At 52.4% G+C, this 57,415-nt stretch carries 56 protein-coding genes and 1 other annotated feature (2 of these 57 cut by a window edge); of the genes, 43 read left to right on the top strand and 13 right to left on the bottom strand.

From position 1 onward, the window contains the following. The 4 genes from alkA to asmA all read left to right on the top strand — a co-directional run. Positions 1-164, top strand: the 3' end of a protein-coding gene (gene alkA, locus SCU88_RS16985) for a DNA-3-methyladenine glycosylase 2 (protein ID WP_175341238.1). It extends 682 nt beyond the left edge of the window; 164 of the gene's 846 nt are visible here — the last part of the coding sequence; its start codon lies off the left edge, out of view; it ends in the stop codon at positions 162-164. A gap of 171 nt (positions 165-335) precedes the next feature. Next, entirely contained in the window at positions 336-977 is a 642-nt protein-coding gene (gene udk, locus SCU88_RS16980) for a uridine kinase (RefSeq protein ID WP_138098322.1), read from the top strand. 60 nt (positions 978-1,037) lie between these two features. Further along, positions 1,038-1,619 (top strand): dCTP deaminase, encoded by a 582-nt coding sequence (gene dcd / locus SCU88_RS16975; protein WP_138098320.1) that lies wholly within the window; start codon positions 1,038-1,040, stop codon positions 1,617-1,619. Positions 1,620-1,647: 28 nt separating this feature from the next. Further along, positions 1,648-3,492 (top strand): outer membrane assembly protein AsmA, encoded by a 1,845-nt coding sequence (gene asmA, locus SCU88_RS16970; RefSeq protein ID WP_175341111.1) that lies wholly within the window; start codon positions 1,648-1,650, stop codon positions 3,490-3,492. A gap of 327 nt (positions 3,493-3,819) precedes the next feature. Here asmA and SCU88_RS16965 read toward each other — a convergent pair whose 3' ends face one another. After that, the gene (locus tag SCU88_RS16965) at positions 3,820-5,406 is read right to left on the bottom strand and encodes a TerC family protein (protein ID WP_138099292.1); all 1,587 of its coding nucleotides are present in this window, start codon (positions 5,404-5,406) and stop codon (positions 3,820-3,822) included. Positions 5,407-6,146: 740 nt separating this feature from the next. On the opposite strand from SCU88_RS16965, the gene SCU88_RS16960 reads away from it, so the two are divergent. The 35 genes from SCU88_RS16960 to wzzB all read left to right on the top strand — a co-directional run bounded on the left by SCU88_RS16960 (position 6,147) and on the right by wzzB (position 44,961). Continuing rightward, positions 6,147-7,280, top strand: coding sequence for a polysaccharide export protein (locus SCU88_RS16960; RefSeq protein ID WP_138098316.1), 1,134 nt, complete (start codon positions 6,147-6,149; stop codon positions 7,278-7,280). A gap of 6 nt (positions 7,281-7,286) precedes the next feature. After that, positions 7,287-7,730, top strand: a complete 444-nt coding sequence (wzb, locus tag SCU88_RS16955; RefSeq protein WP_138098314.1) for a low molecular weight protein-tyrosine-phosphatase Wzb — start codon at positions 7,287-7,289, stop codon at positions 7,728-7,730. Positions 7,731-7,732: 2 nt separating this feature from the next. Further along, positions 7,733-9,895, top strand: coding sequence for a tyrosine-protein kinase Wzc (gene wzc / locus SCU88_RS16950; protein WP_175341110.1), 2,163 nt, complete (start codon positions 7,733-7,735; stop codon positions 9,893-9,895). Positions 9,896-9,980: 85 nt separating this feature from the next. Then, positions 9,981-10,826 carry a colanic acid biosynthesis glycosyltransferase WcaA gene (gene wcaA, locus SCU88_RS16945; RefSeq protein WP_138098310.1) on the top strand — a complete coding sequence of 282 codons (846 nt, stop codon included), beginning with the start codon at positions 9,981-9,983 and terminating at the stop codon, positions 10,824-10,826. 2 nt (positions 10,827-10,828) lie between these two features. After that, on the top strand, positions 10,829-11,338 hold the full coding sequence (gene wcaB, locus SCU88_RS16940; protein WP_138099291.1) for a colanic acid biosynthesis acetyltransferase WcaB: 510 nt from the start codon (positions 10,829-10,831) through the stop codon (positions 11,336-11,338). Continuing rightward, positions 11,335-12,552, top strand: coding sequence for a colanic acid biosynthesis glycosyltransferase WcaC (gene wcaC / locus SCU88_RS16935; protein ID WP_175341109.1), 1,218 nt, complete (start codon positions 11,335-11,337; stop codon positions 12,550-12,552). Before wcaB ends, wcaC begins: the two co-directional genes overlap by 4 nt. Beyond that, positions 12,527-13,750: a colanic acid polymerase WcaD gene (wcaD, locus tag SCU88_RS16930; RefSeq protein WP_138098305.1), complete on the top strand. Its 1,224-nt coding sequence runs from the start codon at positions 12,527-12,529 to the stop codon at positions 13,748-13,750. Before wcaC ends, wcaD begins: the two co-directional genes overlap by 26 nt. Before the next feature lie 11 nt (positions 13,751-13,761). After that, positions 13,762-14,511, top strand: a complete 750-nt coding sequence (wcaE, locus tag SCU88_RS16925) for a colanic acid biosynthesis glycosyltransferase WcaE (RefSeq protein WP_138099290.1) — start codon at positions 13,762-13,764, stop codon at positions 14,509-14,511. 20 nt (positions 14,512-14,531) lie between these two features. Beyond that, a complete protein-coding gene (gene wcaF / locus SCU88_RS16920) occupies positions 14,532-15,077 on the top strand; it encodes a colanic acid biosynthesis acetyltransferase WcaF (RefSeq protein WP_175341108.1) in 546 nt (181 codons plus the stop codon). 100 nt (positions 15,078-15,177) lie between these two features. Next, positions 15,178-16,299: a GDP-mannose 4,6-dehydratase gene (gmd, locus tag SCU88_RS16915; protein WP_138098301.1), complete on the top strand. Its 1,122-nt coding sequence runs from the start codon at positions 15,178-15,180 to the stop codon at positions 16,297-16,299. Positions 16,300-16,301: 2 nt separating this feature from the next. After that, positions 16,302-17,267, top strand: a complete 966-nt coding sequence (gene fcl / locus SCU88_RS16910; RefSeq protein WP_138098299.1) for a GDP-L-fucose synthase — start codon at positions 16,302-16,304, stop codon at positions 17,265-17,267. Between the two features lie 2 nt (positions 17,268-17,269). Beyond that, entirely contained in the window at positions 17,270-17,749 is a 480-nt protein-coding gene (locus SCU88_RS16905; protein ID WP_138098297.1) for a GDP-mannose mannosyl hydrolase, read from the top strand. Continuing rightward, on the top strand, positions 17,746-18,969 hold the full coding sequence (gene wcaI, locus SCU88_RS16900; RefSeq protein ID WP_175341107.1) for a colanic acid biosynthesis fucosyltransferase WcaI: 1,224 nt from the start codon (positions 17,746-17,748) through the stop codon (positions 18,967-18,969). Before SCU88_RS16905 ends, wcaI begins: the two co-directional genes overlap by 4 nt. A 2-nt stretch (positions 18,970-18,971) precedes the next feature. After that, on the top strand, positions 18,972-20,408 hold the full coding sequence (gene cpsB, locus SCU88_RS16895; RefSeq protein ID WP_431810032.1) for a mannose-1-phosphate guanyltransferase: 1,437 nt from the start codon (positions 18,972-18,974) through the stop codon (positions 20,406-20,408). A gap of 93 nt (positions 20,409-20,501) precedes the next feature. Further along, on the top strand, positions 20,502-21,884 hold the full coding sequence (gene cpsG / locus SCU88_RS16890) for a colanic acid biosynthesis phosphomannomutase CpsG (RefSeq protein WP_138098291.1): 1,383 nt from the start codon (positions 20,502-20,504) through the stop codon (positions 21,882-21,884). 76 nt (positions 21,885-21,960) lie between these two features. Beyond that, a complete protein-coding gene (gene wcaJ / locus SCU88_RS16885; RefSeq protein WP_138098289.1) occupies positions 21,961-23,355 on the top strand; it encodes an undecaprenyl-phosphate glucose phosphotransferase in 1,395 nt (464 codons plus the stop codon). Positions 23,356-23,364: 9 nt separating this feature from the next. Continuing rightward, positions 23,365-24,858, top strand: a complete 1,494-nt coding sequence (locus tag SCU88_RS16880) for an MOP flippase family protein (RefSeq protein WP_175341106.1) — start codon at positions 23,365-23,367, stop codon at positions 24,856-24,858. A 103-nt stretch (positions 24,859-24,961) separates the two neighbouring features. Beyond that, positions 24,962-26,242, top strand: coding sequence for a colanic acid biosynthesis pyruvyl transferase WcaK (gene wcaK / locus SCU88_RS16875; protein ID WP_175341105.1), 1,281 nt, complete (start codon positions 24,962-24,964; stop codon positions 26,240-26,242). Continuing rightward, entirely contained in the window at positions 26,239-27,459 is a 1,221-nt protein-coding gene (gene wcaL, locus SCU88_RS16870; protein ID WP_175341104.1) for a colanic acid biosynthesis glycosyltransferase WcaL, read from the top strand. The genes wcaK and wcaL overlap by 4 nt, the downstream gene beginning before the upstream one ends. 25 nt (positions 27,460-27,484) lie before the next feature. Next, positions 27,485-28,918, top strand: a complete 1,434-nt coding sequence (gene wcaM / locus SCU88_RS16865) for a colanic acid biosynthesis protein WcaM (protein WP_175341103.1) — start codon at positions 27,485-27,487, stop codon at positions 28,916-28,918. Between the two features lie 179 nt (positions 28,919-29,097). Then, positions 29,098-29,994 carry a UTP--glucose-1-phosphate uridylyltransferase GalF gene (galF, locus tag SCU88_RS16860; protein ID WP_175341102.1) on the top strand — a complete coding sequence of 299 codons (897 nt, stop codon included), beginning with the start codon at positions 29,098-29,100 and terminating at the stop codon, positions 29,992-29,994. 429 nt (positions 29,995-30,423) lie between these two features. Then, on the top strand, positions 30,424-31,482 hold the full coding sequence (rfbB, locus tag SCU88_RS16855; RefSeq protein ID WP_175341101.1) for a dTDP-glucose 4,6-dehydratase: 1,059 nt from the start codon (positions 30,424-30,426) through the stop codon (positions 31,480-31,482). Between the two features lie 26 nt (positions 31,483-31,508). Continuing rightward, a complete protein-coding gene (gene rfbC, locus SCU88_RS16850) occupies positions 31,509-32,057 on the top strand; it encodes a dTDP-4-dehydrorhamnose 3,5-epimerase (protein WP_175341100.1) in 549 nt (182 codons plus the stop codon). A 1-nt stretch (position 32,058) separates the two neighbouring features. After that, on the top strand, positions 32,059-32,892 hold the full coding sequence (locus SCU88_RS16845) for an NAD-dependent epimerase/dehydratase family protein (protein ID WP_175341099.1): 834 nt from the start codon (positions 32,059-32,061) through the stop codon (positions 32,890-32,892). Next, the gene (locus tag SCU88_RS16840; protein ID WP_175341098.1) at positions 32,889-33,809 is read left to right on the top strand and encodes a glycosyltransferase; all 921 of its coding nucleotides are present in this window, start codon (positions 32,889-32,891) and stop codon (positions 33,807-33,809) included. Before SCU88_RS16845 ends, SCU88_RS16840 begins: the two co-directional genes overlap by 4 nt. Before the next feature lie 2 nt (positions 33,810-33,811). Beyond that, positions 33,812-34,996 carry an oligosaccharide repeat unit polymerase gene (locus SCU88_RS16835; protein WP_175341097.1) on the top strand — a complete coding sequence of 395 codons (1,185 nt, stop codon included), beginning with the start codon at positions 33,812-33,814 and terminating at the stop codon, positions 34,994-34,996. Continuing rightward, positions 34,983-35,972, top strand: coding sequence for a glycosyltransferase (locus SCU88_RS16830; RefSeq protein ID WP_175341096.1), 990 nt, complete (start codon positions 34,983-34,985; stop codon positions 35,970-35,972). Before SCU88_RS16835 ends, SCU88_RS16830 begins: the two co-directional genes overlap by 14 nt. Next, the gene (locus tag SCU88_RS16825) at positions 35,969-37,240 is read left to right on the top strand and encodes an oligosaccharide flippase family protein (protein ID WP_175341095.1); all 1,272 of its coding nucleotides are present in this window, start codon (positions 35,969-35,971) and stop codon (positions 37,238-37,240) included. Before SCU88_RS16830 ends, SCU88_RS16825 begins: the two co-directional genes overlap by 4 nt. A 4-nt stretch (positions 37,241-37,244) precedes the next feature. Beyond that, the gene (gene glf, locus SCU88_RS16820) at positions 37,245-38,336 is read left to right on the top strand and encodes a UDP-galactopyranose mutase (RefSeq protein ID WP_175341094.1); all 1,092 of its coding nucleotides are present in this window, start codon (positions 37,245-37,247) and stop codon (positions 38,334-38,336) included. An 11-nt stretch (positions 38,337-38,347) separates the two neighbouring features. After that, a complete protein-coding gene (locus SCU88_RS16815) occupies positions 38,348-39,334 on the top strand; it encodes a glycosyltransferase family protein (protein WP_175341093.1) in 987 nt (328 codons plus the stop codon). Further along, entirely contained in the window at positions 39,331-40,656 is a 1,326-nt protein-coding gene (locus SCU88_RS16810; RefSeq protein WP_175341092.1) for a hypothetical protein, read from the top strand. Before SCU88_RS16815 ends, SCU88_RS16810 begins: the two co-directional genes overlap by 4 nt. Continuing rightward, positions 40,631-41,146, top strand: a complete 516-nt coding sequence (locus SCU88_RS16805) for a DapH/DapD/GlmU-related protein (RefSeq protein ID WP_175341091.1) — start codon at positions 40,631-40,633, stop codon at positions 41,144-41,146. Before SCU88_RS16810 ends, SCU88_RS16805 begins: the two co-directional genes overlap by 26 nt. A gap of 63 nt (positions 41,147-41,209) precedes the next feature. Next, positions 41,210-42,079, top strand: a complete 870-nt coding sequence (gene rfbA, locus SCU88_RS16800) for a glucose-1-phosphate thymidylyltransferase RfbA (RefSeq protein ID WP_175341090.1) — start codon at positions 41,210-41,212, stop codon at positions 42,077-42,079. Positions 42,080-42,228: 149 nt separating this feature from the next. Next, complete coding sequence (gndA, locus tag SCU88_RS16795; protein WP_175341089.1) at positions 42,229-43,641, top strand: NADP-dependent phosphogluconate dehydrogenase; 1,413 nt, start codon at positions 42,229-42,231, stop codon at positions 43,639-43,641. A 330-nt stretch (positions 43,642-43,971) separates the two neighbouring features. Beyond that, positions 43,972-44,961 (top strand): LPS O-antigen chain length determinant protein WzzB, encoded by a 990-nt coding sequence (gene wzzB, locus SCU88_RS16790; protein WP_175341088.1) that lies wholly within the window; start codon positions 43,972-43,974, stop codon positions 44,959-44,961. A gap of 67 nt (positions 44,962-45,028) precedes the next feature. Here wzzB and hisIE read toward each other — a convergent pair whose 3' ends face one another. From hisIE to SCU88_RS16740, 10 genes are all read right to left on the bottom strand, one after another. Continuing rightward, complete coding sequence (gene hisIE / locus SCU88_RS16785) at positions 45,029-45,592, bottom strand: bifunctional phosphoribosyl-AMP cyclohydrolase/phosphoribosyl-ATP diphosphatase HisIE (RefSeq protein ID WP_431810174.1); 564 nt, start codon at positions 45,590-45,592, stop codon at positions 45,029-45,031. Between the two features lie 44 nt (positions 45,593-45,636). Then, entirely contained in the window at positions 45,637-46,413 is a 777-nt protein-coding gene (gene hisF, locus SCU88_RS16780) for an imidazole glycerol phosphate synthase subunit HisF (RefSeq protein ID WP_175341086.1), read from the bottom strand. Further along, complete coding sequence (hisA, locus tag SCU88_RS16775; protein WP_175341085.1) at positions 46,395-47,132, bottom strand: 1-(5-phosphoribosyl)-5-[(5-phosphoribosylamino)methylideneamino]imidazole-4-carboxamide isomerase; 738 nt, start codon at positions 47,130-47,132, stop codon at positions 46,395-46,397. The genes hisF and hisA overlap by 19 nt, the downstream gene beginning before the upstream one ends. Further along, complete coding sequence (hisH, locus tag SCU88_RS16770) at positions 47,133-47,723, bottom strand: imidazole glycerol phosphate synthase subunit HisH (protein WP_175341084.1); 591 nt, start codon at positions 47,721-47,723, stop codon at positions 47,133-47,135. It lies immediately after the preceding gene. Then, positions 47,723-48,790, bottom strand: a complete 1,068-nt coding sequence (gene hisB / locus SCU88_RS16765; protein WP_175341083.1) for a bifunctional histidinol-phosphatase/imidazoleglycerol-phosphate dehydratase HisB — start codon at positions 48,788-48,790, stop codon at positions 47,723-47,725. Before hisB ends, hisH begins: the two co-directional genes overlap by 1 nt. Continuing rightward, positions 48,787-49,872 (bottom strand): histidinol-phosphate transaminase, encoded by a 1,086-nt coding sequence (gene hisC / locus SCU88_RS16760; RefSeq protein ID WP_175341082.1) that lies wholly within the window; start codon positions 49,870-49,872, stop codon positions 48,787-48,789. The genes hisB and hisC overlap by 4 nt, the downstream gene beginning before the upstream one ends. Further along, a complete protein-coding gene (gene hisD, locus SCU88_RS16755; RefSeq protein WP_175341081.1) occupies positions 49,869-51,173 on the bottom strand; it encodes a histidinol dehydrogenase in 1,305 nt (434 codons plus the stop codon). The genes hisC and hisD overlap by 4 nt, the downstream gene beginning before the upstream one ends. 5 nt (positions 51,174-51,178) lie before the next feature. Continuing rightward, complete coding sequence (gene hisG, locus SCU88_RS16750; RefSeq protein ID WP_175341080.1) at positions 51,179-52,078, bottom strand: ATP phosphoribosyltransferase; 900 nt, start codon at positions 52,076-52,078, stop codon at positions 51,179-51,181. A gap of 45 nt (positions 52,079-52,123) precedes the next feature. Further along, positions 52,124-52,248, bottom strand: a sequence feature (His leader region). Next, positions 52,224-52,274 (bottom strand): his operon leader peptide, encoded by a 51-nt coding sequence (gene hisL / locus SCU88_RS16745; protein WP_138099289.1) that lies wholly within the window; start codon positions 52,272-52,274, stop codon positions 52,224-52,226. (Overlaps the previous feature by 25 nt.) 100 nt (positions 52,275-52,374) lie before the next feature. Beyond that, positions 52,375-52,923 carry a helix-turn-helix domain-containing protein gene (locus SCU88_RS16740; RefSeq protein ID WP_138098233.1) on the bottom strand — a complete coding sequence of 183 codons (549 nt, stop codon included), beginning with the start codon at positions 52,921-52,923 and terminating at the stop codon, positions 52,375-52,377. A 127-nt stretch (positions 52,924-53,050) separates the two neighbouring features. On the opposite strand from SCU88_RS16740, the gene SCU88_RS16735 reads away from it, so the two are divergent. From SCU88_RS16735 to SCU88_RS16720, 4 genes are all read left to right on the top strand, one after another. Next, positions 53,051-53,713 (top strand): AzlC family ABC transporter permease, encoded by a 663-nt coding sequence (locus tag SCU88_RS16735; protein WP_138098231.1) that lies wholly within the window; start codon positions 53,051-53,053, stop codon positions 53,711-53,713. Beyond that, positions 53,713-54,036: an AzlD domain-containing protein gene (locus SCU88_RS16730; RefSeq protein ID WP_138098229.1), complete on the top strand. Its 324-nt coding sequence runs from the start codon at positions 53,713-53,715 to the stop codon at positions 54,034-54,036. The genes SCU88_RS16735 and SCU88_RS16730 overlap by 1 nt, the downstream gene beginning before the upstream one ends. Positions 54,037-54,156: 120 nt before the next feature. Next, entirely contained in the window at positions 54,157-54,981 is an 825-nt protein-coding gene (locus tag SCU88_RS16725; protein WP_175341079.1) for an NAD-dependent epimerase/dehydratase family protein, read from the top strand. A 341-nt stretch (positions 54,982-55,322) separates the two neighbouring features. Next, positions 55,323-56,687: an amino acid permease gene (locus tag SCU88_RS16720; protein WP_175341078.1), complete on the top strand. Its 1,365-nt coding sequence runs from the start codon at positions 55,323-55,325 to the stop codon at positions 56,685-56,687. 43 nt (positions 56,688-56,730) lie between these two features. On the opposite strand, the gene SCU88_RS16715 is transcribed toward SCU88_RS16720, so the two are convergent. Beyond that, complete coding sequence (locus tag SCU88_RS16715; protein ID WP_175341077.1) at positions 56,731-57,024, bottom strand: antibiotic biosynthesis monooxygenase; 294 nt, start codon at positions 57,022-57,024, stop codon at positions 56,731-56,733. A gap of 54 nt (positions 57,025-57,078) precedes the next feature. After that, positions 57,079-57,415: the 3' end of an exodeoxyribonuclease I gene (gene sbcB, locus SCU88_RS16710; protein ID WP_138098221.1), read on the bottom strand. The gene runs 1,091 nt beyond the window's last position; the window shows 337 of its 1,428 coding nt (coding positions 1,092-1,428); its start codon lies beyond the right edge, outside the window; it ends in the stop codon at positions 57,079-57,081.

Below are 57,415 nucleotides of genomic sequence, written 5' to 3'. Positions count from 1 at the left end.
GTTGGCAGGCGCCGGACGTGTTCCTGGCGGATGATTATCTGGTGAAGCAGCGCTTTGCAGGGATGACGCCAGGGCAGATTCGCCGCTATGCCGAACGTTGGCAGCCGTGGCGCAGCTATGCGCTGTTGCATATCTGGAACAGCGATGGCTGGTTAGCCGCCTGATGGTTTTGTCTGGTATCAAATGCGTGAAATCCCTATAATTGCGGCGGCGGGCATAAGCGCGCTACCTTTCTTAACTTATCCTGACTGTTCAGGGTTTGCGCTGTAGCGGGTTCACAGAGCTAACCTGAGCCAGGAAGGACATATTATTCAGTGAATCAGGTCGTTTAATTTATGACTGACAAGTCTCATCAATGCGTCATCGTTGGGATCGCCGGCGCATCGGCATCAGGGAAAAGTCTTATCGCCAGTACGCTCTACCGTGAGCTGCGCGATCAGGTTGGCGATGAACACATTGGTGTTATTCCAGAAGATTGTTATTACAAAGATCAGGGTCACCTCTCCATGGAGGAGCGGATTAAGACCAATTACGACCACCCCAATGCCATGGATCACAATCTGCTGTTCCAGCATTTGCAAATGCTCAAGCAGGGGAAAAGTATCGAATTGCCGGTTTACAGCTATGTGGAGCATACCCGTACTCAGGAAACCGTCCATTTCGAACCGAAAAAAGTGATTATTCTGGAGGGGATTCTGCTGCTGACCGATGCGCGCCTGCGCCAGGAAATGAACTTCTCGATTTTCGTCGACACACCGCTGGATATTTGTCTGATGCGTCGTATTCGTCGCGACGTGAATGAGCGTGGTCGCTCTATGGACTCGGTAATGGCACAATATCAAAAGACGGTGCGTCCGATGTTCCTGCAGTTTATCGATCCTTCCAAGCAGTATGCGGATATTATTGTGCCACGCGGGGGTAAAAACCGCATTGCCATCGATATTCTGAAGGCCAAAATCAGTCAGTTTTTTGAGTAAAATCGCCCGAGGGGGCGGCATATTGTGCGCCCCTTCCGTCCGACTTAAGGAGAATAAAAGATGCGTCTGTGCGATCGTGATATCGAAGCCTGGCTCGATGAAGGCCGTTTAGCCATCACGCCGCGCCCGCCGGTGGAACGGATTAACGGCGCGACCGTTGACGTACGCCTGGGCAATAAATTCCGCACCTTCAGCGGTCACACGGCGGCGTTTATCGATCTGAGCGGTCCGAAGGCCGAAGTTAGCGCGGCTCTGGATCGGGTCATGAGCGATGAGATTGTGCTGCCGGAAGGAGATGCCTTCTACCTGCACCCCGGAGAGCTGGCATTGGCGATAACGCTGGAGTCGGTGCGCCTGCCGGACAACCTGGTCGGCTGGCTGGATGGTCGATCGTCGCTGGCGCGTCTGGGGCTGATGGTGCACGTGACTGCTCACCGCATCGATCCAGGCTGGCAGGGCCATATCGTGCTGGAGTTTTACAACTCTGGAAAGCTGCCGCTGGCGTTGCGCCCCGGTATGATTATCGGCGCCCTGAGCTTCGAACCGCTATCCGGGCCTGCGGCAAGGCCTTATAACCGACGCCAGGACGCGAAATATCGCGACCAGCAGGGCGCCGTTGCCAGCCGTATCGACAAGGATTAGTTGGAACGCACGCACATTTGAGGACGTAATGAGACGATTTCTTACCACGCTGATGATACTGCTGGTCGTACTGGTTTCCGGTCTTACCGCGCTGGTGGTGATGGTGGATCCTAATGACTTCCGCAGCTACATGGTAAAGCAGGTTGAACAGCGCAGCGGATATCAGCTGAAGCTTAACGGCCCGTTACGCTGGCACGTCTGGCCGCAGCTCAGCATTCTCTCGGGGCGGATGTCGTTAACCGCGCCGGGTGCCAGTCAGCCGCTGGTCAGCGCGGATAATATGCGTCTCGATGTCGATCTTCTGCCGCTGATTTCTCATCGTCTGCAGGTCAGTCAGGTGATGCTGAAAGGGGCGGTGATTCAACTTACGCCCCAGAGCGAGGAGCGACGCCCGGCGGATGCGCCGGTGGCTCCAGGCTCCACCCGGGCGCCGGGGGATGAAACCCGGGGTTGGTCTTTTGATATCGGTCGCCTTGAGGTGGCCGACAGCCTGCTGGTGTTCCAGCACGGCGATGATGAACAGGTGGCGGTGCGCGGCATCAATCTGCAGATGGAGCAGGATGAGCATCACCGCGGTCAGCTCTCCTTTAGCGGGCGCATCAACCGCGATCAGCGCGATCTGACGCTGTCGATGGACGCAGATCTGGATGCCAGCGACTATCCAGAAAATCTGAGCGCGAATTTCACCCGCCTGGAGTACCAGCTCCAGGGGGCCGATCTGCCGCAGCAGGGCATCAGCGGGCAGGGGAGCTTTAAGGCGCTGTGGCGAGAGCCGGAAAAGCGCCTGAGCCTGAACGACTTTTCCATGACCGCCAACGATAGCACGCTGCGCGGCGCGCTGAGCGTCGTATTGAGCGAGCAGCCGGTCTGGAAGCTGGATCTGGCATCGGATAATCTGAATCTGGATGCATTGATGGTCCGCGCCAGCGCAGATGGCACGCCCGTCACCAACCAGCAGGGGCAGAGCCGGGTGCGTCCGCGACCGGTGATTGCCAGTAGCGGTGACGAGCCCCAGTACAGTTTGCTGCACGCTTTCAGCGGCGAGATTGATCTGAAGCTTGCCGGTCTGCGCTGGCGCGGTCTGAACTTTAGCGATGTCGCCAGCCATATGGTCAATAACGGCGGCATGCTGAATATCGATAAGCTGGAAGGACGGCTGGGTAACGGGAAGATCTCGCTGCCGGGCAGCGTGGATGTTCGCAGCGGCGAGGCACTGGTCAACTTCCGGCCTCAGGTAGAAAATATCGAGATGGCGCCGCTGCTGACGGCCTTCGATTATCCGCTGGCGGTGTCGGGCCAGCTTTCGATGTCCGGCGAGTTTTCCGGCAGCCAACTGGATGCCGAAGCCTTCCGCCATAACTGGCAGGGGAAGGCCAGCATTGATATGCGTAATGCCCGGCTGCAGGGCATGAACTTCCAGCAGCTGGTTCAGCAGGCGGTGACCCGTGAGAATAACGATGTTTCGGCGCAGCAGGAGTATGAAACCGCGACGGTTATGAACCAGTTCCACTCCAGCGCCTCGCTGGATAAGGGCATTCTGACGCTTGAGAAAATGGCGGGCAGCTCACAGGTGCTGGCGCTGGAAGGTAGCGGCACCCTGGATCTCGCCAAAGAGCTGTGCGATGCGCTGTTTAACGTACGGGTGATTGACGGCTGGGGCGGCGACAGCGCGCTGGTGGAAACCCTGAAACAGACGCCGATCCCGCTGCGTATCTATGGTCCATGGAGCCAGTTGAACTACAACCTGCAGGTATACAGAGGGCTGCGCAACCACTTGCGCGATGAAGCGAAGCAGCGTCTGAAAGAGTGGGCGGAGCGTAATAAAGAGAGCCGTAAAGGGCAGGATCTGCAGAAGCTGTTGAAGGATATGTAGCTCACCCCTCACCCCTCACCCTAACCCTCTCCCCAAAGGGGAGAGGGGACTGGCTGGAGACCCCCTCGCACATAAAAGGGAGAGGGGACTGGCGGGAGCCCCTCTCGCACACAAAGGGGGAGAGGGGACTGGCTGGAGACCCTCTCGTACACAAAAGGGAGAGGGGACTGGCTGGAGACCCTCTCGCACACAAAGGGGAGAAGGGACTGGCGGGAGACTCCCTCGCACACAAAAGGGAGAGGGGACTGGCTGGAGCCCCTCTCGCACACAAAGGGGAGAGGGGACTGGCTGGAGCCCCTCTCGCACACAAAAGGGAGAGGGGCCGGGTTATTGCGGGTTTTCTCCCTCTCCCTCCGGGAGAGGGCCGGGGTGAGGGGGCACAATCAACACCTTCTGCACCCGATGACTTTCCACTTCCAGGGTGCGTAACAGATAGTCACCAACCTGAACCTCTTCACCAGACGAGGGAACGTGCTGTAGCAGCTCCATCAGCAGACCCGCCACGGTGTTATAGTCGCGCTTATCGCTGAGCGGCAGAGGTACATAAAGCACCAGATCGTCCAGCGGCATATGACCGTTCACCGTCCAACTGCCGTCCGGGTTAGCGGTAATATCGTGACGGGCGTCGATCTCTTCGGCCTCATTAGGCAGATTACCGGCAATGGTCTCGGTAATATCGCTTAGGGTCACCAGCCCCTCTACCGAACCAAACTCATCCACCACGAAGGCGAAATGGGTGTGAGCGTTACGGAACTGCTCCAGCGCCGGAAGCAGCGTTAGGGTTTCCGGGAACACCAGCGGCTGGCGCACCAGGGCCCGCAGGTCCAGCGCCTCCCCACGCAGCGCCTGCCCCAGCAGGTCGATAACGTGGACCACGCCCAGCAGATTATCCTCACCGCCGGTGACCACCACCCGGGTGTGCTGGTTTTTTTCCAGCAGGGCACGGATTTTATCCATCGGGTCGCCCAGATCGATATATTCAATATCGTGGCGCGAGGTCATAATGCTGCTGACGGTGCGCTGATTCAGATTCAGCACCCGGCCTATCATCATGCGCTCCTGAGGATCGAAAATCTCTTCTGTGTTTTCCTGGGCGGCCACCAGCGCGTCGCCGTCGAGTTCTCTCTCTTCCTTATTACCGCTCAACATGCGCATGACCGCTTCGGCGGTGCGCTGACGTAGCGAATAGTTGGCCGACAGAAAGCGGCGGCGGTTAAAATTCGCCAGCTGATTAAGCGCCTCAATTACCACCGAGAAGCCGATGGCGGCATAGAGGTAGCCTTTGGGAATATGGAAGCCAAAACCTTCCGCCACCAGGCTAAAGCCAATCATCAGCAGGAAGCTCAGGCACAGGATCACGATGGTCGGATGGTTGTTAACGAAGCTGGTCAGGGCCTTGCTTGCCAGCATCATCAGGCTGATGGCGATGATCACCGCCGCCATCATCACCCCAAGGTGGTCCACCATTCCGACGGCGGTAATGACCGAATCCAGCGAAAAGATGGCATCCAGCACCACAATCTGGGCGACCACGCTCCAGAATTTAGCGCCGCGTCGCTGGCTGGGCGCTTCCTGGTCTTTGCCCTCCAGCCGCTCATTCAGCTCCATGGTGGCCTTGAACAGCAGGAACAGCCCGCCGAACAGCATAATCAGGTCCCGGGCGCTGAAGCTCAGCGTCCTGATATGGAACAGCGGTTGGGTCAGGGTGACCAGCCAGGAGATAGAGGCCAGCAGCACCAGGCGCATCAGCATGGCCAGCATCAGGCCGGTAATTCTGGCCCGGTCGCGCTGGCGGGGAGGAAGCTTTTCAGCAAGGATGGCGATAAACACCAGGTTATCGATACCGAGCACCAGTTCGATAACGATCAGGGTGACTAACCCTGCCCAGATTGAGGGATCGGCGATCCATTCCATAGGGCGTTGGCTACCTTCATAACGTATGACGAATGTCACATCGTAATCCTGGTGAGCGATGATGCCAAATGCAATTATATACTGCGATTAATCTTAAACGGAGAAGGGCGGTCATTTCATAATCACCCGATAACCAGATAATTACCATGAGGAATTATTAAGTGAACAAGGGGGCTGCTATAGGTAACTGTCTTAATACCAGTGAGAATTTACTGGGAAATATCTGTTAATTATGGTTGATGTATATGGCGCTGCTTAATGTCAATATAAAGAAAATCCTAAAACCAAAAAATTGCGCAGTTAATATTATTCTTAAAAACGTGATAACCGCGACCTGTTAACTTGCCTGGTAATAAGTTAGCTGCAACAATCGATTTCAGCGTTTGGCGATTAACGTTATGGCATGGATTAAGTTTGCTCGGTTATTTCTCTATTGAGTAAATTATGTTCATTATTTTGCCAACCTGGGACTTGTCCTGGAGACTGGCAGCTAACGCGGTATAAACAACAACTTACTGACTCTCAGTTGATTGGTAGCTGTAAAGCCAGGGGCGGTAGCATGTCCCTTAACCGGTCAATTAGCCCACTTATTCTGTCAATAACTTACGCTTGATAAGGCCAATTTTAGGAATGATTCCATTTATATTCCAGTGCCAAAATCCGCATTCTTTATCGGAACTTTAGCGTAGCGACGATTATTATTTTCAGGATAATGACTCTGCCATAGTGATAAATATTCAATGATGAAATCCAAACTAAAATTGATGCCATTATTGGTGTCTGTGACCCTGATGAGCGGCTGTACCATATTGCCCGGGAGCAATATGTCGACGTTCGGCAAAGATGTTGTCAAACAGCAGGATTCAGATTTTGATGTTGACCGGATGGTAAATGTTTATCCGTTAACGCCAAGGCTGGTGGAGCAGCTGCGTCCGCGTCCTAATGTCGCGCAGCCGAATGCGGGACTGGAACAGGAAATCGCGGGTTATCAATATCGTGTCGGTCCTGGGGACGTGCTGAACGTCACCGTCTGGGACCACCCGGAACTGACCACCCCGGCGGGTCAGTATCGTAGTTCAAGCGATACCGGTAACTGGGTCCAGGCCGATGGTTCGGTGTTCTATCCCTATATCGGTAAGGTCCACGTCGCAGGCAAAACCCTGGCGGAGATTCGCGATCAGATTACCGGGCGCCTTGCCTCCTATATCGCCGATCCCCAGGTTGATGTGAACGTCGCGGCCTTCCGTTCCCAGAAAGCCTATATTTCCGGCCAGGTTCAGAAGTCTGGCCAGCAGGCGATCACCAACGTGCCGCTGACGATACTGGACGCCATTAACGCCGCGGGCGGCCTGACCGAAAACGCCGACTGGCGCAACGTGGTACTGACCCACAACGGTAAAGAGCAGCGCATCTCTCTACAGGCGCTGATGCAGAATGGCGATCTCAGCCAGAACCACCTGCTGTATCCGGGCGATATTCTCTACGTACCGCGTAATGACGATCTGAAAGTCTTCGTTATGGGCGAAGTGAAGAAACAGAGCACCCTGAAGATGGACTTCAGCGGTATGACCCTGACCGAAGCGCTGGGCTCGGCGGAAGGTATCGATATGACCACCTCCGACGCCACCGGCATCTTCGTTATCCGTCCGTTGAACAACGACCGCAACGGTAAGATCGCCAGCGTCTACCAGCTGGATATGTCCGACGCCACGTCGTTGATTATGGCGACCAACTTCCGTCTGCAGCCTTATGACGTGGTTTATGTCACCACGGCACCGGTGGCTCGCTGGAACCGTCTGGTCAGTCAGCTGCTGCCGACCATCAGCGGTGTCCGCTATATGACCGATACGGCTAGCGATATTCATAACTGGTAACGCCTTATGTTTAACAAAATACTTGTGGTTTGTGTGGGGAACGTCTGCCGTTCCCCCACGGCAGAGCGTCTGCTCAAGAACTATCAGCCCGGACTCACGGTGGAGTCGGCGGGACTTGGCGCGCTGGTTGGCCGCGAGGCGGATGCCAGCGCTCTGGAGATCGCCCGCGCGCACGACCTGTCGCTGGAGGGCCACTGCGCCCGCCAGGTCACCGGCAAAATGTGCCGTGGCTACGATCTGATCCTCGCCATGGAAAAGCGTCATATCCACTCGCTGTGCGAACTTGCCCCGGAAATGCGCGGCAAGGTGATGCTGTTTGGGCACTGGGATAACGAGCGCGAGATCCCTGACCCCTTCCGCAAAAGCCGCGAGGCCTTTGAAGCGGTATACGACCTTCTCGACCTTTCTGCCCGTAAGTGGGCGCAAGCACTGACAGCTCAGCAGGGATAACAATGACAGAACAAGTAAAACATTCTGCCGCCTCGACTGAGGGCAATGATGAAATCGATATCGGCCGCCTGATCGGCACGGTCATTGAGGCCCGCTGGTGGGTGCTGGGGACCACCGCGGTCTTCGCGACCATCGCTATCGTTTACGTCATGTTCGCTACGCCTATCTACAGCGCGGATGCGATGGTGCAGATAGAGCAAAACTCCACCAGCTCGCTGGTTCAGGATATCAACAGCGCCCTGAACAGTAAGCCCCCCGCCTCCGAGGCGGAAATGCAGCTGATTCAGTCGCGTCTGGTGTTGGGCAAAACCGTAGACGATCTCGACCTGGACATTGCGGTTGAGAAGAACCACTTCCCGGTGTTCGGCGCCGGTTGGGACCGTCTGATGGGCCGTCAGGATGATACCGTGAAGGTCACCACCTTTAATCTGCCTGCAGGCGGAGCAAAGCAGACCTGGACCGTGGAAGTGGTGGATGACACCCACTATCTGCTGAGCAACGACGACGGCTTCAGCGCCCGCGGCGAAGTCGGAAAACCGCTGAACAAAGATGGCGTGACCATGAAGATAGACGCCATTCACGCCTCGCCAGGCAGCGATTTCACCGTGACCAAATATTCCACTCTGGGCATGATTAAATCGCTGCAGGGTAACCTGAGCGTGACTGAAAGCGGTAAGGATACCGGCGTGATGACCCTGACCTTCACCGGTGAGGATCGCGATCAGATTCGTGACATTCTGAATGCCATCACCCGTAACTACCAGGCGCAGAACATCGAGCGTAAATCGGCTGAAGCCTCACACAGCCTGAAATTCCTCGATAAACAGCTGCCGGAGGTGCGCGGCCATCTGGACGAGGCGGAAAACAAGCTTAATGCCTACCGTCAGAACAAAGATTCCGTGGATCTGCCGCTGGAGGCCAAATCGGTACTCGATTCGGTGGTGAACATCGACGCCCAGCTTAACGAACTGACCTTTAAAGAGGCCGAAATCTCCAAGCTGTATACCAAGCGTCACCCGGCCTACCGCACCCTGCTGGAAAAACGTCGAGTGCTGGAAGATGAGAAAGCGAAGCTGAATTCGCGTATCAGCGATATGCCGCAGACCCAGCAGGAGATCGTGCGTCTGACCCGCGACGTGGAGTCCGGTCAACAGGTCTATATGCAACTGCTGAATAAACAGCAGGAGCTGAAGATCACCGAAGCCAGCACCGTGGGTAACGTGCGTATCGTCGACCCGGCCATTACCCAGCCGGGCGCGGTGAAGCCAAAGTCGGCGCTGGTGATTCTGGGCAGCATTATTCTGGGCCTGATGCTGTCGATTATCGGCGTACTGCTGCGCGCCATCCTGAACCGCGGTATCGAAAGTCCGCAGGCGCTGGAAGATGCGGGCCTCAACGTTTATGCCAGCATCCCGCTTTCCGACTGGCAGAAAGAGCGCGATACCGTTAAGACCATCAAGGGCGAGAAGCGCTACAAGCAGAGCCAGCTTCTGGCGGTGGGCAATCCGACCGACCTTGCCATCGAGGCGATCCGCAGCCTGCGTACCAGCCTGCACTTCGCCATGATGCAGTCCAGCAATAATGTGCTGATGCTTTCCGGGGTCAGCCCCTCCATCGGTAAAACCTTTGTGGCGGCCAACCTGGCGGCGGTTATCAGCCAGACCAATAAGCGGGTGCTGCTGATCGACTGTGATATGCGTAAAGGCTATACCCATGAACTGCTGGGCACCACCAACGCCCATGGCCTGTCTGACCTGCTGGTCGGGCAGGGGGACATTGCCAGCGCGGTTCAGAAAACTTCCATTCCGGGCTTTGACCTGGTACCGCGCGGCCAGGTGCCGCCGAACCCTTCCGAGCTGCTGATGAGCGAGCGTTTTGAAGCGCTGGTGAAGTGGGCCAGTCAGCACTACGACATGGTGGTTATCGATACCCCGCCGATCCTGGCGGTGACCGATGCCGCCGTAGTGGGTCGTCTGGCGGGCACGACGCTTGTGGTAGCGCGTTATGCCATGAACACCCTGAAAGAGGTGGAAACCAGCGTCGGTCGCTTCGAACAGAACGGCATCAAGGTTCGCGGCGTGATTCTGAACTCCGTCTTCCGTCGGGCTTCCGGCTACCAGGACTATGGCTATTACGAGTATGAGTACAAGTCAGAGAGCCGCTGAGTTTCTGCCCGAACGCCAGGGCATCAGTGGGGCCGCGCTTTGGGGCGGCCCTGACGGCAAATATGATTTGAGGAAAAGATAAAAAATGGTCAATCAAACGCGTCCTCTGGTTTCAATCTATATGCCTACCTGGAATCGTCAGCAACTGGCCATTCGCGCCATTAAATCGGTGCTGCGCCAGGATTACGATAACTGGGAGATGATCATTGTCGATGACTGCTCCTCCTCTTATGAGCAGTTGCAGCAGTTTGTGAGCGAGCTGAACGACTCCCGGGTGACCTACGTTCACAACGAGATTAACTCCGGCGCCTGTGCGGTGCGCAACCAGGCGATTCTGCAGGCGAAAGGCGAATTTATTACCGGAATTGACGACGACGACGAATGGACGCCGAACCGGCTCTCGGTGTTCCTGGAACACCGGCATCAGCTGGTGACCCACGCCTTTTTGTATGCCAACGACTATGTGTGCAGAGGCGAGGTCTATTCTCAGCCGGCCAGCCTGCCGCTATACCCCAAAACGCCGTTTACCCTAAAGCAGTTCTTTAAGCGCAATATTATCGGCAACCAGATCTTTACCTATACCAAACGCTTTCAGGCCAGTCTGTTCGATGTCACGCTGCCTGCAGCCCAGGATTACGACGCCTTCCTGCGCCTGGTGGTGGACAATGGCGCCCCCTGGAAAGTGGAAGAAGCCACCCAGGTACTGCACGTTAACCACGGTGGTTTAAAGATCGGCACCTCGCGCAAGAAATTTGCCGGCTACTTTAATTTCTATCGCAAGCATAAAGATAAATTCGACCGCGGCAGTCGTAAGTATCAGCTGTATACGCTGTATACGATTCGCAACAAGCGGATGTCCCTGCGTACCTGCATGGCGCTGCTGTCGCTGCGTAACACCAAGCGCATGGCTCAGGGCTTTATAGGGAAATAATGATGCATTTACTGGAAGATTTACGCGCTAACTCCTGGAATCCGCGCCCGTGCTTCATGGTGGTTTCTTACCGTATCGCCCATTTTTGCTCGGTCTGGCGTAAGAAAAACGTCCTGAACAACCTGTGGGCCGCGCCGGTGCTGATTATGTACCGCTTACTGACCGAATGCCTGTTTGGTTACGAAATTCAGGCTGCGGCAGTTATCGGTCGTCGCTTTACCATTCATCACGGCTACGGCGTGGTCATCAGTAAGTTTGCCGTTATTGGCGATGACTTCGCCATTCGCCATGGCGTGACCATTGGCGGGCGCGGCGGTATTGGCGGTCGTGATAAAAGTCAGTCGCGACCGGTGATCGGTAACCATGTCGAAGTGGGCGCCAACGTGATGCTTATCGGTCCTATTACTATCGGCGATAACGTGGTTATCGGCGCGGGCAGCCTGGTGCTGGACAGTGTGCCGGACAATGCGGTGGTGATGGGCGATAAGGCCAGAGTAAAGGTAGTGAAGTGAATATCTTACAATTTAATGTGCGCCTTGCAGAAGGCGGTGCGGCCGGTGTGGCGCTTGACCTTCATCAGCGGGCACGGGCAGCGGGTCTTTCTTCACGCTTTATATACGGCTACGGCAAAGGCGGCAAAAACAGCGTCAGCCATGACAACTACCCGGACGTAGTCAAACACACGCCGCGTCTGGTCTCTGTCGCCAATATTGTGCTGTTTCGTTTCCTTAATCGCGACCCGTTCGGCAACCTGAATAACCTTTACCGCACGGTGACGCGCTGCGAAGGGCCGGTGGTGCTGCATTTCCATGTGCTGCACAGCTACTGGCTCAACCTGAAAGAGGTGGTGGCGTTCTGCCAGAAGGTGAAGAGCCATAAGCCTGACGTGACCCTGGTCTGGACGCTGCACGATCACTGGAGCGTTACCGGTCGCTGCGCTTTTACCGATGGCTGTGAAGGCTGGAAAAGCGGCTGTAGCGCCTGTCCAACCCTGACCAACTATCCGCCGGTAAAGGTGGATCGCGCCGCCAGTCTGGTGGGCGAAAAGCGCGACCTGTTTCGCAGCATGCTGGGTCTGGGCTGCCGCTTTATTTCGCCAAGTAACCACGTGGCGGAGGCCTTTAACAGCCTGTATGGCGCCGGGCGCTGTAAGGTGATTAACAACGGTATCGACGTGGCCACCGAGGCGATTCTGGCGGATCTACCCGCCGTGGCTCCGGGGCAGGGGGCACCGAAAGTCGCCGTGGTGGCGCACGATTTGCGCTACGACGGTAAAACCGATCAGAAGCTGGTGCGCGAGCTGATGGCGCTGGGCGATAAAATCGAGCTGCACACCTTTGGCAAGTTCTCGCCCTTTGAAGGACCGAACGTGATCAACCACGGTTTTATGACCGATAAGCGCGCCCTGATGAGCGAGCTGAACCAGATGGATTCTCTGGTGTTCAGCTCGCGGGTGGACAACTATCCGCTGATTCTGTGTGAAGCGCTGTCGATTGGGGTACCTGTTATCGCTACCCACAGCGACGCCGCCCGTGAAGTGCTGGCCAGAACCGGCGGGCGCACCTTTAGCGCGCAAGAGGTGGCGGCGCTGGCCCAGTTGCCGAAGGCGCAGCTGGCCCAGGCGGTCTTTGACTGCGACCTTGCGGCGTTTATGGCCGAATCGCGCAAGGCCTATAGCGGAAAACAGATGCTGGAGGAGTATGTCTCGTTCTATCAGAGTCTGTAGCTACCTGCTGTTACCCATTATCTATCTGCTGGTTAACGTTAAGCTGGTTAACCTGGGTGAAAGCTTCCCTGTCACCATCGTGACCTTTCTGCCGGTTATTTTGCTGCTGTTTATGGAACGCATCAGCCTGAAAAAGCTGATGATAGCACTGGGGATCGGCGCCGGGCTGACGTTGTTCAACTACATCTTCGGCCAGTCGCTGGATGCCAGTAAGTATGTCACCTCAACGATGCTGTTCGTCTATATCGTCATCATTATCGGGATGACCTGGAGCATTCGCTTTAAGACGGTTTCACAGCGTAACCATCGAAAATTGTTGAGAATGTTCTATATCGTTATCGGCATTGTGGTGAGTATCGCTGCGGTAGAGATGATTGAGATTATCCTTACTGGTGGAAGTAGCCTGCTTAAAACAATCTCTGGTTATTTGATATACAGTAATAGCTATGTTCTGAATTTTATTAAATTCGGCGGGAAACGTACTACGGCTCTCTATTTTGAACCCGCATTCTTTGCATTGGCATTAATCTCAATTTGGCTTTGCGTAAAGCAGTTCGGTATCAAAACCCCCAAGACTGATGCTATGATTTTGTTAGGCATAGTTCTTTCAGGGTCTTTCTCCGGGGTGATGACCTTTATTATGTTCTATCTGCTGGAGTGGGGCTTTAAGTACCTGAATGCCAACGCAATAAGGAAGAAGTTACCGCTGGCGATTATTTCGCTAGGGGCCTTTATGGTCGGACTGGTATTTGGCTTCCCGTATATCGCCGACCGTATTGGTGATTTAGGGACCGAAGGATCGTCATCTTACTATCGTATTGTCGGGCCGCTGGTGATGGTCGGATACTCCCTGACCAATATTGATGGTGTAGTGCGATTTGGTTCTCTTTACGAATATGTCGCATCATTCGGAATTTTTAACGGTGCGGACGTCGGTAAAACCATAGACAATGGGCTGTATCTGCTAATCATCTATTTTTCATGGTTTGCGATTATTCTTACCGCCTGGTATATGGCACGGATTGTAAAAATGTTCCGCGGAGCCTTTGGCAATAACCAGAACTTCCGCGTACAGCTTTGGCTGTTTATGCCATTGTCGTTGTTTTTTACCGGCTCAATATTTAGTCCGGAATATGCGTTCTTAATCGTCTGTCCGTTTATTCTGCGTAAAGCGTTAAACAACACAGACTCCTTATGAGGTCAGATATGATTCTGTTAAGCGTGATTACTGTCGCCTGGAAAAATTATGAAGGGGTGGTGAAAACCTGGCAGTCGCTGGCTCATCTGGCAGATACCCCGGGGATCGAGTTCGAGTGGATCGTGGTAGATGGCGACTCGCAGGACGGTACCCGCGAATTTCTGGAAAACCTGAACGGACAGTACCAGTTACGCTACCTCAGCGAGAAAGATAACGGCATCTATGACGCCATGAACAAGGGCATTGCGATGTCTCGTGGGCGTTACGCCATCTTCCTGAACTCCGGCGATGTCTTCCACCAGAACGTCGGCGAAGTGGCGCAACAGCTGGCGCAGCAAAAACAGGATCGCGCCATGTATCTTGGCGATGCGCTGTTGGATTTCGGCGATGGTAATAAAGTGCGTCGTAGCGCTAAAAGCGGCTGGTACATATACCACAGCCTGCCCGCCAGCCATCAGGCGATCTTTTTCCCGGTGAATGGGCTTAAGCAATATCCCTACGATCTGCAATATAAAGTCTCTTCCGATTACGCGCTGGCCGCCAGAATGTATAAAGAGGGCTACCCCTTTAAACGCCTCAAAGGGCTGGTATCTGAATTTTCTATGGGCGGCGTCTCGACCTCGAATAATCTTGAGTTATGCCGCGATGCTAAAAAAGTACAGCGTCGGATATTACGGGTGCCAGGTTTTCTGGCTGAAATTTCATATCAATTTCGGTTACGGACCACCGGTAAAGCTAAGGCGCTGTATAACAAGGCATAACGCAATTATCAGGAAATAATATGCAGGAGTTACGTGGATTCTCGGTGCCGAAAGGCTTCCGGGGAGGGCATCCTATTAAGGTTCAACTGTGGTGGGCGGTACAGGCAACGTTATTTGCATGGTCCCCACAAATACTCTACCGGTGGCGCGCTTTTTTATTACGGCTGTTCGGCGCACGAATTGGAAAAAATGTGGTTATTCGCCCATCGGCGAAAATTACCTACCCGTGGAAATTAACCCTTGGCGATTATGCCTGGGTAGGCGACGACGCGGTGTTATACAACCTGGGCGATATTTCCATCGGCGCTAACGCCGTGGTTTCACAGAAATGTTATCTGTGCACCGGCAGTCACGATTATATGAGCGAGCATTTCGATATTAACGCCACCCCAATTGTGATTGGCGAGAAATGTTGGCTGGCGACGGATGTCTTCGTCGCGCCCGGCGTTGAAATTGGCGCCGGCACCGTGGTGGGGGCCCGTAGCAGCGTATTTAAGTCGCTGCCGGCCAACGCCATTTGTCGGGGCAACCCGGCGCAGGTAGTACGCAATCGAACGCCGGAATAAATAAACGGCGTAGAAAAAACCAGGGTTTTTGCACACTCACGGCTCAATGTCGAGCCTGGCGCTAAGACATAGCCCGACATAATACAGAGGATAAAATTTTATGAGTAAAGTGGCTCTCATTACCGGCGTAACCGGGCAGGATGGCTCTTATCTGGCTGAATTACTGCTTGAGAAGGGGTATGAAGTGCACGGTATCAAACGCCGCGCGTCCTCCTTTAATACCGAGCGCGTCGACCACATTTATCAGGATCCCCATGCCAGCAACCCGAAGTTCCACCTGCACTATGGCGATCTGACCGACTCCTCTAACCTGACCCGCATTCTGAAAGAGGTGCAGCCGGACGAGGTCTATAACCTTGGCGCTATGAGCCACGTCGCGGTTTCTTTCGAATCGCCGGAATACACCGCGGACGTGGATGCCATCGGCACCCTGCGCCTGCTGGAAGCCATCCGCTTCCTGGGTCTGGAGAAGAAAACCCGTTTCTATCAGGCTTCTACTTCTGAACTCTATGGTCTGGTGCAGGAAATCCCCCAGAAAGAGACCACGCCGTTCTACCCGCGTTCTCCGTATGCGGTCGCCAAACTGTACGCTTACTGGATCACCGTCAACTACCGTGAATCCTACGGCATGTACGCCTGTAACGGCATTCTGTTCAACCATGAATCTCCGCGCCGTGGCGAAACCTTCGTGACCCGTAAGATCACCCGCGCTATCGCCAACATCGCTCAGGGTCTGGAGAAGTGCCTGTACCTTGGCAACATGGATTCCCTGCGTGACTGGGGCCATGCCAAAGATTACGTGAAAATGCAGTGGATGATGCTGCAGCAGGAGCAGCCGGAAGACTTCGTTATCGCAACGGGCGTTCAGTATTCGGTACGTCAGTTCGTGGAAATGGCGGCGGCGAAGCTGGGTATCAAACTGCGCTTTGAAGGTGAAGGCGTGGATGAGAAAGGCATCGTTGAATCGGTCACCGGTCATGACGCACCGGGCGTGGCGCCGGGCGATGTGATTGTCTCTGTTGACCCGCGTTACTTCCGTCCGGCGGAAGTGGAAACCCTGCTGGGCGATCCGACCCTTGCGCACGAAAAACTGGGCTGGAAACCGGAAACCACCCTGCAGGAGATGGTCTCCGAAATGGTCGCTAAAGATCTCGAAGCCGCGAAGAAGCACTCGCTGCTGAAGTCTCACGGCTATGAGGTGGCCATCGCGCTGGAGTCCTGAGCATGACGAAACAACGGATCTTTGTGGCCGGCCACCGTGGAATGGTGGGGTCGGCCATCGTCCGCCAGCTGGAGCAGCGCGGGGACGTTGAGCTGGTGCTGCGCGGTCGTGACGAGCTGAATCTGCTGGACGGCGCCGCCGTGGACGCTTTCTTTGCCCGCGAGGCCATCGACCAGGTTTACCTGGCGGCGGCCAAAGTGGGGGGAATTGTCGCCAACAATAGCTTTCCGGCGGACTTCATCTACCAGAACATGATGATCGAGAGCAACATCATTCACGCGGCCCACAGCCACAACGTGAATAAGCTGCTGTTCCTGGGATCGTCCTGTATCTACCCGAAGATGGCCAACCAGCCGATCAAGGAGAGCGAGCTGCTGCAGGGTACGCTTGAGCCGACCAACGAGCCCTACGCTATCGCCAAGATCGCGGGTATTAAGCTGTGCGAATCCTACAACCGTCAGTATGACCGGGACTATCGCTCGGTGATGCCGACCAACCTGTACGGACCGAACGACAACTTCCACCCGAGCAACTCCCACGTGATCCCGGCGCTGCTGCGTCGCTTTCACGAGGCGACCCGGGAGAATGCGCCGGACGTGGTGGTGTGGGGCAGCGGTACGCCGATGCGCGAATTCCTGCACGTGGACGATATGGCGGCAGCCAGCATCCACGTGATGGAGCTGGATCGCGAAGTGTGGCAGGAGAACACCGAGCCGATGCTGTCGCATATCAACGTCGGCACCGGGGTGGACTGCACCATTCGCGAGCTGGCCCAGACCGTGGCCAAAGTGGTGGGCTATCGCGGCCGCATCGTGTTCGATGCCTCGAAGCCGGACGGCACGCCGCGCAAGCTGTCGGACGTCAGCCGCCTGCACAGCCTGGGCTGGTTCCATGAAATCGGTCTGGAGCCGGGACTGGCCAGCACCTATCAGTGGTTCCTCGAAAACCAGCAGCGGTTCCGGGGGTAAGGATGTTCCTGAGCGAGGCGGATTTCGCCACGGTGGTGCGTAGCACGCCGTTAATCTCCATCGATTTGATCGTGGAGAACGAACGCGGGGAGTTCCTGGTTGGGCGGCGTAACAACCGCCCGGCACAGGGTTACTGGTTTGTTCCGGGCGGCCGGGTACAGAAGGACGAAACGCTGAGTTCCGCCTTCGGGCGTCTGACCCTGAATGAGCTGGGTAAAGCCTTTACCCTGGACGAGGGGCGCTTTTATGGGGTCTGGCAGCACTTCTACGACGACAACTTTTCGGGAAGTGACTTTTCGACCCACTACATCGTGCTGGGTTTCCGGCTGACGGTGAAGGAGGGCGAGCTGCAACTGCCCACCGAACAGCATAACGACTATCGCTGGCTGTTACCGGACGCGCTGGTTGAGAACGATAAGGTCCATGACAACAGTCGCGCTTACTTCCTGGAAGAGCGCAAGCGCGAGGTTCCCGGTCTATGAAGATTCTGGTCTACGGCATTAACTACTCCCCGGAGCTGACCGGTACTGGCAAATACACCGGTGAGATGGTGGCGTGGATGGCTGACCAGGGCCACGAGGTGCGGGTGATTACCGCACCGCCTTATTACCCGGAGTGGCAGGTGCGTACTGACTACTCGGGCTGGAAATATCGAAAAGAGCAGGGGGCGGCCACCGTCTGGCGCTGCCCGATGTATGTGCCGAAGCAGCCTTCGACCCTGAAGAGACTGGTTCACCTGGGCAGTTTTGCCCTGAGCTCTCTGTTTCCTCTGCTGGCCCAGCGGCGCTGGAAGCCGGACCGGATCATCGGCGTGGTGCCGACTCTGTTCTGCACCCCGGGGATGCGGCTGCTGGCTGCACTTACCGGTGCCCGTACGGTGCTGCATATTCAGGATTATGAAGTGGACGCCATGCTGGGTCTGGGTATGGCGGGCAAAGAGAAGGGCGGCAGGGTCGCGCGGCTGGCCAGCGCTTTTGAGCGCAGCGGGCTGCACAACGTAGACCATGTCTCCACCATCTCCCGTTCGATGATGAATAAAGCCATCGAAAAAGGGGTGGCGCCTGAGCGGGTGATCTTCTTCCCCAACTGGTCGGAAGTGGCGCGCTTTCACGATGTCACTGCTGAGCAGGCCGATGCATTACGCGACCGATTGGGGCTGGATGAACAGAAAAAAATCATCCTCTATTCCGGCAACATCGGTGAAAAGCAGGGGCTGGAGAATGTGATTGAAGCGGCTAAACGCCATAGCGATCGGCCCTGGCAGTTTGTGATTGTCGGCCAGGGGGGCGGTAAGGCCCGGCTGGCGCAGATGGTGGCCGATTACGGTCTGGATAACGTGAGTTTCCTGCCGCTTCAGCCTTATGAAGATTTGCCTGCGCTACTCAAGATGGCCGACTGCCATCTGGTGATTCAGCGCCGCGGCGCAGCCGATGCGGTACTGCCGTCGAAGCTGACCAATATTCTGGCGGTGGGCGGCAATGCGGTGATTACAGCCGAAGCGCCCACCGAACTGGGGCAGCTGTGCCTGGAGCATCCCGGTATCGCGGCCTGTGTAGAGCCGGAATCGGTGGATGCCCTGAGCGCAGGTATCGAAGCCTGCCTGTTAATGCCAAAACAGAACACGGTGGCACGTGAATATGCCGAACGCATGCTCGATAAAGAGAGCGTGTTAAGTCAATTTATTGCTGATATACGGGGATAACGATGAGTCAGTCACAACTCTATCCGGTGATCATGGCGGGGGGCTCTGGTAGCCGTCTCTGGCCCCTTTCCCGGGTGCTCTATCCCAAACAGTTCCTGTGCCTGAAGGGTGAACTCACCATGCTGCAGGCCACTATCAACCGCCTGAACGGCGTGGCCTGTGAAAGCCCGGTAGTTATCTGCAACGAGCAACATCGTTTTATCGTCGCCGAACAGCTGCGTCAGCTAAATAAGCTGACCGAAAACATTATTCTGGAGCCCGCCGGGCGCAATACCGCTCCGGCCATCGCCCTGGCGGCGCTGGCGGCGCGCCGCAGCAGCCCGGATCAGGACCCGCTGATGCTGGTGCTGGCCGCCGACCACATGATTGACAACGAAGCGGCCTTCCGCAATGCGGTGGTGGAAGCGATGCCGTTTGCCGAAAGCGGCAAGCTGGTGACCTTCGGCATTGTGCCGAATCAACCGGAAACCGGCTACGGCTACATTCGCCGCGGTGAAGTGTGCGATCGGGAGGCTGACGCCCTGGCCTTTGACGTGGCGCAGTTCGTGGAAAAACCGGACCTGGCTACCGCCGAAGGCTATGTCTCCTGCGGCGAATACTACTGGAACAGCGGCATGTTCCTGTTCCGCGCCGGTCGTTATCTGGAAGAGCTGGCGAAGTATCGCCCCGATATTATGCAAGCCTGCGAACAGGCGATGGCCGGTTGCGATCCCGATCTCGACTTCGTGCGGGTGGATGAAAAAGCGTTCCTCGCCTGCCCGGATGAGTCCATCGACTATGCGGTGATGGAAAAGACCGCCGATGCGGTAGTGGTGCCGATGGACGCAGGCTGGAGCGATGTTGGCTCCTGGTCCTCACTGTGGGAAATCAGCCAGCGCAGCGAAGAGGGCAACGTTCACCACGGCGATGTGATAAGCCATGGTTCGGAAAACAGCTACGTTTACGCCGAATCCGGCCTGGTCACCACCGTGGGCGTGAAGGATCTGGTCGTGGTACAGACCCGGGACGCGGTGCTGATTGCCGACCGCCATCAGGTGCAGGACGTGAAAAAAGTGGTGGAGCGCATTAAGGCCGACGGCCGTCATGAGCATCATATTCACCGCGAAGTCTATCGCCCCTGGGGCAAATATGACTCCATCGACGCCGGTCAGCGTTATCAGGTGAAAAGAATCACCGTGAAGCCGGGAGAAGGGCTGTCGCTACAGATGCACCATCATCGCGCCGAACACTGGATTGTGGTGGCGGGGACCGCGCAGGTCACCATCGACGATAAAGTCAGCCTGCTGGGCGAAAACGAGTCCATCTATATCCCGCTGGGGGCGACCCACTGTCTGGAAAACCCCGGCAAGATTCCACTGGAACTGATTGAAGTACGCTCCGGCGCTTACCTGGAAGAGGATGACATCGTGCGATTCCAGGATCGCTACGGACGCGTCTGACGCCCCAGGCCGGGGACCCCAATAAAAATCGCCTGCATGCTCTCCCAGGCCCGGGAGAGCGGGTGGGTGTTGCCAGAATAAGGGAAAATAACGATGACCAAACTAACCTGCTTTAAAGCCTACGACATTCGTGGCCGACTTGGGGATGAACTGAACGAGGATATCGCCTGGCGCATTGGCCGCGCCTATGGCGAGTACCTGAAACCGCAGACCATTGTGCTGGGGGGCGACGTGCGCCTGACAAGCGAGGCGTTGAAGCTGGCGCTGGCGAAAGGGCTGCAGGACGCCGGGGTGGATGTGCTGGATATCGGTCTTTCCGGCACCGAAGAGATCTACTTCGCCACTTTCCATCTGGGCGTGGACGGCGGCATTGAAGTGACCGCCAGCCATAACCCGATGGATTACAACGGCATGAAACTGGTGCGCAAGGGTGCTCGTCCTATAAGCGGTGACACCGGCCTGCGCGATGTCCAGCGCCTGGCGGAAGCTAACGACTTCCCGCCGGTCGACGAATCACGCCGCGGCAGCTATAAGCAGCTCGACCTGCGCGACGCCTATATCGATCATCTGTTCTCTTACATCAATACCGCTAACCTGAAGCCGCTGAAACTGGTGATTAACTCCGGTAACGGCGCGGCGGGCCCGGTGGTGGATGCTATCGAAGCACGCTTTAAGGCGCTGAATCTGCCGGTCTCCTTTATTAAGGTGCACAACACGCCGGACGGTAACTTCCCGAACGGTATCCCCAACCCGCTGTTGCCGGAATGCCGGGCAGATACCAGCAATGCGGTGATTGAACACGGCGCTGATATGGGGATCGCCTTTGACGGCGACTTCGACCGCTGCTTCCTGTTCGATGAAAAAGGGCAGTTTATTGAAGGCTACTACATTGTCGGCCTGCTGGCGGAAGCCTTCCTGGAAAAAGAGCAGGGGGCGAAGATCATTCACGATCCGCGTCTTTGCTGGAACACCGAAGATGTGGTGACCGGCGCAGGCGGAGTACCCGTGATGTCGAAAACCGGCCACGCCTTTATTAAGGAGCGGATGCGCGCCGAAGACGCCATTTACGGCGGCGAGATGAGCGCCCATCACTACTTCCGCGACTTCGCTTACTGCGACAGCGGCATGATCCCGTGGCTGCTGGTGACGGAACTGCTGTGCCTGAAGGGTAAGACCCTGGGTTCACTGGTTGAAGAACGCATTGCGGCCTTCCCGGCCAGCGGCGAAATCAACAGCAAACTGGCGGATCCTGCGGCTTCCATCGAGCGGGTAAAACAGCGCTTTATCGATGAAGCTCAGGAAGTGGACTACACCGACGGGCTGAGCATGGCCTTCGGCGACTGGCGCTTTAACCTGCGTAGCTCCAACACTGAACCGGTGGTGCGTCTGAACGTGGAGTCCCGTGCCGATCGTGCACTGATGGCGGCCCGTACTGAAGAGATCGTGGCGTTACTGAATGGCCCGGAGCTGCGATAGTTTCCCCCCGGCCCTCCAGGGGGAGGGCCGGGAAGAGGTCGTTAACTGCCGCGTAAGGCAAAATACAGGAACAACGATGACGACTCTAAAAAAGCGTGAGCGATCTAAGACCAATGCATCGTTAATTTCTATGGTGCAGCGGTTTTCCGACATCAGCATTATGTTTGTCGGCTTGTGGCTGGTCTGCCGGATCAACGCGCTACCCTTCTTTTATGTCTACCTGCTGATGGCCCTGATGACTCTGGTGGTGTTCCAGATGATTGGCGGGATCACCGACTTTTACCGCTCGTGGCGCGGAGTGCGGATCTCGACAGAACTGCTGATGCTGCTACAGAACTGGACCCTGAGTCTGGTATTCAGCGCCGGACTGCTGGCCTTTAACGATGACTTTAAAGCCAGCTTCGGTATCTGGCTTAGCTGGTATCTGCTGTCCAGCACCGGTCTGGTAGTGTGCCGCTCCTGCATTCGCTATGGGGCGGGATGGATGCGCAACCACGGTTACAACACCCGTCGGGTGGCGATTGCCGGCACGCTGCCGGTGGGCGCCGAACTGATGGAAAGCTTCCGCAACGAGCCGTGGCTTGGCTTCGAGGTGATGGGGGTGTATCACGATCCGCATCCCGGCGGCGTACCGCCCTCCTGGGCAGGCAACTTCGACCAGCTGGTAGAAGACGCCCGGGCTGGCAAGATCCACAACGTCTATATCGCCATGGCGATGAAAGATGAGGTTCACATCCGTAAGCTGGTGCGCTCCCTGAGCGATACCACCTGCTCGGTGATGCTGATCCCCGACGTCTTTACCTTCAATATCCTGCATTCCCGTACCGACGAGGTGAATGGGGTGCCGGTGGTGCCGCTGTTTGATACTCCGCTCAATGGAGTCAACCGCATCATCAAGCGGATCGAAGATATCGTGCTGTCGTCGCTGATTCTGCTGCTGATCTCGCCGGTGCTGTGCGCCATTGCGCTGGCGGTCAAGCTGAGCTCTCCCGGCCCGATTATCTTCCGCCAGACCCGCTACGGGATGGATGGCAGAGCCATTAAGGTGTGGAAGTTCCGCTCGATGCGGGTGATGGAAAACGACGCCGTTGTGACGCAGGCCACGAAAGGCGATCCGCGCGTGACCCGGGTGGGCAACTTCCTGCGCCGTACCTCGCTCGATGAGCTGCCGCAGTTTATCAATGTCTTTATGGGCGGTATGTCCATCGTCGGGCCGCGGCCCCACGCGGTGGCCCACAATGAGCAGTATCGTTCCCTGATCGAAGGCTACATGCTGCGCCATAAGGTGAAACCGGGCATTACCGGCTGGGCGCAGATCAACGGCTGGCGCGGCGAAACTGACACCCTGGAGAAAATGGAAAAGCGGGTTGAGTATGACCTGGAGTACATCCGTGAATGGAGCCTCTGGTTCGATATCAAGATTGTGTTCCTGACCATTTTTAAAGGCTTTGTGAATAAAGCGGCCTATTAAGGGGTGCCTGTGAGTCTCAGAGAAAAAACCATCAGCGGCGCCAAGTGGTCCGCCATCTCCACGGTGATTATCATCGGTCTGGGGCTGGTGCAAATGACGATACTGGCGCGGATTATCGACAACCATCAGTTCGGTCTGTTGACGGTGTCGCTGGTGATCATCGCCCTGGCGGATACCCTTTCCGACTTCGGGATTGCCAACTCGATTATTCAGCGTAAGGAGATTGGCAATCTCGAGCTGACCACGCTCTACTGGCTGAACGTTGGGCTGGGTATTGTGGTGTTTATCAGCGTCTTTCTGCTGAGCGACTTTATTGCCGCCATGCTGCATAACCCGGATCTGGCATTGCTGATTAAGACGCTCTCCTTCGCCTTTGTGCTGATCCCCCACGGCCAGCAGTTCCGGGCCCTGATGCAGAAAGAGCTGGAGTTTAACAAGATAGGCGCTATCGAAACCCTGTCGGTGCTGTTTGGCTTCTGCTTTACGGTTATCAGCGCCCACTTCTGGCCGCTGGCGCTGACCGCCATCCTCGGTTATCTGGTCAACACCGCAGTGCGTACCGCGCTGTTCGGCTGGTTTGGTCGTAAGATCTACCGCCCGGGCTTTCGCTTCGCGATTTCGTCGGTCTCTTCCAACCTGCGCTTCGGTGCCTGGCTGACCGCCGACAGTATCATCAACTACATCAATACCAACCTGTCGACCCTGGTACTGGCGCGTATTCTGGGCGCCGCAGTCGCCGGTGGCTATCAACTGGCGTGGAACGTGGCGGTGGTACCGCCAATGAAGCTGAACCCCATCATTACCCGGGTGCTGTTCCCGGCCTTCGCCAAGATTCAGGACGATATCGATAAGCTGCGGGTCAACTTTTTTAAGCTGCTGTCGCTGGTGGGGATTATTAACTTCCCGGCGCTGCTGGGGCTGATGGTGGTCTCGAATAACTTCGTACCGCTGGTGTTTGGCGAAAAGTGGAATTTTATTATCCCGATCCTGCAGCTGCTGTGCGTGGTGGGGCTGCTGCGCGCTATCGGTAATCCCATCGGCTCGCTGCTAATGGCCAAGGCGCGGGTGGATATCAGCTTTAAGTTCAACGTGTTCAAAATCTTCCTGTTTATTCCGGCGATTATCCTGGGCGGCAAATTTGGCGGGGCGCTCGGCGTCACCCTGGGCTTCCTGACGGTGCAGGTGATCAACACCATCCTGAGCTACTTCGTGATGATTAAGCCGGTGCTGGGCTCCAGCTATCGCGATTACATCCTCAGCATATGGCTGCCGTTCCGGCTGTCGATTCCGACGCTGGTCGTCAGCTACGGGCTGGGTCTGGCGCTGAAGGGGCAGATGGCGTTGGGCGCGCTGCTGGCGCTGCAGATTATCGCGGGCGGGCTGGCCTTTGGCGCTGCGCTGATATTGTCGCGCCATCCGCTGGTGGTGGAGCTTAAGCGGCATCTGCCCTTTTTCCCCTCACCCCGCCCCTCTCCCCAGGGGGGAGAGGGAGAAAAGCCCTGAGGGGACGATTGTTGTTACAAGTTTACGCCGACCAACTCCCTCTCCCTTTGGGAGAGGGTTGGGGTGAGGGCATCAGTTGAAGAACCTGTTTAGAGGTCAGAGAATGAAAATATTGATTCTGGGCAACCACACCTGCGGCAACCGCGGTGATGGCGCCATTTTGCGTGGCCTGATTGACGCGATGAACCAGCTTGCTCCCGAAGCGGAGATTGATGTGATGAGCCGCTTCCCAACCAGCTCAACCTGGCTGCTGGGCCAGAAAGTACTGGGCGATCCGCTGTTTGAACAGCGCCGCCGCCTTAATAACGCCGCAGGCTTAGTGGGCCGGGTAAAAAAGGTGCTGCGCCGCCGCTATCAGCACCAGGTGCTACTGGCGAAAGTGACCGAAAGCGGGCGCCTGCGCAATATCTCTCTGCCGGAAGGTTTTACCAACTTCACGGCGCAACTCACACAGTATGACGCCATTATTCAGGTGGGCGGTTCGTTCTTTGTCGATCTCTACGGCGCGCCGCAGTTTGAACACGCGCTGTGCAGCTTTATGGCCAACAAGCCAGTGTTTATGGTGGGCCACAGCGTCGGCCCGTTCCAGGACCCGCAGTTTAACCAACTGGCGAACTACGTGTTCGGCCGCTGCGAAGCCCTGATTCTGCGCGAGCGGGTCAGTCTGGATCTGATGGAAAAAAGCCAGATCGACACCCGTAAAGTGGAACAGGGGGTGGATACCGCCTGGCTGGTGGCTCATCACGACGAAGATTTTGTGGCCAGCTACGCGGTACAGCACTGGCTGGACAAAGCCCGGGGCGACAAGACCGTTGCGATTACTCTGCGCGAACTGTCGCCCTTCGACAAGCGGCTGGGCACCACTCAGCAGGCCTATGAGCAGGCGTTCGCCGGTGTGGTGAATCGAATCATCGAACAGGGTTACCAGGTGCTGGCGCTTTCCACCTGTACCGGCATCGACAGCTATAACAAGGATGACCGGATGGTGGCCCTGAAGCTCACACAACTGGTCGACCGCCCGGAACGCTTCCACGTGGTGATGGATGAGCTCAACGACCTGGAAATGGGCAAAATTCTGGGCGCCTGCGACCTGACTGTTGGCACCCGACTGCACTCTGCCATTATCTCGATGAACTTTAATACGCCAGCCATCGCGCTTAACTACGAGCACAAGTCCGCCGGGATTATGCAGCAGTTGGGGATGCCTGAGATGGCGGTGGATATCCGTCACCTGCTGGATGGCTCCCTGCAGGGCATGGTGTCCGACACCCTCGGTCAGTTGCCCGCCATTAACGACAAGCTGGCACGTGCCGTGGAGCGCGAGCGCGAGGACGGTATGAAGATGGTGGCCTCGGTACTGGAACGTATCCGGGGGGCGAAATGAAGGTTAGTTTCTTCCTGCTGAGATTCCCGGTAGCGTCGGAAACCTTCGTACTGAACCAGATAGCCGCGTTTATCGATATGGGTTACGAGGTGGAAATTGTCGCCATTCACAAGGGCGATATGACCAATACCCATGCGGTATTCGACTACTATCAGCTGGGAGAAAAAACCACCTGGCTGCTGGATGAACCCAACGGCAAGCTGGCTAAACTGAAGAGCCGGGCGATGAACACCCTGCGCGGCGCCGGGCGCCTGCAAACCTGGCGGGCGCTGAACTTCGGTCGCTATGGCGACGAGTCGCGCAATATGATTCTTTCCGCCATCTGTGGCCGCCAGCCGTCGCCCCTGAGCGCCGATGTCTTTATCGCCCACTTCGGACCGGCGGGGGTCACCGCTGCCAAGCTGCGGGAGCTCGGGCTGCTGCGCGGCAAAATCGCCACCGTATTCCATGGGGTTGATGTGTCGCACCGCGATGTGTTGAATCACTACACCCCTGAGTATCAGCAACTGTTTAATCGCGGCGACCTGATGCTGCCTATAAGCCGGTTGTGGGCCAGCCGCCTGCAGCAGATGGGCTGCCCGGCGGAGAAGATCGCGGTATCGCGCATGGGGGTGAATATGGAGAAATTCAGCCTGCGCCCCCTGAAGGCTCCGGGTCAGCCGCTGAAGATGATTTCGGTGGCGCGCCTGACCGAGAAAAAAGGGCTGCATGTGGCCATTGAGGCCTGCCGCCTGTTACGCGAGCGCGGCGTTGATTTCCGCTACCATATCCTGGGCATCGGCCCCTGGGAGCGCCGGTTGCGCACCATGATTGAACAGTTCCAGTTGGAAGAGTATGTGGTGATGCCGGGCTTTAAGCCCAATCACGAAGTGAAGGCGATGCTCGACGAAGCCGATCTGTTCCTGCTGCCTTCGGTAACCGGCGCCGATGGCGATATGGAAGGTATTCCCGTGGCGCTGATGGAGGCCATGGCGGTAGGGATTCCGGTGGTTTCCACGCTGCACAGCGGTATTCCGGAGCTGATTGACGCCAATCGTTCCGGCTGGCTGGTACCGGAGTATGACGCCAGCGCCCTGGCCGACCGGTTAGCGCAGTTCGCCGATGTGGAACAGCAGGAGCTGGGCGCCATGCTTAAGCGCGCCCGGGAAAAAGTCGAAAACGAATTTAACCAGCAGCGCATTTATCGCGAGCTGGCAGGCCTGCTGCAGACGCTGTAAACCCACGCCGATGTTATGAGGATTTATGCACCCTAAAGATAATCCCCGCTTTTCCCTTACCCGCCGTAAGCTGCTGCTGACCGGTTCGGTACTGGCGGCAGCGCCGCTGTTCAACTCCCCGGTAGCGCGGGCCGTGGGGCGTAACGCCGAAGTCAACGTCAATGATTACTACCAGGGCGACTGGCCAGCTGCCTTTAAACAGGCCTTCCGGGAAGGCGATGTGGTGGTGGTTCCGGCAAACGTCAACTGCAAAAAGGTGAATGCGCGCATCTTTATGCCGGAAGGCAAAACCCTGAAGATTGCCGGTGCCATAAAAGGCAATGGCCGCGGGCGCTTTATATTGCGGGACGACTGTAAGATTGTTGGCGAAGGGAAGGGGCGGATGCACAATCTCTGCCTGGATGTGCGCGGCTCGAACTGCGAAATTCGCAATCTGGATATGAGCGGCCACGGGCCGGTGGCGCAGATCTACATTGGCGGCAAGCATAAGCAGGCGCCGATGATAGAAAATCTGACGATCGATAAACTTCACGTCCATAACGCCAACTATGCCATCCTGCGCCAGGGGGCGCGTAACCAGCTGCACGGCGTGCGTATCACCAACTGCCTGTTCAAGCAGCTGCAGGGGGATGCCATAGAGTGGAACGTGGCGCCCCACGACAGCAATATCCGCATCTCTGACCATGTGATCGAAGATATCAACTGTACTAACGGCAAAATTCACTGGGGCATCGGTATCGGTCTGGCGGGTAAAACCTACGACAACCGCTACCCGGAAGAGACCAGCGTAAAGAACTTTGTGGTGGCCAATATCCGCGGTCGTAACTGCCGCCAGCTGGTGCATGTGGAGTGTGGCAAGCACTTCACCATCCGTAACATCAAGGCGGAGAACATCACACCGGCCTTCAGCCGCAAGGCGGGGCTCGACAACGCCACCGTGGCGCTCTACGCCTGCGATAACTTTACCGTTGATAATGTGGATATGGTCAACAGCGCGGGAATACTGGTTGGCTACGGCACCAAACGCGGTAAGTATGTCGCCATCCCGCAGAACTTCCGCATTAACGATATCACCATGGATAACAGCAAACGCGACCTGCCGTGGAAGCTGCGCGGTATGGATATCTCCTGCGGTAACCCGATCTCTTTTGTCTCCCTGACCAATATCAACCTGAAACACGCATCGCTACGGGTGCATAACAAGCCCCAGCACCTGTTTATGCGCAATATCAGTATCGTCCAACCCAAAGAGGATGGACCGGCGCTGGAGCTGAATTTCGACCTGCGTAAAGACGTGCGCGGCCAGTTTATGGCTAAAAAAGATACGCTACTGTCTATGGCTAATATCGACGCGGTAAACGAAGATGGCCAGAGCTCGGTAGACATTGACCATATCGACCATCAAAAGGTTAACACCGGTAAACTGAATTTCGCGGTACCGCAGGTGGCGAAGAAGTAATCGAAACAATCAATTTGCGAAGAATCTTAGGTTTGTCAGGGGGATAAGCGGATTTTTGCTATTTCTTATACCGGATAACCAGCGATAGAATTGATCCATATACCACGATTACGAAAACACGCTGGCATCAGTGTGTGAAAAGATTATAATTCATCAACTATTTAAAGGTGGGACTGAAAATGGTTAATTTGAAAGCGGTTATTCCGGTAGCCGGGCTGGGTATGCATATGCTGCCCGCGACTAAGGCGATTCCAAAAGAGATGCTGCCTATCGTCGATAAGCCGATGATTCAGTACATTGTCGATGAGATTGTCGCTGCCGGTATCAAAGAGATCGTTCTGGTTACCCACTCTTCCAAGAACGCGGTCGAAAACCACTTCGATACCTCCTATGAGCTGGAGTCGCTGCTGGAACAGCGCGTTAAGCGCCAGTTGCTGGCCGAGGTGCAGAACATTTGCCCGCCAGGCGTCACCATTATGAACGTACGCCAGGCAGAGCCGCTGGGGCTGGGCCACTCCATTCTTTGCGCGCGCCCGGCCGTGGGCGATAACCCCTTCGTGGTGGTGCTGCCGGATATCGTACTGGACGACGCCAGCGCCGATCCGCTGCGCTACAATCTGGCCGCCATGGTGGCTCGCTTCCAGGAGTATGGCCGCAGCCAGGTCCTGGCCAAACGGATGTCGAATGGCGATCTTGCTGAATATTCGGTGATCACAACCGTTCAGCCGCTGGAAAATGAAGCCGATCTCAGCCGCATCGTTGAGTTTATCGAAAAACCCGACGAACCCCAGACCCTGAACTCTGACCTGATGGCCGTTGGCCGTTACGTGCTTTCCGCCGATATCTGGGCCGAACTGGAGCGCACCGAAGCGGGCGCCTGGGGCCGTATCCAGCTTACCGACGCCATCGCCGCGCTGAATAAAAAGCAGCCGGTAGAGGCGATGCTGATGACGGGCGACAGCTACGACTGTGGTAAGAAGATGGGCTATATGCAGGCGTTTGTGCAGTATGGACTGCGCAACAATAAAGAAGGCCGGAAGTTCCGTGAAGGCATTGAGAAGTTACTGGCCGAGTAACCGTCACCGCGTGCGGTGGCAGTGATGACCCATTAACGGCAGTCTCAGGCGCTGGTTAACCACCGGCCCGGACTGCCGTTTTTGCTTTGTAAATCAAGGAAATTTTCTGATTAAAACATCTTGGATCTGAGTACAGGTTGCTGAGAGGATGTGTTAATCAAAGCGTTTGATATTGCCGTTATCCTGTCAGTTATGTGCGACAGGTTAGCAGCTGGAAAATCAGGGGCATTGCTGTTATTTCGTGCAATGCCGCGGCGGACATATGCCGTCAGTGTACTGGTAGCTGTAGAGCCAGGGGCGGTAGCTTGTCTCTTCGTTAAAGTAAGTCGTTAAATTATATCTAAGAGTGAATATTATCTGACAGGTAATTACCTCACTGTTTTATTCGTTTCCCTTCTTTAATACGTTCTGAGCTAAGAGAGATTAATTGTGAAGATTCTTGTTACCGGCGGTGCGGGGTTTATTGGATCTGCCGTAGTCCGGCATATTATTAAGGACACACTGGATGAAGTGGTTAACGTTGATAAATTAACCTATGCAGGTAACCTGGAATCTCTCTTGGCCGTAGCAGACAGCGAGCGTTATTGCTTCGAGCAGGCAGACATTTGTGATAAAGCGGCGATGGAACGCATTTTTGCACAGCACAGGCCAGATGCTGTGATGCATCTGGCCGCAGAGAGCCATGTGGATCGCTCTATCTCTGGCCCTGCCGATTTTATTGAAACCAATATTGTTGGGACCTACACGTTGCTGGAAGCCGCTCGTGCTTACTGGTCGTCACTGGATGAAGCCCGTAAGTCTGCTTTTCGTTTCCATCATATTTCCACCGATGAAGTGTATGGTGACCTCCCGCATCCGGATGAGTGGCAAGAGGAGGGGGCGCTACCGCTGTTCACCGAAACGACCGCTTACGCGCCAAGTAGTCCCTATTCAGCATCGAAGGCCTCTAGTGACCATCTGGTTCGGGCGTGGTTACGTACTTATGGATTACCAACAATCGTGACCAATTGTTCAAATAACTATGGTCCATATCATTTCCCGGAGAAGCTGATTCCCCTGGTGATCCTTAATGCTCTGGACGGTAAACCGTTGCCGATCTACGGTAAGGGCGATCAGATTCGTGACTGGCTGTATGTGGAAGACCATGCTCGTGCATTGTATACCGTGGTTACCAAAGGACAGATTGGCGAGACCTATAATATCGGCGGACATAACGAGAAGAAAAACATTGAAGTGGTCCAGACTATCTGCGATCTGCTTGATGAAATAGTACCGAAAGAAGTCTCTTATCGTGAGCAGATCTCTTATGTTGTTGACAGACCTGGTCACGATCGTCGCTATGCGATTGATGCTGCTAAGATCGGTAAGGAACTGGGGTGGAAACCACAGGAAACCTTTGAGAGTGGAATTCGTAAGACAGTACAGTGGTATTTAGTAAATTTGACGTGGTGTGAACGAGTACAAGATGGCTCGTACAGATTCGAGTGAATTTATATCAATTTTGTGGGTTGAAAATGGAAATTATTAAAACTTTTATTGATGATTTAATTGTCATTAAACCAAAAATATTTGGTGATCATCGTGGTTTTTTTTATGAAATGTACAATAAAAAAGCATATGAATATATCGGGATCGCAGACGAATTTGTCCAGGATAATCGTTCCGCCTCACAACAAGGGGTATTACGAGGACTACATTTCCAAACAGAGAATGCTCAAGGAAAGCTAGTTTCTGTGCTGCAGGGAGAAGTTTATGATGTTGCTGTTGATCTTCGTAAAGGGTCAAAAACATTTGGGAAACATTATGGCTTAATATTAAGTGGCGAAAATAAAATACAAATGTATATTCCACCAGGATTCGCTCATGGATTTGTTGTTATTAGTTCATATGCAGAGTTTTGTTATAAATGTACACAATATTATTCTCCTGAGCATGAGTCTGGGATTATTTGGGATGATAAGGATTTATCTATTGATTGGCCAGTGAAAGAACCTATTTTATCAGAAAAAGATAAAAAATTGGATACGTTTGAAAATTATAAGAAAAAAATGGGAATGGCATAACATGAGTATTACCAGTATTATCGGTGGGCATGGATTTGTAGGGCGTGAAATTTGCAAAATACTTGAGAGTATTGGTGGTTCATATAATGTCATTGGCCGGGGCGATGTAATATCTCGCGGTGAGAAGTTCGATCGAATAATATATTGCGCTGGGGAAGGGGATTGTCAAAACAAGCCATTTGATGTTTTTGATGCTAATTGCTCCTTGCTATATCATGTGTTAAAAAACACTAACTTTAATAAATTAGTGTATATTTCATCTACTCGTCTTTATATGAATGGAGATAGTTCTGATGAAAGTAGCAGTTTGCATGTTGAGGATAGTGACAATAGACGTTTGTTTAATTTGACAAAAATGGCTTCGGAAGAGCTTTGTTTAAGGAGTAAAAAGAATATAACTATACTTAGGCCGAGTAATATTTATGGTACAGCGCTTAAGAGCACACTCTTTTTGCCTTCAATTATTAAGGATGCCATCACAAGAGGGGTGGTTAATATGTTTGTAGACAAATCTTATGCAAAGGATTATGTATCGGTTAAAAATGTAGCAGAGGCTTGTGTCAATTTTAGTAGTCGAGATATAGAATATAACAAAATAATAAATGTAGCTTCAGGTAAAAATGTGACAGCAAGTGATCTCGCAAAATTGTTAATTAAAGAAACTAATTGTAAGGTTATTTGGCATGAAACTCCAAATAGAAAGGAGGAGTTTCCTGTTATAAAAAATGAATTACTAAGAAAATACATGCCTGAGATGAAAATTGATGATGTCATGAGAGATATGGAAAGTATGATTTCTCAGTTTAGGATGTGTATGGGAGATGTAAAAAAATGAATATATGTGCGGTTATAGTAACATATAACAGGAAAGAATTACTTCTACGCTGCATAAAGTCTATTTTATCCCAGAATGGTTCTAAGGTTGACAAAATACTAATAATAGATAATGCATCTACTGATGGGGTAAGAGACTATCTTATAGATAATAAAATACTGTCAACTTCTGATGAGTTTTTTCATGATAATATAGCTGTAGAATATGTAAGGCTTGAATCGAATATCGGTGGGGCTGGAGGATTTAATAAAGGACTTAGCATTGCATTTAAGCAGGGGTTTGATTTTTATTGGGTTATGGATGATGATGGGTATCCTGCAGATACCTGTTTGCAGCATCTTTTAAAATACACCGAGCAATTTGATTTTTTAAGTCCTCTGGTTTTGAATGAAAAGAATCACGAAAAATTAAGTTTTGGTATTAATGGTGTTATTTCACTGGAGACAATTCACAAACTTTATTTTGATGTTGACGTTATAGCAAATAAAGCAAATCCATTTAACGGAGTTTTGTTCTCAAGGAAAATGTTAGATTTAATTGGATTGCCTAAATCGGATATGTTCATTTGGGGGGATGAAAATGAGTACCAACAAAGAGCTTTAAAGGCAGGGGTAAATATTGGAACAGTAAAAGATGCGTTCCATTTTCATCCTGAAAACAGAGTTAATTCCAAACTTATCTTTAATAGGATAAAGGTAAATTTGCCCGAGGATAGTTTGAGACGCTATTGCTATTTCAGGAATTATACTTATATAATAAAAAAATATAGCACCAAAGCTTCTCTAATGAGATGGTTTGCTAAGTATATTTTGTTTTTTGTGATTACTTTTGATTTTAATGGATTATCTTTATTTTTTAAAGCAGCAGGTCATGCTCTAACTAATGATTTTACCCATCACAGAGAATATCTGAAATGATAATGGTGCTGGTGCTTTTTGTTCTTGTATTATTGGCTGTCTTTTCTTGGTTCTTATTTAGAGATATCAGAAGTCCCGTTTTTCTTTTTGTTTTTATATGGAGCAGTGTCTTTTTTGTTAATATCGCGATGCTTGATTACATCGCTGTAAGCGAGGAAGCTCTTACTTATGTAATGTTCATGGTTTGTGCATTTATTATTGGTGCAGTTTGCTTCAAAGGAAAAGTTTTTGTTACAAATACTGTTAATCGTGGTTCTATTAATGATTCATTGCTGAGAGTGTTCTTTTTTATATCATTATTTATTCAATTACTGGCCCTAATAATACTGCTATATGAATATCAGCGATTTCCGGGCGGAATAACATCATTTATTGGATATCTGCGTTCAGTGCAAATGTTTCCAGATGAATTTGCATATCCGGGTATGCTATCTAACGCATTATTAATGCGGATAATAAAAAATAATTATTTGTTCAACTATATTTTATTAATTATATATGTGTTACGGAGTCCAGACGTAACAAAAGGAATTATCATTTGCTTGCTAAGTCGTCTGCTATATGCAGGCCTAATGGGAAGTCGCTGGCAAGGTGTGATGGATATTTTAAGTCTAGCATTTATTTATTTGGATAGAAAAGAGTATTTATCTAAATCCATAATTAAATACACCTTTTATTTCTTGGTTTTCTTTATGGTTGCAGGTGTATTTAGAAGCTCGAATGGATTTGGTATTGATTATTTTATAATGTATATCTTTGGCGGTCTTCCTGCATTCGGGGAAATGTTTAAAAATCCTGATTTGTTTTATTTACCTAATACTGCAATCTATATAGAGCAATTGCTGGGGGGGGCTGCAGATGGAGCATTCAATATAGTTGCGGATAGTATATGGTTAAATGACTCAATAAAGACAAATACTTACTCTGTATTTGGTGTGTTGTATAAATATTATGGCCATCTGGGGTCTCTAATATATTTCTTTTGTTATGGGGCAATATTATCCATTCTCGCAAGAAATAAAAGTAATGGGCTTTTTTCTCCAGTATTATATTATATCGTAGCGCCTACAGTCTTGTTAACCGTATTTACTGAAAGTATCCTACTGCTTTTTCCTATTATCTTGAGATTGCTGTTTTTAATGCTTATTTTGAAAATATCTATAAGAGTGAAAAATGTATCCGCCTAAAGTTAAAGTATCAGTAATAGTTCCTGTTTTTAACGTTGAAAAATACGTTGAAAAATGCATGGATAGTTTATTGAATCAAACCTTGACTGACATTGAAATAATTATTGTCAATGATGGCTCAACAGATCGCTCTGGTGAAATCGTTCAGCGATATATTCGACAGTACAATAATATTAAATATGTCGAACAAGAAAACAAAGGTCTTAGTGAGGCAAGGAATGCTGGCGTAAGATATGCCGAAGGAGAGTATTTAGCCTTTTTGGATTCGGATGACTGGGTTAAGGCTGATGCCTATGAAATACTTTATAACAAAGCGATCATCAATAATGATGATATCGTATGCTGTGGCTTTTATATGAGTTTTGAAAATGGGGCGGCGCAACGTGAATATATTACCTCTAAAGAGTATAATAGCGTCGAACCACTTATAGAATTTGAAATCTTCAGGCACATTAAAGTAGCTGCATGGGATAAGCTTTACAATAGAGAGTTTTTTATACGTTCCGGCATCCGTTATCCAGCAGGGTTATGGTATGAAGATACGGCGGTATCGGTACCATTGTTGCTAAAAGCCAAAAAAATATCCGTAATTTCTCGTCCACTGGTCTATTATAGGCAACGTGAGGGTTCAATTACTAAGCAGAATGATTTTAATCCTAAAATATTTGATGTCTATCAAGTGTATGAATGCGTAAGAGAGCACAGTACAGAGTTAGTTGGACATGAAAATATAGAGAAAATATATTGTTATTTTTATACTAAAAAATGTGTTATTGATAACTTTATTCGGATGATGTCATATAATCATCTTCGTGAATATATTGATTCATTACGACACCAGTGCCGCGAGCGTTTTTCACTTCTGGATGTGGTGAAGAATTCGTTATTGAGTACTAAGGAAAAAATATTTGCATTGTTAATACTAATAGCGCCCTTACCTATACTAGTACTGGTTACTAAATGGGGCATAAAATGAAGTGGTTAACATCAGTAATAAAAAACAAAACAATCAAAAACATAGTTTCATTAAGCCTTGTTCAAGGGCTAAACTATATATTACCACTGATTACGTTGCCATATCTTGTCAGGACATTAGGGGTTCATAGCTATGGTGTGTTGACGTTCTGTGTGGCGTTTAATCAATATTTTTTGTTATTTACTCAATTTGGATTTAATTTTTCGGCCACTCAGCGTATAGCGAAAGCACGGCAGGAGAAAGAGCAGATAAGTAAAATATTTTTCTCAGTGCTAGGTGCGAAGCTCTTCTTTTGTTTCGTTAGCTTTGTTGTATTATGTATTTTGATAATATTGGTTCCCTATTTTTATAATATTAAGGTGATTTTATTATTTTCCTTTGTGGCTATTGTTGGTGATGTTCTCTTTCCTGGTTGGTTTTTTCAGGGGGAAGAGAAGATGAGCAATATAGCAATATCTAATATATTGGCTCGCTTAAGCACTGTACCACTAATTTTTTTATTTGTTAATAGTACTGATGATGTAGCTAGAGCCGCACTCTTTATGGGATCGGCGAATGTGCTTGCAGGAATAATTGCTATGATCGCAGTTGTCAAATCCGGGCGTGTCAGTCTGTATAAACCCAGCATTAAAGACATCAAAGAAGAAATTATTTGTTCTTGGCATTTCTTCATATCTTCAGCGGCAATGAGTCTGTATACGGTAACGACTCCGGTTCTTCTCGGAGCAATTAGTGGCCCTTATGTTCTGGGGGTTTTTTCCGCAGCAGATAAATTACGGCAGGCTCTTCAAGGATTGCTTAACCCTGTTTCTCAGGCGCTTTATCCAAAGATATCTCGGATGATAAAAGAGCAAGATAGAACAACTGTTTTTCAGTTCATTCGAAAACTTTTGACTGTTCAGGCAGTTTTTGGACTAGTGGTGAGCCTTATATGTTGTTTGGGGGCATCGGTTATTATCCCTCTGGTATATAATAAAAGTGGGACACCGGATGTTATTGCTGTTTTTGAAATTCTAGCCTGGATCCCGTTTGTTGTCTCTATCAGTAATGTTTTGGGGATACAGACTTTGTTGACTACCGGATACAAAAGGGAGTTTAGTCAGGTTATCATTACTGGTGGTGTGGTTAATATTGTGCTGCTTTGTCTATTGGCTTTTCACTTTGAAGCATTTGGGGCTGCTTTGTCTATTTTAATAACAGAGGCGATTATTACTATTGGCATGTCCCGAATGATAATGAAATTAAAAATACCTTTATTTAATAGGTGATGTTATGTACGACTTTATCATTGTAGGTTCTGGGCTATTTGGAAGTGTCTGTGCTCATGAATTAAGAAAGAAAAATAAAAAGGTGCTTGTTATCGAGAAGAGAAGTCACCTTGGTGGCAATGTTTATACAGAAGATAATAAAGGGATCAGTGTACATAAGTATGGAGCTCATATATTTCATACAAATAATAAGGATATATGGGACTATGTTAATAGTTTTGTGGAATTTAACCGCTTCACAAATTCCCCATTAGCTTTACATAACGATAAGCTTTATAATTTACCCTTTAACATGAACACGTTTTATCAGCTATGGGGTGTGACTGAACCTGGGCAGGCTAAAAAAATTATTGAGTCACAACGACAGGAATTGAATGGGAAAAAACCTGAAAATCTTGAAGAGCAAGCAATCAGTTTGGTTGGAAAGGATGTCTATGAAATATTAATCAAAGGATATACAGAGAAACAATGGGGACGTAAAGCAACAGAATTACCGCCCTTTATTATTAGCAGGTTACCTGTGCGATTTACTTTTGATAATAATTATTTTTCTGATCGTTATCAAGGGATCCCTATTGGGGGGTATACCAAATTAATTCAGGCAATGCTCGATGGCATAGACATTAAATTCAACGTTGATTATCTTCAATATCGGGATGAATATGCTGGTTTAGCAAAGAAAGTTATATATACAGGGTCTATCGATGAGTATTTTGACTATTGCCTTGGTGAGTTAGAATATCGCTCTCTAAATTTCGAAGTTCTTGAGTTAGACACTGATAATTTCCAGGGGAATGCGGTTGTTAATTACACTGAAAGAGACATACCATTTACTCGTGTCATTGAGCATAAACATTTTGATCCTGTTGAAACTCAACACACTGTGATCACCAGGGAGTATCCTGCTGAATGGCATAGAGGATTGGAAGCATATTATCCTGTAAATGATAAGAAGAATAATGAGCTATATAAACGCTATCGTAAACTAGCGTCAGAGGAAAAGAATGTGATATTTGGTGGCCGGCTGGCGGAGTATAAATATTATGATATGCATCAGGTAATACTTTCTGCTCTACAAACAGTAACTAAATTATAAAGTGTAAAACAATGGAAAGTGTTTTATTAATCTGCCCTACCTTTTATAATTATAGAGAAATTATAAAAGTAGAGCTTGAAAGACAAGGGAATAGCGTAGTTGCGTTTGATGAACGCCCATCAAACGACACATGGTTTAAAATCGCCTTAAGACTGCTAGGGGCAAAGCCTTTACTACCTATCACCAGACGTTATTACAGAGATAAGATATCACAAATTGAAACACCACAAAACATAGGGCTTATTTTAATTGTTAATCCGGAAGCAATGGATAAAATAATTATAGATGAACTTAGAAGAGCTTGCCCTAATGCGCGTATAGTTATCTACTTATGGGATTCGCTGAGAAATAAAAGATATATATCCGAGTTGTTTCGGTTCTGTGATAAAGTCTTTACATTTGATTATGATGATGCGAAAAGTAAAATGCTGGAATTTCTTCCGCTTTTTTTTACTGTTTCCTCCCGGGGGCGAACAACTGTTAAACCTAAAAAAATAGTGTTCATTGGCTCAATACATAGCACACGATTGAAAACTATTGCGTTCGTCAATTCACTTGCAATGAAAGAAAGAATAAAATTCAGTTTTTCTCTCTATTTTCCAAGTCGTATCATATATGCAATTACTTATATAAAGAGTGGTGTGCTACGCAAGCAATTAGGGGACCATGTAATACTTAAACCGCTTCCTTATGATGAGTATTTACATGAAATGTCCTCGTCAGAATTTGTTCTGGATATCGCTCATCCTAAACAGACAGGTCTGACAATGAGAACATTAGAAGCTATTGCATTTAATAAAAAAATAATTACTACTAATGATAACATTAAAAATTATGATTTTTATGAGCCGGATAAACATTTTATTCTGACTAAGGAGAATGAACACCAGCTTGTTGATTTTATTCAACTGTCTTCACCAGAGTGTTATTATCCACAGTCGGTATTAAATAAATACAGTATTAGTAATTGGGTCGCACGACTTCTGGAGAGAGAATGAATATCTTAGGGATAGGTTTTTATGATGACTTCGCTCGTTTTTTTCATGCTCTGGGTGATAATTTTAATAAACGAGGTGTTAAATTTAATTATCTGAGTATATATTTTAGTGGGTTTTTCTATTCGCGTTTAAGAAAACGTAATGCCAGTTGGATGGTAGTACATGTCTGGCGTAGATATTTTTTTAAACGACGTTACTATCAGATGGCTGCAACAGCTGATGAATATAGAGGGGTGAACCTTGATAAGGCGATACGTTATCATGTCTGCTCACTACCTAAGCATAAAGAGTATTATAGAGCAATAGCATGTGCTTATATAGACTATGCATTTCAATACTTTAAGTGTAAAAAATATGATGCAATGATTGTCAGCGGTGACTCCCGATTGCAATGTACTGTTTTTATTGAAGTTGCAAAACAATTTAATATAAAAATTTACTATTTTGAGCAGGGGGCCTTTGACACTACATTTATTGATTGCTGGGGCGTGAATTCGAATTCAGGGGCTCGACATATTAATGCTACCAGGAGCACATCTCAGGACATGATGCTACAATTGCTAGCGTTGACAATCGAGAAGAAAAAAAATAAAAAGTTCTCCCGGACAAAAATTTACCGATTGAGTGATAAAATATTAAATATATTGTTGCTGATTTTTTTTAGACAGAGTGAAATACTTGAGGGGCTAGGTATAGTCAAGCATAAAATTGATTTGACTACTGATGTTGACACAGAGCAAAATAATGAATATATCCTTTTTGCCGCACAGGTTCCTCATGATGTCAATATGATTTTACACAGCCCTGCATTTCAAAACCATTATCAGATAATAAGGTTTATTAATGAGTCGATCCCTGATAAATATAACATAATTGTCCGGGAGCACCCACTTTATAAAAGTAGGTATGAACCCGAATTCTATGAGTATATCAGGGATAACCAACGAGTCATTTTGGATAATACGTCACAGCTACACGATTTAATAAAAAGTAGCTCTTTAGTAGTAGTGAATAATTCTACTGTTGGTGTTGAAGCATTGGTGTTGGGTAAGAGGGTTTTTGTTACCGGGGATGCTTACTATGATACTTTCTCGGGGGTGTGGCGTTTCGGAGATGCATCCGATAGAGAAAAACTTACTGCGGGTAACTATACTTTTGATATTAATGATAGAGAGCGATCGCATGCAGAACTCGCTACGCTGTTGGATGATTACTTATATTCAGGGCATTTTCGTGATGACGACCTGTCATTTACCAAAACAATAGCAGAAGATATTATCAACGGAAAGGTTAAGTGTGAAAAAAATACCATGGTTGATTAGAGCATTAGTTTATAAAATATTCTTATGGAATATGGGGGGAGTTGTTTATCTCGGTCGCCCTTTATATTTGAAAGGTTTGAGGTATATTCAGTTCGGGCATAAATTCAGAATCTATCCTCATGCACGTATTGAAGTAGCAACTGATGCAAGATGTAAGTTTGGTGATAACTCAGCGATTGGTGATAATTTACATCTTATCTGTGAACGTCGTGTGATAATTGGTAATGATTTTCTATGCTCATCTAATGTGTTTATTTCTGATACCGATCATTCTTTTATATTGGATGACGTTCCCTTTATAAACCAACCCTGTGTTTCTGCAGAGACAATAATCGGGAATAATGTTTTTTTGGGGAAAAATGTTGTTGTTCTGGCTGGGGCCAGATTAGGGAATAATACGGTTGTTGCAGCTAATGCAGTAGTTAAAGGACATTTTCCTGACAATGTCATGATTGGGGGAATACCGGCAAAAATTATACGTTCGCTTTGATGACTGTTATGGGGTTTTAGTGTTGTTATCAACGATTCTCTAGGTATTCTGTGGGAGGTGTAGATGAAAGGAATAGTGCTTGCTGGAGGTGCGGGGACGAGATTGTACCCTATAACCACGGCGATTTCTAAACAGTTATTACCTATTTATGATAAACCTATGATTTATTATCCAATCTCTGTGTTAATGTTGGCTGGTATTCGTGATATAGTAATTATTACAACGCCTGAGGATTCTAAGTCATTCTATCGATTGTTAGGTGATGGTTCACGGTTTGGAGTTAATTTCTCTTATGTTATTCAAAAAAGCCCTGATGGTCTGGCTCAATCTTTCATATTGGCAGAATCGCATATAAAGAATGAAAAATGCGCTCTTGTTTTAGGTGATAATATATTTTTCGGACAAAGCTTTGGTCGAAATTTGGATAGGGTTATTGCCTCCAATAACGGAGCTACTGTTTTTGCCTACCAAGTTTTGGACCCTCAGCGATTTGGTGTCGTAGAATTTGATGATAATTTTAAAGCCATATCAATTGAAGAAAAGCCAGCTAAACCAAAATCAAACTGGGCTATAACCGGCTTGTATTTTTACGATGAAAACGTTGTGGACTACGCGAAACAAGTGAAACCGTCAGCACGGGGTGAACTGGAAATAACTTCATTGAATGATATGTATTTAAATGATCAACGACTTTCAGTAGAGATACTTGGCCGGGGCTTTGCGTGGCTGGATACGGGAACCCATGATAGCCTGATAGAAGCATCACAATTTATTCATACTATTGAAAAAAGACAAGGTTTTAAAGTTGCCTGCCTGGAGGAAATTGCATACCGAAATAAATGGTTAACAGCTGAGCAAGTGTTGGATTCGGCAAAAATGTTGGATAAGACCCAATATGGTCAATATTTGACAAGTTTAATCGCCCGGGAATGATGTACTCGGTATACCAGTATGGTTAAGTTAGAATTGTTCATTATGTTTATCGCTGATACTATTTTTATTTGGCAGCCAAGAGTATTATAATCCGGTTGTTTTTCTGCAGAGTCATTTGCAACCGTAAGCACACCTGACAGGAGTATGTAATGTCCAAACAACAAATCGGCGTTGTCGGTATGGCAGTGATGGGGCGCAACCTGGCGCTTAACATCGAAAGCCGTGGCTATACCGTTTCCGTTTTCAACCGCTCCCGTGAAAAGACCGATGAAGTGATTGCCGAAAATCCCGGTAAGAAACTGGTGCCACATTACACGGTGCAGGAGTTTGTTGAATCCCTTGAAAAGCCACGTCGTATCCTGTTGATGGTGAAGGCCGGTGAGGGCACAGATAAGACTATCGAGTCGCTGAAGCCGTATCTGGAAAAAGGGGATATTCTGATCGACGGTGGCAACACCTTCTTCCAGGACACTATCCGTCGCAACCGTGAACTCTCTGCCGAAGGCTTCAACTTTATCGGTACCGGGGTATCCGGCGGTGAAGAGGGGGCGCTGAAAGGGCCTTCCATCATGCCAGGTGGCCAGAAAGAGGCTTACGAGCTGGTGGCACCCATCCTGAAGCAGATTGCCGCCGTTGCCGAAGACGGTGAGCCATGCGTGGCCTATATCGGCGCAGACGGTGCCGGTCACTATGTGAAGATGGTGCATAACGGTATTGAATACGGCGATATGCAGCTGATTGCTGAAGCCTATTCCCTGCTCAAGCACGGTCTGAACCTGTCCAATGAAGAGCTGGCGACTACCTTCTCTGAGTGGAACAAAGGTGAACTAAGCAGCTACCTGATCGATATCACCAAGGATATCTTCACCAAAAAAGACGATGCGGGTAACTATCTGGTCGATGTGATTCTGGATGAAGCTGCCAATAAAGGCACTGGTAAATGGACCAGCCAGAGCTCGCTGGATCTTGGTGAACCGCTCTCTTTAATCACTGAGTCAGTATTCGCACGCTATATCTCTTCCCTGAAAGAGCAGCGCGTTGCAGCTTCTAAAGTACTGACCGGTCCGCAGACCCAGCCTTTCGCGGGTGATAAAGCTGAGTTTAGCGAAAAAGTACGTCGTGCCCTTTACTTAGGTAAAATCGTCTCCTATGCGCAAGGCTTCTCACAGCTGCGCGCTGCGTCTGACGAATACCACTGGGATCTCAACTACGGCGAAATTGCTAAAATTTTCCGCGCTGGATGCATTATCCGTGCTCAATTCCTGCAGAAGATCACCGATGCCTATGAGCAGAACCCGGCCATTGCCAATCTGCTGCTGGCGCCGTACTTTAAGCAGATTGCCGATGAGTATCAGCAGGCGCTGCGCGATGTAGTGGCTTATGCGGTACAGAATGGTATCCCGACCCCGACCTTCTCTGCGGCTATCTCCTACTACGATAGTTATCGCTCTGCCGTGCTGCCGGCCAATCTGATTCAGGCTCAGCGCGACTATTTCGGTGCCCATACCTATAAGCGTACCGATAAAGAAGGCGTGTTCCATACCGAGTGGCTGGAAGATTAAGCTAATTCTTAATTAGTCACCTGAAAACCAGCTGATTTATCAGCTGGTTTTTTTTATTATCAAAGGGACTACTGGAAGTAGAGAGACTATCTCCGTCAACGGCGGAGGTAATAGCGCTAAAGTAGTCGGTTAGTATACGAGATCAAAGGTTGCTGAACTGTTGTCGAGTGCCGATTATTTCGCCATCCGGCATTAGATAAATCGCAATTTCAACCTTTTCTTAGTAAAGTGGCTCCGGTGATTTCCAGGGGAGTATGCGATACTTCTTCCCGCATATCTTTTGTGGGCAGTCTCTTTGATGGTTTTTTGGGTTAATTTTTAAAGGTTACTATGAACCAGAATTCTCAAGCGGCACAAGGTGTAAGCCGCTCGCCGGAAACGGTCGATCTGCTGGATCTGCTGATGCAGCTGTGGCGCGGTAAGAAAACCATTATCGCCTTGGTCATTATCTTTATTCTGCTGGCCGTGGCTTATCTGTTTGTGGCCAAAGAGAAGTGGAGTTCGACGACTATCGTTACGCTACCTGATTCCGGCCAGATTGCTAACTATAGTAACTCGATGAGCATTATCTATAGTCAGAATCGGGGTTCGGCCCCTTCGGTTAGCGATATTCAGAACCGTTTTTTCACCCGTTTTAACTCGCTGATGTCGGCCCTTTCTGAAGAGCTGGATAACCAGGAAAAACCGGAAAAATTAACCATTGAACCGGCGGTGAAAGGCCAGTCGGTGCCGCTTAAAATCAGCTACGTTGGACCCAGCGCCGTTGAAGCCCGTAAAACGCTCACCGCCTATATCGATAAGATTAACCAGCGGGTTATCGATGAGTTGAATGCCGACCTGGTGACCAATATCAACGCCACCATGAAGGATCTTAAGAGCTCTATGGATGCTCAGGAAGCCTCGGCCAAAGCCCAGCGCGAGCAGCGGCTGGAGATCCTGCGCCAGGCGCTAAAGGTGGCCGAGCAGAGCAATATCAAGGATACAATGGTTAAGCAGGCCGAGACGCTGTCCGAGGATACGCTGTTTACCCTGGGTAGCGATGCCCTTTCGGCGACCCTGAAAAACGAATCTACCCGGCCGCTGCCGCTTTCCGGACAGTACTATAGCACCCTGCAGTCCTATCTGGCGGTAAAGGCGCTGGCCCAGAAGCCGGATGTCGGTAATTCATTCCACTATGTGATGAAGCCTAATCTGCCGGTACGGCGTGATAGCCCGAAGCGTGGCCTGACGCTGGTACTGGCGGCGTTACTGGGGGGGATGATTGGTTCCGGCGTGGTGCTGGTTCGCAACGCGCTGCGTAACTATAAGCCTGCCGCGTAATATAGCCATCTGCGAAAAAAGCCCGCCGTTAAAAAACGGCGGGCTTTTTTGATCCGGGGAGACGTAACTACTGATGCCTGCCCCGCAAATTCTCAATCACCGCCCCTAAATCAAGCTGCTGATCCTGAAGCAGCACCAGCAGATGGTAGACCAGGTCGGAAGCTTCATTAACCAGCTCTTCACGGTCGTGCACCGTAGCGGCCAGCGCGGTTTCCACCCCTTCTTCGCCCACCTTCTGGGCAATACGCTTGGTGCCGCTGGCGTAGAGCTTCGCGGTATAAGAGCTTTCTGGGGCGGCCTGTTTGCGCTCCGCCAGCAGCTGTTCGAGTTGATACAGGAACAGCCACTGGTGCTGTGGCGCATCGCCAAAGCAGCTGGTGGTGCCTTTATGGCAGGTGGGGCCGATGGGGTTAGCCTGAATCAGCAGAGTGTCGTTATCGCAGTCCGCCGCAATACTGACCAGCTTCAGGAAGTGGCCGGAACTTTCACCCTTGGTCCACAGCCGCTGTTTGCTGCGTGAATAGAAAGTGACGTTACCGCTCTCCTGGGTTTGCTTCAGCGCTTCCGGCGTCATATAGCCGAGCATCAGCACCTCGCCGGATGCCGCATGCTGGACGATGACGGGGATCATATTGTCGGTTTTGGCCCAGTCCAGCGCCTCTGTCTGTTTATCTGTTAACACTGTCGAATCTCCACGCCCTGTTGCGCCAGGTAAGCTTTTAGCTCACCGATATTGATAATTTGTTTATGAAATACGGATGCAGCCAGCGCGCCGTCCACTGCCGCATCGCGGAAGGCTTCCAGAAAGTGCTCCATGGTCCCGGCGCCGCCAGAGGCGATAAGGGGGACGCGGCAAACCTCGCGCACTTTGCCGAGTTGTTCCAGGTCGTAGCCGTTGCGCACGCCGTCCTGGTTCATCATATTCAGCACAATTTCACCGGCGCCGCGTTGCTGCACTTCCTGTACCCAGTCCAGAGTCTGCCACTGGGTGATCCGGGTGCGGCTCTCGTCGCCGGTATACTGGTTAACCTGATATTTACCACTTTGTTGGTCGAACCAGGTGTCGATGCCCACCACGATGCACTGTACGCCAAAGCGTTCCGCCAGCCGGGTAATCAGCGTTGGGTCCGCCAGTGCCGGGGAGTTGATGGAGATTTTATCGGCCCCGAAGGAGAGGATCTGAAGCGCATCGGCCTCTGATTTAATCCCGCCTGCCACGCAGAACGGAATATCGATAACTTCCGCCACTCGTGAAACCCAGCTCTTATCCACTACCCGGCCATCGCTGGAGGCGGTGATATCGTAAAACACCAGTTCGTCGGCACCTTCTTCGGCATAGCGCCTGGCCAGCGGGACGATATCTCCGATGATCTCATGGTTGCGGAACTGCACGCCCTTAACCACCTGACCGTCGCGCACGTCCAGGCAGGGGATTATCCGTTTTGCCAGCATTGGAGAGCCTCCTTCACATCAAATTTTCCTTCCAGCAGGGCACGGCCAACAATTACGCCGCTCACGCCGCTGCCGCGCAAGGCCTCAATATCTGCAAGCCCGCCAATACCACCAGAAGCCTGAAAACCCACCTGGGGATAGAGGGTGCAGATTTCGCGATACAGCCCGACATTGGAGCCGCTCAGGGTTCCATCGCGGGAGATATCGGTACACAGCACGTGGCGCAGCCCCAGCGGCAGAAAGCGTTCCACCAGTTGCTCCAGAGTCACGCCAGAGGTTTCCTGCCAGCCGCTCACCGCCACCTGCTTATTACCGGCCTCGTCGATACGGACGTCCAGCGCCAGTACGATGGCTTCGGCGCCAAAGCGTTCAAACCACTGTGCAACCAACTCCGGGGATTTCACCGCCGTGGAGCCGACCACTACGCGGCTGGCGCCTGCCGTCAGCAGAGCTTCCACATCTTCCGCGCTGCGAACGCCGCCGCCGACCTGAACCGGCACGCTTACGCCCGCCAGCAGGCTTTTCAGCAGTGGGATCTGGCGCTGGTTCGGATCTTTGGCGCCGGTCAGATCCACCAGGTGCAGCACCTGCGCGCCTTGCGCCTGGTAATCCTGTAGCCGCGGCAGCGGGGAGCTGCCGTAGTCGCGCTGCTTGCCGTAATCGCCCTGATGGAGACGCACCACCTTGCCGTCAATTAAATCTAAAGCCGGGATAATCATTTACATCTCCAGGAAATTTTTCAGAAGCTGCGCGCCCGCCTTGCCGGAGCGTTCCGGGTGGAACTGTACGCCGTAAAAGTTCTCTTGCTGTACCGCGGCGCTAAAGGCATCGCCGTAATCGCAGCGGGCGATGGTGGCCTCGCTCACCGGCATGGCGTAGCCGTGCACGAAGTAGAAGTAAGCCCCGTCGTCAACGTTGCGAAACAGCGGATTACCCTGTTCAGGAAAGACCTGGTTCCAGCCCATATGGGGCAGCGGCAGGCCGCGGTCGACCATTTTCACCACCGGCTGGTCGATAACGCCTAAGGTGTCGATGCCGTTACTCTCTTCGCTGGAGCGCGCCAGTAGCTGCATACCAAGGCAGATGCCCAGCACCGGCTGGGTACAGCGGCTGATAAGCCCGATCAAATCGCGCTCGCGCAGTTGATTCATGGCGGCCCGGGCGGTGCCGACTCCCGGCAGAAACAGCTTGTCGGCGCGCAGCACCACTTCCGGATCGCGGCTAACGGTGGGGTTGGCTCCCAGTCGCTGAATCGCCCATTTTACCGACGAAAGATTGGCGCAGCCGGTATCCAGAATCACCACATTCATCACAGCACTCCTTTTGATGAGGGGAGGGCGTCGCCTTCCACGCGGATCGCCTGGCGCAGGGTGCGGCCAAAGGCCTTAAACAGGCTTTCCACCCGATGGTGGTCATTCTTGCCCTTGGTTTTCAGGTGCAGGGTGACGCCCATGGCATAAGAGAGGGAACGGAAGAAGTGCTCAACCATTTCGGTGCTCAGGTCACCCACCCGCTGGAAGTTAAACTCGGCTTTGTATTCCAGGTGCGGACGGCCAGAGATATCCAGCGCGCAGCGCGCCAGACATTCGTCCATCGGCAGCACGAAGCCAAAGCGGCCAATACCGCGTTTGTCGCCCAGCGCCAGTTTCAGCGCCTCGCCCAGCGCCAGGCCGGTATCTTCCACGGTGTGGTGATCGTCGATATAGAGATCGCCTTTGACTTCGACAGCCATACGAAACCCGCCGTGGGTGGCTATCTGATCCAGCATATGATCGAAGAAGCCAACGCCGGTGTTGAACTGGCTACCGCCTTCACGATCCAGCCACACCTGCACGTCGATCTGGGTCTCTTTGGTATTGCGCTCAACGTGAGCGTAGCGATCGCGCTGAGTCAGACGTTCGCCGATGGTCGGCCAGTTCAGGCCGTCAGTGCCGTAGCGCAGCCCCTGAATGCCCATGTTTTCGGCAAGCTCCAGATCGGTGGCGCGATCGCCAATCACATAGCTGCTGGCTTTATCCATTACGCCATCTGCCAGCCAGGGTTGTACCAGCGCGGTCTTCGGTTTGCGGCAGTCGCAGTTATCCGCAGGCAGGTGCGGGCAGATCAACACTTCGTCGAAGCGCACGCCCTGGGAATCGAACACCTGCATCATCAGGTTGTGGGGACCATCGAAGTCGTCCTGGGGGAAACTGTCAGTTCCCAATCCATCCTGGTTGGTTATCATAATCAGCTTAAAGCCCGCCTGTTGTAGCTTAAGTAAGGTCGGGATTACCTGAGGCTCAAAGGCCAGTTTATCGAAACGGTCAACCTGGTAATCGACCGGCGGCTCGCTAATCAGTGTGCCATCGCGATCGATAAAGAGAAACTTCTGGCTCATAGGGTCTCCTGATTTGCCCGTACGGCGAGCTGGTTAAGGGCGTCGAGCAGACGCTGGCATTCGGCACGGGTGCCGATGCTGATGCGCAGGCACTCTTCCAGACCGGGTTGTTTATGCTGATTACGCAGGATAATGCCGCAATCCCAAAGCCGCTGGAACAGGGGCTGGGAGCGGTCGAAGCGCACCAGCAGATAGTTGGTTTGCGATTCAAAGACCTGATCGACGCCGGGTAACGTACCCAACTGTTCGAGCAGGTACTGGCGGTTGTCCAGAGTTTCCGCCACCCGCTGGCGCATGGCGGCGATCCCTTCGGCGCTCAGGGCCTGGGCGGCGATATCGGCCACCGGGGTAGAGAGCGGGTAGGGGGCGATAACCTTAAGCAGCATCTGAATTAGCGGTGCGTTAGCCAGGGTGAAGCCGCAGCGTAGCCCTGCCAGCGCAAAGGCTTTAGAGAGCGTGCGCAGAATAGCCAGGTGCGGATAGTCGTTGAGCCAGTCCGCCAGGGAGGCGGTGGGGCAGAATTCAATATAGGCTTCATCCGCTACCACGATGGCGCGACCGCGGGTCATCTCCAGCAGCGCGCGCAGGTCATCCGGGTTGATTAACTGACCGGTAGGGTTGTTGGGGCTGCAAACGAATACCACTTTTACGCCATCTAATTGGGCTTCAATAGCGGGCAGATCGAGCTGCCAGCCGTTGATGGCCGGTACGGTGCGGCAGTCTACGCCAATGGTTTCAGCGCTGACGCTGTACATGCCGTAAGTGGGCGGGCAGTAGAGCACGGCGTCCTGGCCCGGCTCGCAGAAGGCGCGAATCAGTAGTTCGATGCCTTCATCGGCGCCGCGGCTGACCAGTACCTGCTCCGGTTTAACCCCGGCGTAGTCGGCATAGCGGCGAATCACCTCCGCAGGCTGGCACTCCGGGTAGCGGTTCAGGGTCTGCATGGTCAGCTGAAACGGCACCGCCGTCGGGAATTCATTGGCATTCAACCAGACATCGCCATTACCGCCCAGACGGCGAGCGGACTGGTAAGGGGTGAGCTCGCGCACGTTGGCGCGGGCAAGGGCTTCTATCTCGTTCATTTCTGCTCCTCCAGCGCCGCCAGACGCAGTGATACCGCATTCTTGTGGGCCGTTAGCTGTTCCGCAGCGGCAAGGATCTCAATGGTGGCGGCGAGCCCGGCAAAGCCCTGCTGGCTCAGCTCCTGCACCGTCATCCGCTTCTGGAAGTCCGCCAGTCCCAGGCTGGAGCAGGTGGCGGTGTAGCCATAGGTCGGCAGCACGTGGTTGGTGCCGGAAGCATAATCTCCGGCGGATTCCGGCGACCAGTCGCCAAGGAACACCGAACCGGCGCTGGTAATACCCTCGACCAGCGATCGGGCGTCGGCGGTCTGAATAATCAGGTGCTCGGGGCCGTACTGGTTGGAGATCTCCACGCACTGGGCAAGAGAGCGAGCCACAATCAGGCGGCTGGCGGCCAGAGCCTGGCGGGCGGTTTCCGCGCGCGGCAGGGCGGCAAGCTGGCGCTCTACCGCGGTGGCCACCCGTTGCGCCATGGCGCTATCCGGCGTCAGCAGAATCACCTGAGAATCCGGGCCGTGCTCCGCCTGGGAAAGCAGGTCAGAGGCGACAAAGTCAGGGTTAGCGCGCGCATCGGCAATCACCAGCACTTCCGATGGCCCGGCGGGCATATCGATGGCGGCGCCGTCCAGTCGCTGACTAATCTGGCGTTTGGCTTCGGTGACAAAGGCGTTACCCGGGCCGAAGATTTTATCCACCTGCGGCACGCTATCGGTGCCGAAGGCGAGGGCGGCGATAGCCTGGGCGCCACCGACCTGGAACACCTCCTGCACGCCGCACAGTTTGGCCGCATAGAGGATCTCGTCGGCGATGGGCGGCGGCGAGCACAGTACCACCCGGCGGCAACCGGCGATGCGCGCCGGGGTCGCCAGCATCAGCACCGTGGAAAACAGCGGCGCCGAACCGCCGGGAATATAAAGCCCCACCGCGTCGATAGGGCGGGTTACCTGCTGGCAGCGCACGCCGGGGCGGGTTTCCACGTCTACCGCAGGCAGTTGCTGGGCGCGGTGAAAGGTTTCGATATTGGCGACGGCAACGGCCATCGCCTGCTTCAGTTCGTCGCTCAGGCGTTCAGCGGCGGCGTCGATTTCCGCCTGACTCACCTTCAGGCTCTGAACCTCGGTGTTATCGAAGCGGGCGCTATATTCGCGCAGGGCGGTATCGCCACGCGCTTTAACGTTATCCAGAATCTCGCTGACGGTACGGCTGATGCTGTCGGAAGCGGCAATGGCCGGGCGCATCAGCAGTTCGCGCTGGCGTTGGGCGTCGCAATCGTTCCAGTTAATGACGGTATTAAAGGCCATGGTGGTTACTCCATCATCTTCTCAATCGGCAGGACCAGGATCGAGCTGGCGCCCAGCGCTTTTAGCTTTTCCATGGTTTCCCAGAACAGGGTTTCGCTGCTGACCATGTGCATGGCTACCCGCTGCTTATCGCCAGCCAGCGGCAGAATAGTGGGGCGCTCGGCGCCGGGCAGCAGCGCCACCACTTCTTCCAGACGCTCGCTGGGGGCGTGCAGCATAATATATTTGGATTCCCGTGCCTGGATAACCCCCTGAATGCGGGTCTGCAGTTTATCGATCAACTGCTGTTTGTTGTCCGGCATCTCGCCGTCGCGCTGAATCAGACAGGCTTTGGAGCGGTAGATAACCTCGACTTCACGCAGGCCGTTGGCTTCAAGTGTTGCGCCGGTAGAGACCAGATCGCAGATGGCGTCGGCCAGCCCGGCACGGGGGGCCACTTCCACAGAACCATTCAGCAGGCAGGATTTAAACGGGACTTGTTTCTGGTCGAGGTAGCGTTTCAGCAGATGTGGGTAAGAGGTAGCAATACGTTTATCAGAGAGAGAGGCGATGCCGTCCCAGGGCTCGTCCTGAGGTGCGGCCAGCGACAGACGGCAACCGCCGAAGTCCAGGCGCCGCAGGGTGAAGTAGCGCGGATCTTCGCCCTGGGCGCGGCGGCTGAGCAGCTCCTCTTCCAGCACGTTCTCGCCGATAATGCCAAGGTCCACCACGCCGTCCATCACCAGGCCCGGAATATCGTCATCGCGCACCCGCAGAATATCGATGGGCATATTCTCCGCCAGGGCGATCAGACGCTGGGTGTGCAGGTTAACCTTAATGCCGCAGCGGGCCAGTAATTCGCGTGAATCATCGCTTAAACGGCCGGATTTCTGAATAGCTATGCGTAAACGGGTGTTGTCTGACATTGTGCTCTACCTCTGATTTGGTAAAAATTCTGCTGAAACCGCGCAATAAAAAAGCCCCCGGAAGGCGATCTTCCGGGGGCTCTCTGTCTTGCGTTCTGCACCACTGGAAGATCTGAATGTCTTCCAGCACACATCGCCTGAAAGACTAGTCAGGATGATGGTGATGATGGTGGTGTTTAAATTGAACGCAATTCATAGCAATCTCGTCTGAATGATTATTCATAACCTGTGACGCTTACCCTAAACCAGTTTGAACGCGGAACGCAAGGGCTTTTTTAGTGAAAATATTCCGGTCATTAATTCTGCTCCGAGATCATGATTGCCACGGTGTCCGGCTCCAGGGCGCGGAACAGATGTTCGCGATCCGCGGGGTAACAGATATAGTCGCCGGGGCCCAGTTCCTCAAGGGCTTCGGTCAGCCCCAGCAACGCCCGGCCGCGGGTAATGATCATATGCTCTACCGAACCCGGCGGGTGAGGGGGCGACAGGCGATCGGCGCCGGGTTGAACCACCACCTGGTATATGTCGCGCCGGGCGCCTGGGGGGCAGTTGGCCAGTAAAATTGCCTGATAGTTAGAGTGTTCCGCCGTGACCCGGCTCCCTTCGCCGTAGCGCAGCACCCGGGTGGTGGTTTCCTGGTGTTCCAGAAGCTGGGCGAAGGGGATGTTCAGGGCCACGCACAGCGACCAGAGGGTCTCGATACTGGGATTACCGTGGCCGCCTTCCAGCTGCGATAGCGTGGATTTAGCGATGCCGGCGCGTCGGGCGACTTCGCTTAGCGACAGGCCAGCGCGTTCCCGCTCCCGGACCAGACTCTGGGCGATGACGCGGATCGGTTGGGTCATGAAAACTCCGTTATTCCTGATACTGAATGTTTTTTTAAATGAACATAACGTTCATCTTGATAAACGGTCACACGATGTTCATTATAATGGATACTTCCGTTCGATGAAGAATCTATTGAGGTTATTTATGTTCACTCAGCGTTTCGCCTGTCTGCCGGGCGAGACTAAAAAAGCTGTCTTACTGGTTTGCCTGGCCGTGGGGGTCGTTGGGGTTTCCTATGGCTCACTGGCGCTGGCTTATGGTTTCCCGCTCTGGGTGCCGGTGGTTTCTTCCATGCTGGTGTTGGCCGGGGCATCGGAATTTATGTTCGTGGCGATTATCGCCAGCGGCGGCAGCCCGATTACCGCGGCGCTGGCGGGGCTATTGGTGAATGCCCGCCATATTCCGTTCGGCGTTGCGGTGCGTGAACTGGTCGGCGGGAGGCTGAGTCAGCTTCTGGGCTGCCATATTATGAATGACGAGAGCGTGGTGTTCGGCATGTCCCAGCCGACCCTGGAAAAACGTAAGGCCGCCTACTGGCTGTGTGGAATCGGCGTGGCGATCGCCTGGCCGCTGGGGGTTTTGCTCGGCGGCGGTGTCGGCAATTTTCTGCCTGCCCCGGAAACTATTGGCCTTGATGCCGTCTTTCCGGCCATTCTGCTGGCGCTGGTGGTTCCGGCCTTAAAGAAACGCACGACCCTGATTCGCGCCAGCACCGGCGCGGTGATTTCGCTGGCCGCCGTACCCTTTACCCCCACCGGTCTGCCGGTGCTGTTATCGATGCTGGGCTTACTGGCAAGGAGGAAATAGTGTCGGAGACCCTGATGATTATTATCGGCATCGCCATTCTGGCGGCGGGCACCTGGCTGATGCGCTATTCCGGTGCGGTGCTGGGCAACCGGCTGGCGTTTTCGGAACGCGCTCAGGCGCTGCTAACCGATGCCGCCACCACGCTGCTGTTCTCTGTCGCGCTGGCGGCCACCATTTATGAGAACGACCACTTTGCGGGTATGGCCCGGGTGGCGGGCGTGCTGGTGGCGGTGTTTCTGGCCTGGCGCAAGGCGCCGCTGATTGTAGTGATTGTGGCGGCGGCCGTGGTAACCGCCGGGCTGCGTTACCTTGGGGTGCATTAAAAACGTCATTTTGCACGGTTATTGAGCCAGGATTGATGCCGTGAATTGTCAGTTTGCCGCTGCTGGCGTAGCCTTAACGCAATAGGTAAGCAAGCTTCCTTTTAAAAGGAGTATGAAGGTATGAAAAAGGTCGCGATTGTCGGGTTAGGGTGGCTGGGGATGCCCCTGGCGCTCTCACTGATCGGTAAGGGCTGGCAGGTTACCGGCAGTAAAACCACAGAGGATGGCGTAGAAGCGGCGCGGATGTGCGGGCTGGAAAGTTATCTGCTGCGGCTTACTCCGGAACTTGAGTGTGACAGTGACGATCTTGAAGCGCTGCTCGAGGTCGACGCGCTGGTGATTACGCTCCCGGCCCGCCGCAGCGGCGAGGGGGAAGACTTTTACCTGCTGGCGGTGCAGGAGATTGTCGACAGCGCCCTGGCACACGCTATTCCGCATATTGTCTTTATCAGTTCCACCTCGGTTTATGGCGATGCCGAAGGGGTGATGACGGAAGATTCTCCGCTGAACCCGGTAACCGACAGCGGTCGTTGGCTTCGGGAGCTGGAGCACTGGCTGCACGATTTGCCGGGCACGTCGGTGGATATTTTGCGCCTGTCCGGCCTGGTGGGGCCGGAGCGTCACCCCGGGCGCTTTTTCGCCGGTAAGCGCGCGCCCCACGGTAATCATGTGGTCAACCTGGTGCATCTGGAAGACGCCGTGGCGGCCATTGAACTGTTACTGGAAACGGAGGGCGGCGGTCGCCTGTATAACCTGAGCGCGCCGCAACATCCCACCCGCGGCCGTTTCTACCCGCAAATGAGTCGCCAGCTTGGTCTGGAAGCCCCGTTATTTAGCGATGACGCTAACGGCGGAACCGGCAAGCAGATAGACGGTAGTTTAATCTGCCGGGAACTGGGGTTTCATTACCGCCATCCTGACCCGGAAAGGATGCCGCTGGAGTAGAAAAATTCTCCAGGTCTGAGCGTAGAGCAATCCCGCGTGGCGCCTGACGGCGCGGCCTTTTGGCAGGGGGGCATTTTTCGTCAAAAAAGAATTGGCCGATCGTGGCTTTTTCATCTTGTCATCCGGTCATTTCCTGGTGCAAAATACGCGCCCTGCAAAACGAGAGATTAACCGACGTTAAAAAGGCGTCGGTTATTTTTTTGCATGTAGCAAAGTGAATTCAATAAAAGAGGCCGGGCTCAGTACCGGATAGATACTTACTTTAAAAAGCACGACAGATGTGTCGCCGAGGAAAACTAAGATGGTGCAATTTTTTGTTTTTGCGTCAGGGGGTTACAACCATGTCGCATAACGCCACCGCTACTTCTTCTTCCCGCGTGGAACTGCGTAAGACGCTTACGCTGATTCCGGTTGTGATGATGGGCCTTGCCTATATGCAGCCTATGACACTGTTCGATACGTTTGGTATTGTGTCCGGCCTGACCCACGGTCATGTCGCCACCGCCTACGCCTTCGCACTGATTGCCATCCTCTTTACCGCCCTGAGCTACGGTAAGCTGGTTCGCCGCTTCCCGTCTGCCGGTTCGGCCTATACCTATGCCCAGAAGTCCATCAGCCCCACGGTTGGCTTCATGGTGGGCTGGTCGTCGCTGCTGGACTATCTGTTCATGCCGATGATCAACATTCTGCTGGCAAAAATCTATTTCGAAGCCCTGGTACCGTCGGTTCCGTCGTGGATCTTCGTGGTGGCGCTGGTGGGCTTTATGACCGTCTCTAACCTGCGCAGCATCAAGACCGTGGCGAACTTCAACACGCTGATCGTGATTCTGCAGCTGGCCATTGTGGCGGTGATTGTCGGTCTGGTGGTGTGGGGCGTGGCCCACGGTGAAGGCGCCGGCACTTTGGTGAGCTCACGTCCGTTCTGGGGCGAGAACGCTCAGGTGGTGCCGATGATCACCGGTGCGACCATTCTGTGCTTCTCGTTCCTGGGCTTCGACGGCATCAGCTCGCTGTCGGAAGAGACCAAAGACGCCGAGCGCGTGATTCCTAAGGCGATCTTCCTGACCGCGCTGATTGGCGGCCTGGTGTTTATCGGCGCCTCTTACTTTCTGCAGCTCTACTTCCCGGATATCTCGCGCTTTAAGGATCCGGATGCGTCTCAGCCTGAGATTATGCTGTATGTGGCGGGCCACGCCTTCCAGTTTGGCGTGCTGATTTTCTCCAGCATTACCGTGCTGGCTTCCGGTATGGCGGCTCATGCTGGCGTATCGCGCCTGATGTACGTGATGGGCCGCGACGGCGTCTTCCCGACCCGTTTCTTCGGCTATGTTCATCCGACCTGGCGTACTCCAGCGCTCAACGTGCTGCTGGTTGGCGCCATCGCGCTGCTGGCGATTAACTTCGACCTGGTCACCGCGACGGCGCTGATTAACTTTGGCGCGCTGGTGGCCTTCACCTTCGTGAACCTGTCGGTGATCTCCCAGTTCTGGATCCGTGAAAAGCGTAACAAGACGCTGAAGGATCACATCAACTACCTGGTACTGCCGATCTGCGGTGCGCTGACGGTTGGGGCCCTGTGGGTAAACCTGGAGGAGAGCTCCATGGTGCTGGGACTGATCTGGGCGGCTATCGGTCTTATCTATCTGGCCTGTGTGACCCGTAGCTTCCGCAACCCGGTTCCGCAGTATGAAGATATTGCCCAGTAATTACTGAGCCGATACGAGAAGGGCGCCAAAGTGGCGCCCTTTTTTACTCTTTAATATCAATCAGCTTTTTCACTTCCAGCTTTTCCAGCTTGCCGCCTGACTCTGCCAGAAAATTGTTATGCCAGGTCATGGCCATATGTTCCTCCAGCGCCTGGGCCGACTTCCAACGCTCAAGAAAGACAAAGTGACCGGGGTTGCCCTGCTCTTCATGAAGATCGTACTGAATACAGCCCGGCTCGCTGCGGTTGGATTTCAGCATCGCCCGGGTTGCTTTACATGACGCCTCGTGGTGTTCCGGTTTTGCCACGATCGGAGCCGCGACTTTGACTTCGCCCATTCTTATACTCCTGTCAGGTGTTAAGAAAGACTCAGTCATAAGCGTAGCCATTTTTTATCCGGCCAGCTCCTCGACGTACTGCCACAGCGCCTTCAGCAGGTTCTGTTTATCGGTATCGCCGTCGTGCTGCTGCCACAGCTCCTGAAGATGCGTGGCGTAGCTTTGCAGCGCTTCGGGGGTGAAGACTCCCCGGCGGTGCTCCAGCCAGCGCTGCTGTTCTGGCTCAATCAGGGTGCCCGGGAAGTTGCGGGCGCGATAGTTAAACAGCAGCTTTTCAATGCGCGGATCGGCAAAGGTAATATCCAGCGCGGGCAGATTTTGTGGCGCGGTTTCGCGCACAATGGTCATGGCAGTGCGGTCGGCATCGCTGAAAAAGCCATCGTACAGTTGG

It is taken from the genome of Jejuibacter sp. L23 (assembly GCF_050815825.1).
GTDB classification, from domain to species: Bacteria; Pseudomonadota; Gammaproteobacteria; order Enterobacterales; family Enterobacteriaceae; genus Jejubacter; species Jejubacter calystegiae.
Note: the sequence above shows the minus strand (reverse complement) of the source record. Positions and strands in the feature narration are given on the sequence as shown.

Excerpts from the sequence above, each read along its gene's own strand:
- wcaF (WP_175341108.1), top strand. The coding sequence starts at position 14,532 with ATGCAGGAGTTACGTGGATTCTCGGTGCCGAAAGGCTTCCGGGGAGGG.
- hisH (WP_175341084.1), bottom strand. The coding sequence starts at position 47,723 with ATGAATGTGGTGATTCTGGATACCGGCTGCGCCAATCTTTCGTCGGTA.
- SCU88_RS16835 (WP_175341097.1), top strand. The coding sequence starts at position 33,812 with ATGGTGCTGGTGCTTTTTGTTCTTGTATTATTGGCTGTCTTTTCTTGG.
- wcaI (WP_175341107.1), top strand. The coding sequence starts at position 17,746 with ATGAAGATTCTGGTCTACGGCATTAACTACTCCCCGGAGCTGACCGGT.
- SCU88_RS16720 (WP_175341078.1), top strand. The coding sequence starts at position 55,323 with ATGTCGCATAACGCCACCGCTACTTCTTCTTCCCGCGTGGAACTGCGT.
- wcaL (WP_175341104.1), top strand. The coding sequence starts at position 26,239 with ATGAAGGTTAGTTTCTTCCTGCTGAGATTCCCGGTAGCGTCGGAAACC.
- cpsB (WP_431810032.1), top strand. The coding sequence starts at position 18,972 with ATGAGTCAGTCACAACTCTATCCGGTGATCATGGCGGGGGGCTCTGGT.
- SCU88_RS16845 (WP_175341099.1), top strand. The coding sequence starts at position 32,059 with ATGAGTATTACCAGTATTATCGGTGGGCATGGATTTGTAGGGCGTGAA.
- SCU88_RS16725 (WP_175341079.1), top strand. The coding sequence starts at position 54,157 with ATGAAAAAGGTCGCGATTGTCGGGTTAGGGTGGCTGGGGATGCCCCTG.
- wzzB (WP_175341088.1), top strand. The coding sequence starts at position 43,972 with ATGAACCAGAATTCTCAAGCGGCACAAGGTGTAAGCCGCTCGCCGGAA.
- hisB (WP_175341083.1), bottom strand. The coding sequence starts at position 48,790 with ATGAGCCAGAAGTTTCTCTTTATCGATCGCGATGGCACACTGATTAGC.
- gmd (WP_138098301.1), top strand. The coding sequence starts at position 15,178 with ATGAGTAAAGTGGCTCTCATTACCGGCGTAACCGGGCAGGATGGCTCT.
- hisIE (WP_431810174.1), bottom strand. The coding sequence starts at position 45,592 with ATGATCCCCGTCATCGTCCAGCATGCGGCATCCGGCGAGGTGCTGATG.
- SCU88_RS16965 (WP_138099292.1), bottom strand. The coding sequence starts at position 5,406 with ATGGAATGGATCGCCGATCCCTCAATCTGGGCAGGGTTAGTCACCCTG.
- rfbA (WP_175341090.1), top strand. The coding sequence starts at position 41,210 with ATGAAAGGAATAGTGCTTGCTGGAGGTGCGGGGACGAGATTGTACCCT.
- fcl (WP_138098299.1), top strand. The coding sequence starts at position 16,302 with ATGACGAAACAACGGATCTTTGTGGCCGGCCACCGTGGAATGGTGGGG.
- hisF (WP_175341086.1), bottom strand. The coding sequence starts at position 46,413 with ATGCTGGCAAAACGGATAATCCCCTGCCTGGACGTGCGCGACGGTCAG.
- wzb (WP_138098314.1), top strand. The coding sequence starts at position 7,287 with ATGTTTAACAAAATACTTGTGGTTTGTGTGGGGAACGTCTGCCGTTCC.
- SCU88_RS16715 (WP_175341077.1), bottom strand. The coding sequence starts at position 57,024 with ATGGGCGAAGTCAAAGTCGCGGCTCCGATCGTGGCAAAACCGGAACAC.
- hisC (WP_175341082.1), bottom strand. The coding sequence starts at position 49,872 with ATGAACGAGATAGAAGCCCTTGCCCGCGCCAACGTGCGCGAGCTCACC.
- wcaK (WP_175341105.1), top strand. The coding sequence starts at position 24,962 with ATGAAAATATTGATTCTGGGCAACCACACCTGCGGCAACCGCGGTGAT.
- SCU88_RS16825 (WP_175341095.1), top strand. The coding sequence starts at position 35,969 with ATGAAGTGGTTAACATCAGTAATAAAAAACAAAACAATCAAAAACATA.
- hisG (WP_175341080.1), bottom strand. The coding sequence starts at position 52,078 with ATGTCAGACAACACCCGTTTACGCATAGCTATTCAGAAATCCGGCCGT.
- SCU88_RS16815 (WP_175341093.1), top strand. The coding sequence starts at position 38,348 with ATGGAAAGTGTTTTATTAATCTGCCCTACCTTTTATAATTATAGAGAA.
- SCU88_RS16840 (WP_175341098.1), top strand. The coding sequence starts at position 32,889 with ATGAATATATGTGCGGTTATAGTAACATATAACAGGAAAGAATTACTT.
- rfbC (WP_175341100.1), top strand. The coding sequence starts at position 31,509 with ATGGAAATTATTAAAACTTTTATTGATGATTTAATTGTCATTAAACCA.
- dcd (WP_138098320.1), top strand. The coding sequence starts at position 1,038 with ATGCGTCTGTGCGATCGTGATATCGAAGCCTGGCTCGATGAAGGCCGT.
- wcaA (WP_138098310.1), top strand. The coding sequence starts at position 9,981 with ATGGTCAATCAAACGCGTCCTCTGGTTTCAATCTATATGCCTACCTGG.
- wcaJ (WP_138098289.1), top strand. The coding sequence starts at position 21,961 with ATGACGACTCTAAAAAAGCGTGAGCGATCTAAGACCAATGCATCGTTA.
- SCU88_RS16810 (WP_175341092.1), top strand. The coding sequence starts at position 39,331 with ATGAATATCTTAGGGATAGGTTTTTATGATGACTTCGCTCGTTTTTTT.
- SCU88_RS16830 (WP_175341096.1), top strand. The coding sequence starts at position 34,983 with ATGTATCCGCCTAAAGTTAAAGTATCAGTAATAGTTCCTGTTTTTAAC.
- cpsG (WP_138098291.1), top strand. The coding sequence starts at position 20,502 with ATGACCAAACTAACCTGCTTTAAAGCCTACGACATTCGTGGCCGACTT.
- SCU88_RS16740 (WP_138098233.1), bottom strand. The coding sequence starts at position 52,923 with ATGACCCAACCGATCCGCGTCATCGCCCAGAGTCTGGTCCGGGAGCGG.
- wcaM (WP_175341103.1), top strand. The coding sequence starts at position 27,485 with ATGCACCCTAAAGATAATCCCCGCTTTTCCCTTACCCGCCGTAAGCTG.
- wcaB (WP_138099291.1), top strand. The coding sequence starts at position 10,829 with ATGCATTTACTGGAAGATTTACGCGCTAACTCCTGGAATCCGCGCCCG.
- SCU88_RS16905 (WP_138098297.1), top strand. The coding sequence starts at position 17,270 with ATGTTCCTGAGCGAGGCGGATTTCGCCACGGTGGTGCGTAGCACGCCG.
- udk (WP_138098322.1), top strand. The coding sequence starts at position 336 with ATGACTGACAAGTCTCATCAATGCGTCATCGTTGGGATCGCCGGCGCA.
- asmA (WP_175341111.1), top strand. The coding sequence starts at position 1,648 with ATGAGACGATTTCTTACCACGCTGATGATACTGCTGGTCGTACTGGTT.
- SCU88_RS16735 (WP_138098231.1), top strand. The coding sequence starts at position 53,051 with ATGTTCACTCAGCGTTTCGCCTGTCTGCCGGGCGAGACTAAAAAAGCT.
- wzc (WP_175341110.1), top strand. The coding sequence starts at position 7,733 with ATGACAGAACAAGTAAAACATTCTGCCGCCTCGACTGAGGGCAATGAT.
- hisA (WP_175341085.1), bottom strand. The coding sequence starts at position 47,132 with ATGATTATCCCGGCTTTAGATTTAATTGACGGCAAGGTGGTGCGTCTC.
- gndA (WP_175341089.1), top strand. The coding sequence starts at position 42,229 with ATGTCCAAACAACAAATCGGCGTTGTCGGTATGGCAGTGATGGGGCGC.
- glf (WP_175341094.1), top strand. The coding sequence starts at position 37,245 with ATGTACGACTTTATCATTGTAGGTTCTGGGCTATTTGGAAGTGTCTGT.
- SCU88_RS16960 (WP_138098316.1), top strand. The coding sequence starts at position 6,147 with ATGATGAAATCCAAACTAAAATTGATGCCATTATTGGTGTCTGTGACC.
- hisD (WP_175341081.1), bottom strand. The coding sequence starts at position 51,173 with ATGGCCTTTAATACCGTCATTAACTGGAACGATTGCGACGCCCAACGC.
- galF (WP_175341102.1), top strand. The coding sequence starts at position 29,098 with ATGGTTAATTTGAAAGCGGTTATTCCGGTAGCCGGGCTGGGTATGCAT.
- wcaD (WP_138098305.1), top strand. The coding sequence starts at position 12,527 with ATGTCTCGTTCTATCAGAGTCTGTAGCTACCTGCTGTTACCCATTATC.